Raw genomic sequence first — 57,671 nt, 5'->3', positions numbered from 1 at the left:
ATCAACTGCTGACCTCTCACTCTGTGAGGAAGGGTATAAGGAGACCGAGCTGCGACTAAAGCTTTCGGATTTAATACTAGAGCGAGATTACTTAAAATAAACAAACAAGGAGCTTCGACCATGAAAACAAAATGGATCCTTTCTGCCGCTTTGGCGGTTTCGCTGCTGCCGATGAACGCCTTTACCGCGAGTGCTGATGAAACGTCACAGCGGAGGATGAAGCAAAACATTGAGAAGCAGGCGTCGTATAGCGTGCCTTCCAACCGGCAGATCATGATTGAAACGTCATCTTCGGTTACCGAGCTCGCGAAGACATATGGCGTGCAGGCGATGAAAACTCCGCGCATTTTATCTAAGAAAGGCATCTATATCGTGAAGGTGCCGTCTGGAAAGAATTATAAGAGAACGGTAGAAAAGCTGAATGACGACAAACGCATATCCTCCGCGCAGCCGGATCACACGAAAAAGATTCTTGGACCTGTAACGAACGATCCGTATTTCAGCAAGCAATATCACCTGCCGTTAACGAAAACGACAGATGCGTGGAGCCTTGTCCCGCAGGAGAACGAGGTCATTGTGGCGGTGCTCGATTCGGGCATCGACCCAAGACATCGTGACCTAAAGGATAGATTGCTTCCAGGCTATGACACGCATGGCGATGACAGCGACCCGTCTGATTATGTGGTCGGCCATGGTACGGCAGTGGCCGGGGTAATTGCTGGCCAGGCGAACAATGGAGCCGGGATCGCGGGTGTTGCAGGCAATCATCCGAACGTGAAGGTTCTGCCGATTCGGGTTGGCGGTGCGACGGATATTTCGTCCAGCAATGTGATTGAAGGCGTCTACAAGGCGATCGAGCTAGGAGCCGACGTGATCAACCTGTCGTTTGGCGGATATGATTATTCAGAACAAGAATACGATGCGCTGTTTGAAGCATATAAAAAGGGCATCGTGATCGTGGCGGCTTCGGGTAACGAAGACGAGCGCGTATCGTATCCAGCGGCGTTCGAGTTCGTCCTCAGTGCAGGAGCTTCGGATAAGAACGATGAAGTGACCGACTTTTCGAACTGGGGAGAGCGGCTTGATTTGGTGGCGCCAGGAGCGGAAATCTGGTCGACGAAGCTGAACAACGGCTACGAGATGGTCGACGGCACCTCGTTCTCGGCACCGTTCGTGAGCGGAGTGGCGGCACTGATGCTAGCGAAACAGCCGGATCTCACGCCGCAGCAGATTGAATATTTGATGCAAAAATCAGCGGTTAAGCTCGGGTTTCCATTTTGGCAAGTCTATTACGGCTATGGCCGCGTGAACACGCTTGGAGCCGTTCAGGGCGTCATGCCAGCCATTACGGGAGATGCGGGCGACGAACGTACAGGTGCACTGCCAATTAAACTAAACACCTCTTACCTTGATAAGTTTCATCTGCCTTGGGACACGGATTACTTTAAGCTGACCGTCAGCCGAAAGATGAAGATCAAGGTCGACATCAGCAACCTGTATTACATGGACAGTGTGCTTTGGATCGATAAGAACGGCAGTGGCGAACGAGTCATTGACGGCACGGAGATCAATGAGAAAGAAACGACGATGCAGTGGATAGACCCAGGCACGTACTTCTTCCAAATCTACGAAAACAATAGCCATTGGAGTCCAGGCAACTATGTGTTCAAGGTGACCGAGATGGATACGACGCCACCGCCTGCTCCGATCGTCAACCGCTTTGACAGCAACGATAAGGTGATGACAGGAAAAGCCGAGCGCAAGGGCACCATTTATGTTAAGAACGGCACGAAGGTCATCGCGTCGGCAAAGATTTCAAAGACGGGAACATTCTCCATACCGATGACCGTTCAAAAAGCGGGTACAACGTTAACGGTAACTGTGAAGGATGGCGCGGGTAACGTCAGCGTGCCGACGAAGGTGATTGTGAAGCGGGCTTAATAATATTTTAAGTAACGATTTAATCGCAACCGTCTGTTTGTTGCGATTTTTTCTTTGAAGACGGTGTAATTCTAGGAGGGCGTATTTTATTGAAGATTGAAATTCGGCCATCTCAGGAAACTTTGGAGAAGTGGATCAAGAGTTTTGTTCCTGAAAATGACTTGTTTTTTCTTTCTGAGCAAGAGTTAACTAGCTTGGAAGAATATTTGCACACTGTTCTTGTCATTCCACGAGAAGAATTCAAGGCACATCATTCGTTTAATCAGATCCAGCTCGCCAATAGCTATGAGTATTGGAACATATCGAAAGACGTGCCATATGTTCTGGTGGCACCGAAGGATTGGATAACCACACTTCCTGCTGAAAAGAAAACACATCTTTTTCATATGCAGATGAAAAATGGACGAGGGCTGATCTATCCTCTTCCCACGTCATTCATACTGCCATCTGAAATTAACGAGTATGTTATTGAAAGCGATAACCAGCCTCACCTTGTCCTTCAAAGAGCTATATGGGAAGAGCTTTCTTATCCTATAAAATCAGCGCTCATGACAGAAATTGCTCGTCAATGGGAGACGTGGAGCTGTTGCGAGTATCCAGAACATGCTCCTTTCTATTTGAAGAAATTCGCCAACACCTTCCCCTCCCATTCGGGAAGTAATTGTTTATCTGCGGTGTTATTTGCCATCACACAACAGGAATGGATGATTCATGAATGGGTGCATCACCAAACGTTTATTATGAGGCTGAAACAGGCCAGCTATTCTCTGACATCCAGCGAAGAGCTTGTGCAAGGGGATATTGCGATATGGGAGAACAGGCAAGGCGTCATTCAACACGCCGCCTATCACATTGGAGATGAACTATTCTTTAACAAAAGCGGTCAAACCTTCTTCAATCCTTGGAAGATTGTTGATTTTGCTGAGCTGAAAGAAAACTGGAACGAATGTAAGATAAGTATTTACAGAAAAACATGAGACCGATTTACAGTATATCGACAATAAATGTCTACTTTTCTTTCGACAAAGTTTGGAACGGTTATAGTGGAAGAATCGCGGTATACATGGGCTGGGGATGAAAAATTCGACAATATCCGACACTATTTTAAAAAATCATGAAAAACTAGAAATAAATAGTAAAAATTATATATTTCGCTAGTTTTCGCTATCGTTTATACTATTTTAGTAAAACACTAAATGAAAATAGGGGGACAATTGTAGGAATGAAAAAGTTAGCTGCTTTATTAACGGCTGTTATGATGATGCTTGCCTTCATCCCAACAGCAGCATTTGCCCAAGTAGACGAAGCTGAGCTTCAGGCGTACTTGGAAAAAGTGAAAACAGAACGCGGGTTAGATTCTCTTACTTTAGATGAGTTCAATACATACCTTATCGATGTAAGCTGGATTGAAGACGGAATTGATGGATTTGAAGACGTGGAAGAAATGGAATCGTACCTTGGTGAAGTGATCAAGGCCGACCTTTCTAACCTTGAGCAGTTGAATGAAGATTTCGAAGCAGATGTTGTGGAAGTTTTGGAAGAAAACGATGACAGCATCGACAACTATATCTACGTGGATGACGCGGCGTTCGCAGCGAGCGAATACCTTGGCTATGAAGAAGGCGAAGACGCGATGGAGTTCGACGAAGAGTTCTTCGAGGCGATGGCTGCTGAGCTTGACCTGACGAGAGAAGAAATCGAACGTTTGACAGCACACATGGAATCACTAGACGAAGAGCTTTCTAAGCCAGAAAACGAAGAAAAGCTGAACGCGATCGCCGAGCAAATGATGGCGTTTGAAGACTTCGAAAGCGCGAAGGATCTAACAGACGAGCAAATCACAGAGCTTCTGACATTAACGAAGGAACTCGCTGTGATGCTGAAGATCGACGCTAAATTCTTCCTAGTTGGCAAAGATGGCACAGAACAAGAAATTTCATACCGTGACCTGATCTTGATGGATGAAGAAGAAGTTCAAAGCTTGGCTTTGATCATTGAGCTATACAACCGCGAAACGGGTGAGTTCTTGGCTGATATCAAGCTCACGCCAGAAGATATCGGTTCAGACATCATTAAAGACACAGGAAACAACATCAAGGATGCCGTGAAGCCGGCAAAAAAGCCAGCTGCTCCTAAAACAGTCAAAGGCGCGAAGCTTCCAAAAACAGCGTCTAACGACATGGGCTGGGCATTGGCTGGTCTTGGCGTGATGGCTGCTGGTGTTGTGATGTATCGCCGCGTACGCTCTGCATAATCTTTACCGGGGGTTTGACATATGAAAAAGCGCATCATCTTGATGAGTATAGCCGTGAGCCTGATCGCTGGAGGAGCGTGGTTCACGACGACCAGCGTGTATCAGTTCGCGAAAGGCTATTTCGCTTTTAAGGTGTTAGATGCCGCTGGAAAAGCAGAAGTGAAGGTCAGCGCCTCTGCAGAAAAAGAGAGAGAAAAAGAGAAGACAGAGGCGAGTGAGGATGAGCTGTATCCGGTCCGTCCGAGCATTGGAGACGACATCGGAAAGCTCATTATTCCAAAGCTTGACGCATCGATTTCCATTTATCATGGAACGAATGAGGATGAACTTGAAAAAGGCGTCGGCCATTTTGCGGACAGTGTACTGCCAGGAGAAAAAGACAACTCGGTTCTGTCCGGCCATCGTGATACCGTGTTTCGCCGTCTAGGCGAAGTGGGCAAAGGCGATGAGCTCGTGGTGCAGACGTCGGCTGGCACGTTCACGTACAAAGTGCGCCAGGTACGCATCGTGGATAAGGAAGACCGATCGGTGATCGTTCCAATGCCACGTGCGACCTTGACCGTGAGTACGTGTTACCCGTTCACATACGTTGGGGCAGCGCCTGAACGGTACGTCCTTGTCGCAAGCTTGATCAAAAAAGAGATCTAATTATCGTGAAAATCCTTTTCAGCTTTATGGCTGAAAAGGATTTTTTGCGTTTATTGGTAAATGATAACAGAGGAAGTAATGGGGTCCGGTACTCATGGGCAAAACTCCAGCGTCACAACGGAATGGTGCCCATGAGTACCGGACCCCGAAATGAAATCAAATCGACCCAAACCAATTTCTTAAATTAATTTGCCAAAAAAGCTTGTAATTCTGTTTTTTTAACCGATATTTTACAATAGCGACTAAAAGGAAAATAAAGGAGATTGTAATGAGGGGAAAAATCAGGACAGCATGGTTAGGAACAGCATTGGCGATTGGCTTGTTGTTTCCAGCTGGTGCTCATGCTCATCATGAGCCCGTATACTGGGAAGGAAAGCCTTTAAAGAAAGGGCAAGTCGGCGCACTTACCATAATTAAAAAGATCAATTTATATAAGAAAGAAAACGGCAAGCTAACGTTTGTCCGTGTGTTGAATCCAAAAGAAAACTACCGCATTTATAAGTTTGAAAAAGAATTTGGCGGCCAGTTCGGTTTAGGCGGCAATCATTACATCCCTAACAAGAAAGGATACGTGACGTACCGGACCCCATCTAAAGCAAAGCTTGATAAGCTGAACCATAATCAAGTAAAGCCGAAGCCGCCTGAAAAGCCGGTAGTCAAACCAGAGCCGCCAAAACAGCCTGAAAAGCCGCCGGTTCCGCCACCGCCGCCGCCACCTCCACCTGTTGAAGCGGTGTACACGAGCCTTGGCACACAAGTGACGAAAACCGTGGCCATTCAAGGTGCGACCGGAGTGGATAAAGACGGAAACGCCCTGATGTATGTTCTCCTTCAAGGAAACCCGGCTCAGATGGCTGTCATCGACTTGAAAACCAACACCCTTCGTGACATCGAGAGCCTAGCTAACGCAACGACTGCTTGGGGATTGGATGTAGGTCCGGATGGGACGGTCTGGGTAGGCGGTACACCGAACTTCAGGCTGTACAGCTATCATCCGGATGAAGGAACCATTGTCGACCGCGGGAGAGCGAGCAACATTAACAACAATTCATCCATCATGGACATTGAAGCGACAACGAAGGATGGCACCGTCTATATCGGAGCCGCCTATGGCGGATCGGTTATTAGCTATCATAAGGACACCGGCTTTAAACAAATTGGAAAAGCCGAGACAGACAAGAAGTATTTACGAACACTTGCGATGGATCAAGAAACCAATGATCTCATCGTTGGGGTCGGCTCCAAAGCTAACCTATTTAAGTGGAATTTGACGACGAATGAAAAGACGGCTCTTTTGCCAGATGATTTTAAAGGTGCATCGTACGTGTACGATTTAAATGTAGAAAATGGTTTGGCGTTCGCCAAGTTAAATCCTGATCAGCGCATGGCGGTCATGGATCTGAAGACGAACGAGCTCGTCAACGATCTTCAGGTCGGATCGCGGGGAACGTCACCTAAGGCGCCATTTGAAGAGGCGTTGTACTACACGTACCGTGGTAAAATTTATCGCTATGATTTGGTGACAAGGCAAGCGGCTCTTTATTCATCAGGCTTGCAGGGGAATGAAGCAGTATCACTGGACTTTGTTCAGTTGAACAGTCCAGAATGGCCAGGATATACGCTGATTGGATTGGCAGGGAACTCAGGAAAATTCTATCGCCATAACTTTACAACGGGGAAAACAGAAGTCGGTGAACTTCCTGTGCCATCACAAACAATCTCGATCTATAACCTGTTCTCCGGTCCGAGCGGCGAGGTGTATTCCAGCGGCTTCGTATCCGGCGGAGTGGGCATTTACAATCCAGAAACGAACATCAGCAACTTTTATGGTGGAATCGGCCAGATAGAAGGGATGGCGGTCCTCGGAAACAGCATCTACTTCGGGACATATCCTTCAGCAAAAATTTTGCGCTATAACCCAGGCAGCCCGTTTCTCGGCATAAGCGGCAGCAATCCGCGCGAGCTATTCACGTTATCTTCTGCAGGGATGGACAGGCCGGTTGCGGTTCATAGCGTAGAGCGAATGAACAAGCTGTACATCGGATCGCATCCGCGGAACGGTCATATCGGCGGATTGTTTACTGTGTATGATCCGGAAACAGGTATGAGAAGCGACCGCATCGACATGTTCCCAGGTCAGAGTGTAATCTCGTTGACCGACTCGGGCGATTATCTCTACGGCGGAACGACGATCTATGGCGGAGGGGCCTTCAGCTATGACCAATACGCGCGGTTCTTCCGGCTGCCGCTAAGTGATCCGGGTGCGGCTCCTGAAGTGATTGACCTGCCGATCAAAGCCAAACTGCTGTCCGCGCTGACAACCGATTCATCCGGCAACATATACGGATTGGCAGACGCGACACTCTTTAAATACAATCCTGCTACCGGCGAGTTCATCACAGCCATCGTGTCCGCTTCCTCATCAGGTGTCTTCAGCAACGGACGCCTCGTGATGGGACTCGACGGAAAGCTGTACGGAACCGTTGAAAAAACCTTCTTCCGCGCCGACCTGCAAAACCTAAAAGTCGAACACATCCGCAAAAACGCAGAAAAACTCGTCCGCGACCAAAAAGGAAACTTCTACTTCAAAAGCGGATACACCCTATACAAAGCAGAGATCAAAAACTAACCCAACCAGGCAGACGCTGCTCAGCAGCTGCCTGGTTTTTTCGTGTCGTCTAGGTTAAACCGTTATTTTCTATCGGAAATTAACAGCTTCATTCAAAAATCTCCATTGATAAGCTTAAAACTCGAAGAGCATATCAGTCTTTTTTCACCTCGTCCATCGTATACATAGGATAAAAATAAGATGAATGCAGGTGAAGCTATTGAGACTAAGGTTGTTATTATTGTGCTTTATTAGTTTAGCCGCCGTGTTGTTGTTTCTTGAACGCCCGTCTGATGTACAAGCTTCTTCAGCAGTTTCCACGATCATCAATAAAAAAGGATTCATCACCAAAGAAACCGTTGTCCGCAGAGGGGCGCATGTAACATACGCACAGAGCGGCCTGTTAAAAGCGGGCGAGGAAGTTATCGCCATCGTCGATTTTACAAACGCATCTGGCGAGAGGTGGCTGAAGGTCCAAAACACAAGGATATCCGGCTGGATCCCAGCGGCTGCGTTCAGCCGGCAGACCTCGGTAAGCCCATATACCGTGAAAACAACTGTATCTGCCGCGATCCGAACGAGTGCATCGAGCGCTTACAAGATCCTCAAGACCGTTCCGAAAGACACAATCCTCACCGTAAAGCAGAAATTTTACAACGTTTCTAATGAGAAGTGGCTTTACGTGCAGCATGGCACAACCGCAGGCTGGATGCGTGAAGATGATACGGCTCTCGCCCAGGCCGCACTCAAGAAAGCCTACTTAACCTTTGACGACGGCCCTTCCTCGGCATCAGGAGCCGCGCTACTCAATGTGTTGAAGCAGCACGGTGTGGCGGCGACATTTTTTATGCTAGAGCCGCAGATGAGAGCTCGGCCAGATCTAGTGAAACGAATGGTGAGTGAAGGGCACACGGTCGGCTGTCATGGGGTCACGCATGACAAATCGAAATTTTACCGAGATAGCCATTCTGCTCTCAACGAGATGACGATCTGCCAAAAAACGCTTCAATCTATTTCAGGCGTCAAATCTCGACTGATCCGCGTGCCGTACGGCAGCAAGCCGATGCTTACCGACAGCCAGAAAACGGCTCTCCAGAAGGCAGGCTTCCTGATCTGGGATTGGAACGTGGACAGTCTGGACTGGAAGTATACGAGCGGCCAATATGTCTCGTATACCCTAAACCAAATCCCGGCGATCGAGCGCCAAAAGGCCAGTCCGGTCGTCGTGCTGCACGATAAAAACACGACCGTTCAGTATCTCCACCAGCTCATTTCAGGTCTTAAAACTAAAGGGTATGGGTTTAGTGGATTGACCGAAACGATGACCCCGATGTTATTTCGATAAAACGTGTCTAAAAAACCATTATTTTCTGCATTTTACAGTTTAAATATTGTCGCCTTTACATTACTGTAATATAATTAACAAAAATATGCAGAAAGTGAGATTAATAGATTGAAGCCTAATGTCTTACGTAATCTTTTGTTTGTTGCTCTTGCCGCCTTTATTTTAATAGGAGGCTGGACCTTTAAGAATATTTATTTCGCCACAGACATGGTCGGCGGCGCACATAAAAAGGGAATCTTGCTGTCGAGTGCCGGGCTCGCCCTCATTCTCGTCGCTCCACTCGTCATTCGCGTGAACAAAAAGATGTATGCGATCACGTTCTTCCTTTACGCGCTGCTTTCCTTTGTTCTTTACGCGGATGTGGTTTATCAGCGCTATTACCACTCGCTTTTATCGGTCGAGATGCTCGGTCAGGCAGGTCAGGCGAAAGCGGTCAACGACTCGGTGATCTCGTTAATGAGAAACAGCGATTATCTGTACGCCTTGGATGTCGCGCTTCTCCTCCTGCTTTTCTTTTATCCGTTGAAGAAGATGGATTACAAGCGGGAGGGCTACCGTTTCAGTATCCTGTTCGTTTTCTTTGTATTCGGGATCGGTGTGATGAAGTACACGTACATGAGCATCGTGCAGGACAGCTATACCGAGCAGCTGAAGGCCGCTAAGGTTGGTGTCCTCTCCACGCATATTAGCGAAACGTACAAAAGCTATATGGAAAAAGCAGCCGCGGCGGCTGCCTTTAACTCAGAGGACAACGTAAAACAGCTGAAGAAGTTTGAAAAAGAGTTAAGAAAAAGGCAGGATACGCAAAAGGATTCACCATACTTTGGCGACGCGAAAGGCAGCAACCTGCTCGTCATTCAGGCGGAGTCACTGAATGATTTTGTCGTGAATCTGAAGGTAGATGACCAGGAAATCACGCCTCATCTTAACGCGTTCATAAAAGAAAGCAGCTATTACCCGAACACGTACCTGCAGATCGGACGCGGCAACACGTCGGACGCGGAGTTCGTCGCGAACAATTCGCTTTATCCGAGCAAGAAGGACGGCGCGTACCGTACGTATGAGAACGGCGTGTTTCAGTCGCTCGCTCAAATTTTAAAACGTGAAGGCTATCAGACGAGTGCTGTTCATGGCAACGTGGCCGATTTTTGGAACCGGAAAAATGCGTATCCTGCGCAAGGATATGATGTGTTCTACAGCAAAGAACACCCGAAAATCGATGACAGCAGCCAAGTGGGATTAGGCATATCTGATAGCAGCATGTTTCAGCAAATGCTGCCAATCTGGAAGGAACAGGACAAAAATGGCTCTTTTTACAGCTTTTTCGTGACACTGTCCAATCACCGGCCGTTCGAGCTTCCAGCTGAGCATCAAAAGCTGAAGCTGCCGGAAAAAATGAACAACACCCCAGTCGGCCATTATTTGCAGAATGTTCATTATGCGGACGTCGCGTTTGGCGAGCTGCTGGACGGCCTCAAAAAAGAAGGGCTGTATGACAATACAGTCATCGCTTTTTACGGAGATCATTACGGGTTGATTCCGGAAAACGCGGATCAGCTGAAGGCATTTATCGATGTGGATTTCACGAAGAAGGAAATGTTCAACATCCCTCTCGTCATCCACCGACCGACCCAGACCGAGGGAGAAGTAAATGAAGTTGTCGCGAGCCAGATGGATGTTGCGCCAACACTAACCTCGCTGCTCGGCATCGAACAGCCGCTGTACCAGCTCGGCTACGATCTGAGTGTGAAGAAAGAGGGGTATGTCGGATTCAGGCATGAAATCACACCGTACTCGTTCTTCTCGGAAAGCGTGGATTTCGAAATGTCGCTCGACGGTGTGTTTGAAAACGGAAAATGTACAGACGCCAAGACCGGTGACCGGGTCGATCCGGAAAAGTGCCGTCCGTATTATAAACGCGTGCAGAAGGAAGTAGAGATCTCAGACTTCCTGCTGCAGTATAACGGAATTGAACAATTGAGAGATGGAAAGCTATAAAAGCCGCGATTCGCGGCTTTTTTGTGTATTAAGAAAGCATAACGTTTTAAAAGGGCAACTAAGGCTGACTTAAAGGGATGGTATGAGCCAAGTTTTTTCCGTTGTTTAGAAATCATCACCACTCTATAAAACATTGAAAGTTAAACACTTGTTTAAAAAGGGAGAGCATGATGATGTTTTTTAAGAAAACACTTCAAATTCTATAATATTAGCCGATATAACGTAATGAAAAGCAAAAATCGGTTTGTATTGTAAAAAACTTTGTTAAGATAGTTAGCGTATATTGACTTTATTGTAAAATTAAAACATAATAGTAAAAAAGTACTATTATTAAGAATGTTCAGATAGGATGATTATATATATCAGCATATTTTTATAAGTAATATTCTTATATGACGAAGGGACAATTCACAGCATGAAAGTCGGTAATATTGAAATTCACAATTGGAAAAGTCATACTGTACCCGGTACTCCAATTGCATACAGACAAGACCTATTTAAAACGTCCCTTCACTTACGATTGAAAGGTTATTCAGAGCGCAAACGAAAAATTCATTCACATTATAAAAGACAGATTACGAGAATTTGTTTGACCAACCATGCCGTTGACAGATGGAATGAACGAATCGGCCCGTTAACGGTTCAATCATTTTTGGAGGGAATGCTCGCTGCATTATGGAGTGAACCGGACCGCATTCTTTTCCTCGATAATCATGTGGGCGTCATCGACCATGAAATCGTGTTTACCTTTGAGATTTCCAAGCACAAGATGATTGTCACTACGTTCTATGGAAGAATCTCGCTTCACCCCGCGCTGCAAAGTGTGACAGAGTGGGGCAAGCTGACCGATGGCCCGAAGGATATGCTCAACCTTACCGTTCCGATGGATGTGGTTGTCCAGCAGCTTCCGCCTCTTGTCTCATGTGCGACCATCTGGTTCTCAGGCCGAAAGTACATGTACAAGCTAGAGAAGTATTTATATGACAGTGACACGTCATCCTTCTTATGCGGCTATCACTCCAAGTTTCCGGCAGGATACCAAGTAAGAGTGTTCCTGACCACCTACCTGTCGACAGGACTTCCGGTCGTCAAGGAAATTCGCCCAGGCGGCAAGCTCGGAAAAAGCGTCATCTCCGCCTACCGCCTCATGAACATGCCGCTGCGCGGTGAAGAACAGCATACATAGAAAGCTCTGGATTTAGCATTCGCGATCCGGGGCTTTTTTCATTTGTGGTGAGTGTGTGAGTGAGTGAGTGTGTGTGGGTGGGGGGCTTGGCGCGCTAATTTAAAAATTGGCGCGAAAGCAGTATACAGAGTAGAAGCGACTTGTTAAAAATCCACCTTCCATTCCACTCGGCGCGAATGCCTTAGAAACCCGCTCGCATCCTGCTTGGATTGGCACGCATTCTCTCAAAAAGTGTTCAGTACGGCGCGCAGCCTATTGACTAGTCACTGACAAGATATAAACTAAACGTGATATCCTTGTATGATAACACGTCTTTCTGAAAAGGGTGGATCTAAATGGATAACTGGAAAAACAACACCATCTGGTTTGAACAAATACCGAAATCACTTCAAGCCTATGTGGATTTGAAAGAGAGTAATGGTCGGGACCTGGAGTTAGGGAATATTGAGTATTTAACGCTAGTGCATCACAATAACAAGACGCGCCACTTAATGGATTTGCATTTGCCAGAGACCCTGCAGTATCTTGATTTAACGTCGTCAACGATACAGAATTTTATTGGAATAGAGAAATTAACAGGTTTGAAAAGATTAGAGCTTCATTACTGTACGAAGCTGCATTCTGATGAGGGATTGTCCTGTTTAGCTGACACACTTGAGCACCTACATATCAATCAATCCAAAAAGTTCGTGCCCTCTGAAGAATTGCTGTCTCTGAAAAACCTTCGGGTGCTGCGCCTCAATACGTGTGGCGAACTTGAAAATCTTCAATTTTTGAACCAGTTTCCAAAGTTGATAGATTTTCGATTTGTGAATACGAATGTGAGAGATGGCGACTTAACGCCGATCGTCAACCATCACTCGATCAGGAGTGCCGGCTTTATAAACAAAAGACATTACAATATAAAAGATGACGAGATGAAAGAGATGTTAATGAAGAAAAACGATGGAAAAGCGTTTAAAACAATCATGACATATGGAAAATATGAGACATTTCGATATCATGATCATTCATAAATAATGACGAAACGAGGTGCAGAATGAAGCAATACAGCAAAATGCTGCTGGCGATGGGTGACGCTGATTTCAACGACTATGCTGACAAAGGAGACTGGCTGTACATCGCGACAAGCAAAGATACAAAAAAAGGACGATTTCGATTGCCGCACTACATACATTACTTTGTCGCACTAACAGAAAAGCGGATGCCATCTGAAATTGGAATCGTAAAACAATTGAAGAAACCGATTACCGCTATGGTGTTAGCCGAACTCGACTACAGAAGCCGAAACAAAAACCTCAGCCTGCTAACAGATGATCAACTAGCGGAATATGAGTGGTTCCTAGAAAAAGTCAACGCCCAACCCGAACACACCCCCATGGCCGTCACATGGCAGGAAAAAGTCTTCCCTAAAAAAGAGAAAAAGCTAAACGTCCATAAAAAATTCTTTACCGGACTATTAAAAGAAGAAAAACAACAATTGTTTCAATGGTGACTTTTATCTTAAACAAAATCAAAAAATGAACGGCTCAATTCATGTGCATAATTAAGAGTTAAACGCTAAAAAGGGGTTTATCTGATCACCCATGTTTCCTTCCCAGAAAAGTTGATTTCCGTTACACGCCCCTCTGGATAAGCGTGCGCCTGTAACGAAAATCAATCACCTCTTCGAACCCAGATGAAGCTGGACATGAAAACACCCCGCCACCACACCATAATCATGGTGCAGAGCGGGGTATCATCATCATCCTTATTTTGCAGACGGAGCGGTAACTCTCCATCTTGATAAATCGGCGTCGCTCTTTTGAACGAGCGAGCTTGGGAAGATGAACGTCCATGGCTTGCTTGTGTTCGCTTCTACGACAAGTGAATCCAGCTGGAACGCGCCGCTTGCTGCGACGTCGCCTGCTGCATCCTCCACGATCAATGGAATTTGCTGCAACTCGATGCTGCGTTCGCCGCCGTTGCGAATGAGCAGCGTCACGATTAAGCTTCCGTCTTCACCCTGAAACTTAGCTTCCAGACCCATCAGGTTCACCTCGCCAGGCGTCAATGCCGGCAGGTTCTTCACTAGGTTTTCAAGCTGTCCTTTTTGCGCTTCATTCAAACGGCTTTCCCAGCTCTGATCCAGCTTCAACGCGTGCTGTGAAGGAGCCTGTGCACGCTGCTTCAATTCAAAGGCCAGCTTCCAGCCTGTTTCGGGAATCACAGCGCCTTCTGTTAAATCCTCCTTCATGAAAAGGAACTTCCAAGGACGGCTCGAAACGGCAGGAATCTCGCCCATGCTTAGCAACTCGAACGTTTTGCGTGCCAGCACCGCGCCTTCTTCGTTCAACAGCAACAGCGTGACCTCTTCAAATTGAATCGCTTTTTCCAGTGTGTTGCGGATAAAGGCGTTGATCAGGACGGCTTCATCGTCCTGAATCACGTCGGTTCCGTGAATCGAAATTTGGTTCGGCTTCAGTGGCGGCAGCTGTTTATGCTGAAATTGGTAGACGTATTTTTCTTGAAGCGGCACGTCCCACTCTGGATGGTAGCTAAGTACTGTATATACCTCTTCTGTCTGATCAATGGCTGTCATCTGAATGGCCTCCGTTTTCTGAATCAATGGTCATGCTGTTCATTCGTATTAAAATATCGGCACACGCCTCAGCGTTCGCCGTATCGAGCATGTTAAGGAACATCTCGTACCCTTCACGCTCATAAATGCGGTAAGGATCTTCCTGTGAATAGCCGCGCAGGTGGATGCCGTCCTTCAGCTGCTCCATGTCTTTTAAGTGAGAAAGCCAGTGAACATCCAGCTTGCGCAATACGGCTGTCTTTAAGGATTGCGCCTCTTCTTCACTCAGCGTCAACTCGTCGAGCTGTTTCGTGTACTTGTGATAGCTTTGTTCGATCAAATCCTTGATTTCGATTTCGTCCATTTGAGCGCTGAACTCAGGCAGGATGCTGGAAGGGAGGAGCTGCAATGCAGCTGCGTGCCATTCTTGTGCCGTCCATTCTTCGTTTTGCAGCAGGTTGTTTAAACTTTGCTTCAATCGGTCCTTATATAATTGCAGGCTGTCATCTGTCATTAAAATGTCGTTGCGCTGAGAATATACCGCTCGTCGCTGCTGATCAGCCGTGTCGTCCAGCTTCAGCACATTGGCGCGCATCGAGAACAAGCTGGTTTCGATCAGCCTTTGCACATCGTTTACAAACTTAACCGGTTCTGGGTTCGATACAAGGCCTAGAGAATTCGTTTTTAATTTCTTCAATAATTTCTCGAGCTGCTCGGGCTCGATTTTCTTGAACAATTCATCCTCGAGCGAAAGGATGAATTGAGAAGAGCCAGGATCACCTTGACGGCCGGCACGTCCGCGCAGCTGGTTATCGATGCGTCGGCTTTCGTGCTTTTCTGTTCCGATAATATGAAGCCCGCCGATTTCGCGGACCCCTTCACCAAGAAGGATGTCTGTTCCGCGGCCCGCCATGTTGGTGGCGATCATGATCTGTCCTTTTTGACCGGCAAGAGAGATGATCGCCGCTTCTTGTTCTTCCGTCTTCGCGTTTAACAGATGATGCGTGAGTCCGGCATCCTGTAATAAGGAAGAAATGTATTCAGACTGCTGAATGGACGTTGTTCCGATGAGCACCGGACGGCCGAGCTCATGATAGTGCTTCACGTCATGAATCACTTTGGCATACTTGCTTTCAGCGGTTGCGTATAGCAAGTCCTCCATGTCGACACGCTGCTTCGGCTTGTTCGTTGGAATCTCGGCCACATGCAGTCCGTACGTTTGGAAGAACTCATCCTTTTCTGTCATGACCGTACCTGACATGCCGGATACCTTATCATACAGCCGGAAATAGTTTTGGATCGTGATGGACGCTTGTGTTTCGTTTTCGTCACGAATCTCGAGGCCTTCCTTCGCCTCGATCGCCTGCTGTAGACCGTCTGTGTAGCTGCGGCCCTCCATCACGCGGCCGGTGAACGAATCGACGAGCATCGCCTCGCCGTTGCGGATGATATAATCCACGTCTTTTTTCATTAAAAACTGAGCACGGAGCGACGTCATCACAAAATGGTATAAAAGCTGGTGCTCTTGGCTATATAGGTTTTGAACGTCAAAAAGATTTTCGATTTTCGCTGCGCCTTCTTCTGTTAAGAAGATCTGCATCGTATCAAGCTCGGACTTAAAATCGATATCCTTGACGAATGGTTTGACGACTTTTGATGTTAAAGCGAACAATTCAGCGGACAGATCGGAATGGCTCGCGATGATAAGCGGTGTACGGGCCTCATCGATCAGGATGCTGTCGGCTTCATCAATGATTGCATAATGAAGCTCACGCTGTACCTTGGCAGACTGGTCTGTGACCATATGATCACGCAGGTAATCGAAACCGAACTCGTTGCCTGTTCCGTATGTAATGTCTGCAGAATACGCTTCTTGCTTTTCAGGTACGCCGAGCTTCGAATGGTTCAAGCCAACCGTCAGGCCGAGGAAACGATGGATCTGGCCCATGATTTCGTAGTCGCGGCGTGCCAGGTATTCGTTAACGGTGATAACATGCACACCTTTTCCTGTAAGCGCATTTAAATAACTCGGCAGGGAAGCCACAAGTGTTTTTCCTTCTCCTGTATGCATTTCGGCGATCATGCCTTCGTGCAGCGCGAGTCCGCCGATGAGCTGCACATCATAATGGCGCTGGCCGAGAATACGGCGCGCCGCTTCACGGATGACAGCGAACGCTTCCGGCTTGATATGGTCTAATGTTTCACCCGCTTGTAACCTTTCGCGGAATTCTGTCGTCTTATCTTGCAGCTGTTCGTCAGATAACGTCTCTATGGTTTTTTCTATTTCATTGATTTGGTTGGCGATTTTAGAGAGCCGTTTAACATCCTGGCCCTGAAACACTTTCTTTAATGTCCCTAACATGCTGATTTTCTCCCCTTCATTATTCTAGACAAATTGTATCATATTTTGAGAAAATTGGAGTAAAATTCCTATAAGTTTACACATTTCCATTTTTGTCTACATAAAACGATGGATTTCCCTGCTTTTTTTACTGGAAACAATTAGAGAGCATGTTAGAAGGTTAGAGAATGGAAAAACGAGGGAAGGTAATAGTAGCGGTTAGGATACGCTATTTCAGGAAAATGTACGGACTATTAAGAAAGTGTAAAGTCGGTTGCGCAGGGCTAAAAAAGGATTGATTTACTTCCTATTTGTGTTACGATATGTTCGTGCCTAAATAGATACTATTTCTGAAGGGGATCTTTATGAATTTAAATATTATTTCAGCATTTATTGCATCATTCATAACAGTCCTGATTATTACGCCGCTCGTTATAAAATTTGCTATAAAAATTGGTGCGACCGATAAGCCGAATCAGCGCAAGGTTCACCAAAAAGTGATGCCCCGCCTTGGTGGTCTCGCCATCTTTTTCGGAGTTGTCGCCGGTTACTTTGCCGGAGGCGTCTATACAGAGGAAGTTACAGGAATCACGATAGCCGGCCTCGTTATTCTCGCTACCGGTATCCTTGACGATATGTATGAGCTTTCTGCCAAGACGAAGCTGCTCGGGCAGCTTATTGCAGCAGGGATCGTCGTCGCAACGGGCTTGAAGATTGACTTGTTAACGGTTCCTTTTGTCGGTGTGTACGATCTTGGATTATGGACGTACCCGATCACGATTCTATGGATTGTCGGTATTACAAACGCGATTAACCTGATTGACGGCCTTGACGGTCTCGCAGCAGGTATTTCTCTTATCGTCATCTCGACAATTGCATTCCTGGCTGGCATGGCCGGAATGATGCTCATTTCGACACTTGCCGTCATCATGATCGGAAGCATATTAGGTTTCCTTTTCTACAACTTCAACCCGGCAAAGATTTTTATGGGAGATACAGGTGCTCTTTTTCTAGGGTACGCGATTTCCATTCTTTCGCTGCTCGGGCTTTATAAATCGGTGACACTGTTCAGCTTTATCGTGCCGATTATCATCTTGGGTGTTCCAATCTTTGATACAACATTCGCGATCATCCGCCGTATTGTTAACAAGAAGCCAATTTCGGCTCCAGATAAGCATCATCTTCACCATAAGCTGCTGGCACTTGGCTTCTCGCACAGACGTACGGTGCTTGCGATTTACGGATTAGGCTTGATCTTTGCGGTAAGTGCGGTCATTCTATCGCACTCGACCATGATCGGTTCGGTGTTCATCATTATCGTGCTGCTCGTCTTGATCGAGCTGATCGCGGAAATGATTGGTCTTGTTCATCACAAATATCAGCCGTTTATGTCGATTTATCGGAAAGTAACCGGGAAACAATAAGGTATGACCATCAAAAGCCGTTTGCTTTATGCGAACGGCTTTTAGTAAGGATGTAAAAAGAAGAAGCTTTGCGAAATTTGTGGTAAAATGAATTGCATTCTTTTGGCAAAGGTAAAAAATATAAGAACAAGGAGTCCTAAAAATGCGCGTACCAATGTTAGATCTTTCAGAGCAATATCAAACACTACGAGAAGAAATGATGACGGTCCTTGATGAAGTAATGGGTTCATCCCGTTTCATCCTTGGCGATAACGTTAAAAAATTAGAAAAAGATGTAGCGGAATACAGCAACACGAAATATGCAGTAGGTGTAGGGAACGGAAGCGACGCGATCCATATCGCGCTTCAGGCAGCAGGAGTAGAAGCAGGACATGAGGTTATCACAACGCCTTTCACGTTCTTCGCAACAGCAGGTGCGATCGCGCGCGCTGGTGCAACGCCTGTGTTCGTTGACATCGACCCTGTGACGTTCAACATCGACCCTTCTAAGATCGAAGCGGCGATTACAGACAAGACGAAAGCGATCATCCCTGTTCACCTTTATGGCCAAATGGCAGACATGGATCCAATCGTGGAAATCGCGAAAAAGCATAACCTTTATATCGTGGAAGACGCAGCTCAGGCGATCGGCTCTACGTATAAAGGCAAGAGTGTCGGTGAGCTTGGAGATGCAGCGACATACAGCTTCTTCCCAACAAAGAACCTCGGTGCTTACGGTGACGGCGGTATGATCGTGACAAATTCTGACGAGATGGCAGAAAAAATGTCCGTGATTCGCGTACACGGAAGCAAGCCGAAATACTATCACCACGTTTTAGGCTACAACAGCCGTCTTGATGAATTGCAGGCTGCTGTACTGAACGTGAAATTCCCTCACTTGGACAAGTGGAGCGAAATGCGTCAGAAGAACGCAGAAAACTACACGCAGCTTCTTAACGAACAGCTAGGTGATAAGGTTGTTACACCGGTTGCTCTTGAGAACCGCCGCCACGTGTTCCACCAGTACACACTGCGTGTGGAAAAGCGTGATGAGCTGCAGGCTTTCTTAAAGGAACAAGGAGTGGACACGATGGTGTATTACCCGCTTCCGCTTCATGTTCAGCCAGTGTTCAAGGAGCTTGGCTATAAAGAAGGCGACTTCCCTGAAGCAGAGAAGGCTGCGAAAGAAGCTGTATCACTTCCAATGTTCCCAGAATTAAAACTGGAGCAGCAGGAGTATGTAGTTTCCCAAATTGCGGCATTTTATAAATAAGGAAATGTATATTCGCCCTCGTGACAAATGAGGGCGAATTGTTTCATTTACTGCTGTAGCGATAATATTGGAGGTTGTTCTGTGGCACACGAAGAAAAACGGTATGTACTATATGATTATTTGCGTTTCTTTTGGAACAAGAAGTGGGTCTTCCTTGCTGTTCCCCTCCTGACTCTCGGCTTAGCATTTCTTTATTCGATGCTTCAGCCTGTCAGCTACCAGGGCAGGACGATCATATTCACGGGAGATTTCAAAGGCTCAGAAACCGATCCGGCTGTCGTAAAGGACATGTATAAGGATGAAGCCAAGGGGTTGGGCTACTCGGTTGAAGTGTTCGAACGAGGCCAGCTCGTCTTCACGGTAACAGGTTCTGACAAGGAAAAGGTTCAGAAGGTTAGTGAGGAGATCTCATCAAAGCACTTCAAGCTGCTTCAGTCTGAACATGGTGAGCTTATCCGTATTACGGAAGAAGGTAAGTCAGCAAAAGAGAAGCATCTGGAAAGCTTAGACGAACTGATGTCAGCATATGAAAGCCAAATGTCTAAAGGGACACTTTCTGATGAAGAGCAGGCACGTATGAGCGAGCTGCAGCTGGCTTCAACCAACATTGAAGAAGGCATCGTGAACATGGAAAAAGATATCGCTTTGTTCGAGGCGCCGCAAAAGCTTGATACGGCAGTCGAAGAGAGCAGCCGAAATACAAAGGCATACGTAGCATTAGGCCTTGTTGCAGGGATTTTCCTCTCACTCGTCCTGCTCGTATTCTGGAAATACATTGATGAAGCTCGGAGGTACAGACAACATGATTAAATTCGCCATCGTTGGAATGGGACACATAGCTAAGAAACATATCGAAGCAATTAATGAGGCAGAAGGTGCAGAGCTCGTTGCTGTCTGTGATGCGGCAGCGGAGCGTCTGGAGCCTTATGCTGGTACTTACGAAACATACACAGATTTAGATGAAATGCTGAAGACGAATAAAGACATTCAGGTTGTGAACATTTGTGTTCCGTCCGGACTTCATGCTCGATTGACGAAGATCGTAGCTGAACACGGCCGCCACATCGTAGTGGAAAAGCCGATGTCATTGAAGCTTGAGGATTCAGAAGAGATGATCCAGATCGCGAAGGAAAACAACGTGAAGCTCGCGGTCGTTCACCCGAACCGTTTCCGTCCGGCGATCATGAAGCTTCGTGAAAAAATGGACGAAGGCGTATTCGGTACATTGAGCCACGCGAATGCGACGGTTCGCTGGAACAGAGGACAAGAGTATTATGATCAAGCTCCTTGGAGAGGAACGAAGGAGTTCGACGGCGGCGTGCTGATGAACCAGGCAATCCATAACCTGGACCTTCTATTATGGTTCATGGGAGAAGTGGAATCGGTTCAGGCGATGGCAACGACTCGTCTTCGTAAAATCGAAGCAGAGGACGTCGCAGCGGCTGTTGTCCGATTTAAAAGCGGTGCACTTGGTGTGATTGAAGCAGCCACGACCATCTATCCGAAGAACCTCGAAGAGTCTCTTTCTATATTCGGTGAAAAGGCTTCTGTGAAAATTGGCGGAAGCAACGCGCTGTTTATTGAAACGTGGGACATTGAGAATGGCGTTGAGGGCGAGAAGGATTCATTTAATGAGTCGATTAAAGGAAATCCGCTTGGCAAGCCAGGGCATCAGTGGATCATCGAGGATATGGTCAAAGCCGTTCAAGAGGACCGTGAGCCGATTGTGTCTGGGAAAGACGGGCTAGCACCAGTGAAGCTTATTCTTGCGATTTTGGAGTCGGCTGAGACGGGTAAGGAAATCAAGCTTTAATAAATAAGTTAATGATTATAGAATTTGTGGGAGTGTGGGTTCTCCGAAGAAGTTGATCTCCGTTACAGGTGCACGCTTTCCGCGGGGTGAGCGGTGAGCCCTTCCGTCGCACGCGCCATTGGAAGGTCTCACCTTCTCACTCATCCCGCAGGAGTCGGCACCTTTCACTGCGATCAACTTTATTCGATGAAGAATTCTAGGATGATAAAGATTAAATCATTCCCCGTTATTTTGTAAGTTATTGAAAGACTAGAAGTAAGTTTAGTCCTGAGTTAAACCTTTCTGTAGCAACAATCTTAGAGTAGGGCCATTTTTATGGATTGGCTAATTATAAGGAGATGTCGTGAATATGAGTCAAGCAGAACAATTGCTTAAGAAAATTGAGAATAAAGAGGCCGTTATTGGTGTTGTTGGTCTTGGTTATGTGGGTCTTCCGCTTGCTGTTGAGAAGGCGAAGGCGGGTTATAAGGTTATTGGTTTTGATGTGCAGCAGGCGCGTGTGGATCAGGTGAATAACGGGATCAACTACATCGGCGACGTGGTGGATGAGGATCTGAACGAAATGATCAAAGCAGGACGTCTGGAAGCGACGACGGATTATGCGAAGATCAGCGAAGTGGATGCTGTGGCGATCTGTGTACCGACTCCGCTTGATACGTACATGCAGCCGGATACATCGTATGTGGAAAGCTCTGCGAACGAAATCGCGAAGCACGCACACGAAGGAATGCTTGTCGTTCTAGAGTCCACAACATACCCAGGAACGACAGAAGAGATCGTGAAGCCTGCTCTTGAAAATGCTGGTTTGATAACGGGTGAGAATGTGTTTATCGCGTATTCTCCAGAGCGTGTGGATCCAGGTAACAAGCACTTTAACACGAAGAACACACCTAAGGTAGTCGGCGGCGTTACAGAGAACTGTATTAAAGTCGCTGCGGCTCTTTACCGTTCTGTGCTTGAAGGCGATGTGCATGAAGTGTCTTCACCAGCGGTTGCAGAGATGGAGAAGATTTTCGAAAACACGTTCCGTCACATTAACATCGCTCTTGCAAACGAAATGGCGATCCTTTGCCAGCGTATGGGCATTGATGTGTGGGAAGTAATTGATGCGGCGAAAACAAAGCCTTATGGATTCATGGCGTTCTATCCAGGACCAGGTCTTGGCGGACACTGTATCCCAATCGACCCGTTCTATTTAACATATAAAGCAAGAGAATATAACTACCACACGCGTTTGATCGAGCTTGCGGGTGAAATCAACAACGCGATGCCTGAGTACGTGGTAGATCGTGCGATGCGCCTTCTGAACGAAGACGGAAAAGCACTTCGCAACTCCAACGTTGTCGTTCTTGGTGTAGCCTACAAGAAAGACATCGATGATATGCGTGAATCTCCAGTTCTTCCAATCCTTACGCAGCTGAAGGAAGCAGGAGCAAACGTGACGGTTGTTGATCCGCACGTACCGACGTTCCGCTTGAAAGGCGAAACGGTTGAAACTTACGAGCTGAAGCCTGAGCTTCTTCAAGGCGCTGATCTTGTGCTATTGACGACAGATCACACAGCATTTGATTACGAAATGATCGCGCAAAACAGCTCTGTTCTGTTTGACACGCGCAATGCGATGAAGGACGTTGCTAACAAGCCTGCTCGCTATGTGAAGCTTTAATTTAAGAGAGCGTTTAAAGGGGAGATGAAGAGGATGAACTTTGTAGATTCTAGCGTACATTTAGATGAATCGGTAAAAGTAGGGCATTTCAGCGTGATCGAAAAAGGCGCACAAATCGGAAGAAACGTAGTCATCGGAAACCGCGTGACGATTCACGAGGATACGGTGATCGGCGACAACACGACCATTTCTGATGGTGCTGTTCTTGGCAAGCCGCCAAAGCCGGCGAAAACGAGTACGGTCAAGCTGGCTGATAACATTCCGGCTCTTGTGTTGGGCGAAGATGTGACGGTTGGGGCGAACGCGGTTATTTACCGCGGAGCAGACATCGGCAGCAACACGCTGATTGCGGATCTTGCGAGTGTGCGTGAAAACGTGACGATCGGTGATTATGTTATCGTCGGACGCGGTGTAACGGTCGAGAACCATGTTTCGATTGGCACGCGCACGAAGATTCAATCCAACTCCTATATCACGGCTTACACGACGCTTGAAGAGCACGTGTTCATCGCTCCTTGCGTGACAACGACGAACGACAACTTTATGGGACGTACAGAAGAGCGCTTCGACAAGATTAAAGGGGCGATTGTCAAACGCGGAGCACGCGTTGGCGGAGCTTCCATCGTCCTGCCTGGCATCACGATCGCAGAGGAGACGTTCGTGGCAGCCGGTGCACTTGTGACGAAGGATACAGAAGAAAAGACGGTCATCAAAGGTGTACCGGCTAAATTCAGCAAGCATGTAGAAGAGCGGGAGTTGTTATAAGTTGCTGGCTCAGCTCAAACGTTTAGGAGGGGATTCCCTCCTTTATGCGTTAATGAATGTGGGGACAAAGTTAATTGCATTCTTAATGCTGCCGATCTTTACGGCGTACTTGGGCAAAGAGCAGATGGGTGTTCTGGAAAATATCGATTCGTTTACGTCTATGCTGACGTTCCTCGTTATTTTTGGGACAGACTCTGCTCTTGCTTTTTATTACTTTGATACGAAGAACAGAGAACTGAAGATGAGCTTCGTCCAGACGGTCTTGCAGTTCCGTCTGGCCGTCGCCATGCTGTGCCTGTTGGTCGCAGCGGTAGGCGGAGAGTGGATGTCACTACTTATCACGAAAGAGAGTGGACATGGCATCGTCATTTTGGCCGCCATGGTCACGCTTGTGCTCGAATCGGTCATCACCCTCGTGCTGACATATTACCGGTATGAGTTTAAAGCGAAGAAGGTCGTCATCTATACGGTAATCCGTCTTGGAGCGGCAGCACTGCTTGCTTATCTTTTCCTCAGAATGTGGAGTGAAGAGGTCGATGTGATCTATTTCGGGCGAAACATCGCCGCTGGATTCATCGTGCTGCTTCTGCTGCCAGATCTATTTAAGCTGATTCGCATTAAGGTGGATAAGGAACAGATGAAGGCGATTCTGAAGTATGCGGCGCCGCTCGTGCCGGCATCGCTCGCGTTTTGGATCATCGCGACGTCCAATCGCTTTATCCTCACATATTTTGAAGGGGTAGGCAGTGCGGGGCTATACGGTGTGGCGGTGAAGTTCGCCACCGTCATCACGCTGTTAACGTCTAGTGTTCAGATGGCGTGGCGTCCGTATACGATGAGCATCAAGGATCGCCCGGACGCGAAAAAGATTTTTTCCAAGTTTTATTTAATCATCCTGCTTGGGGGCATTATAGGATTATTAGGGATTGCGACCTTTATTCCGTATATCTTCAAGTTTATGATCAGCAATCCGGAGTTTCACAGTGCGAGCCAATATATCGCGCTGCTCAGTGCCGGAACGTTTTTGAACTTTTATTACTTAATCATTTCAGTAGGGCTTTTCATCAAGAAAGAGACGAAAATCATTTCGGTTTATTTCGGAGCCGCAGCGGCGCTCAGCTTCGTGCTGAACGTTACACTGATTCCGCTGCTGTCACAGTGGGGAGCGGCACTCGCGGTGACGATCTCGTATCTGTTTGCGACGGTCATGATTTTTATCAGAAGCCAGAAAACCTATTATGTACCGGTTCCTGTCGGCAAGATGATCACACTCTTTCTCGCAGGGATGGCAGCGATGGGCGTGCTTGTCTGGATTCATAACGCCGGACTGCCGGGATATTATCTCGTATTTCCGTGGCTGTTCTTTGCCGCTGTATTCGGAGCTTCACGAGTGTTAAAAGAAATTAAAAGCTAAGAGGTGCTAATTATGAAGGTTGTAACCGTACTAGGTGCACGTCCACAATTTATTAAGGCGGCTCCTGTTTCACGAGCATTGCGCAAATCACACACAGAAATTATCGTACACACTGGCCAGCATTACGATGCGAACATGTCCGATATTTTCTTTGAAGAGCTTCACATTCCAAAGCCTGATTACCACCTTGGCGTCGGTTCTGGCAACCACGGAAAACAGACAGGACAGATGCTTGCGGATATCGAGACGATCATCCTGGATGAAAAGCCTGATTACCTGCTTGTATACGGCGACACGAACTCAACGCTTGCCGGTGCACTAGCTGCCGCGAAGCTACACGTGCCTGTCATCCATATTGAAGCCGGATTGCGCAGCTTCAACAAAAAGATGCCAGAGGAAATCAACCGCATCATGACAGACCATGTGTCTGAATTCTTGTTCTGTCCGACCGAAACGGCCGTGAAGAACCTGACGGACGAGAACATAACACGCAACGTGATCAACGTCGGTGACGTGATGTACGATGCGGTCGAGTACAACCGCAAGCTTGCTGCTGAAAAGTCGGATATCCTGAGCAAGCATAATCTAGGCAACAAAGATTACTTATTGATTACGGTTCACCGTGCGGAGAATACGGATAACCTTGAAAACATCACGAACATCCTTAAGGCGTTTTCTGAGATTGAGGACAAGAAAGTATGGCCGATCCACCCGCGCACGAAGCATAAGCTAGAGAGCATGGGCTTTGATTTGGCTGCTGTACCGAACCTTCTCGTGATCGAGCCGGTTGGATACTTGGATATGCTTACGTTAGAAAACCACGCGAAAAAGATTTTGACCGATTCAGGCGGCGTGCAGAAGGAAGCGTATTTCATGCAGGTTCCTTGTGTGACATTGCGTGAACAAACCGAGTGGGTAGAGACGCTGGAAAGCGAAGCGAACATTTTGGTTGGTACGGACGTGGAAGCGATCCTAAATGCGACACGTAAAGAAGTGAACCCGCAGTACAAAGAGATTTTCGGAGATGCGAACGCGTCTGAAAAGATCGTACAAGCGATTGAAGGATAATGTTGGACAAATAGGTTACGGGGGAAGACAATGCTTTTGACATACATGCTGATCTGGCTGATCGTACTTGGAGTTTCCATCACATTGTTTAAGAAAGCAGGAGGGAGCCTTAGCGTGCTAAGGCCCAACCTGCTCTCTCTGATTTTCTACTATTCGCTGCTCGTTTCAAGCTTTGTTGGCAGCTTATTCATTGTGACGAAAACCGACCAGTTTTATATGATGCACAAAGTGACAGATGATAAATTCAGGCTGATTGGCTTTATTTTGGTCTGCACCGTCATGGTGGTCCTTCCCTTAACCGTTTATTTGATTGAAAAGCTAGTGGGATTCTCAGCTGTGAAGGAATTCAACGAGTATTTCGAAAGACCGGTTGAGCTTCCGTTTCAGAAGGAAAGAACCGAATTCTTCCTGCTGTTCGCCGGCTTGTCCGCGATCTGTCTCATGGCTGTCGCGTACACGATGCTGAAGCTGAACACGATTCCGTTACTTGAGCTCGTAAAAGGCAGTGACAACCTCGGACAGCTTCGTATTGAAGCATCACGCGGATTCCAAGGTAACGTGCTCATCCGCAATATTTTTGCGATTGCGCTTACGCCGATTTTATCGATTATCGCGTTCATTTACGCCTACAAGAGCAAGGAACTAAAGTGGATCCTTCTGAGTCTTTGTTTGATTAGTGCATCGTTTGTGATCACTACATACGATCTGTCTAAATCTCCGGTATTCTTTTATATGCTCAGCATGATTCTCGCCGCCATTTATGTCGGCTTTATCCGCTTAACATATAAAAGGATCGCGTTGCTCGGCGCGGCAGGGTTCGCCCTTCTCGTCGGGATGTATGCGGCTCTCGGTGCCGATCCGTCCACCTTCTTATCGTTTAACTCTGGCCCTGTCGGACGAATCTTTCTTTCGCAGATCGCCCCGTTCTTTATGCATCTGCAGCTGTTCGGCAACGAATTTCCGCTGCTCAATGGAAGCAGCTTTCCGGGCATTATCAACCAGATGTTCGACCAGGTGCACGCGCGCTCTGGCCGTGTGGCGATGGGGTACTTTTACCCTGATAAAGTGGAAGCCGGAACCGCCGGGGTGCTGAACACGCTCTTTATCGGAGAAGCGTATGCCAATTACTCCTACCCTGGAGTGATTATGTCGATTCTTTACTTAGGGCTCTTTCTTGCCGTCATTTATATGATTTTTCTGCGGCTGCCAAAGAACCCGGTGTTTCTCGGCATGTTCATTTATTTCACGATCAACATCCCACGCTCTGTCGTGGGTGGATTCTTTGACTTTATCTTCAACCCGCTTTGGATCATGATTTCTGCTTTCGTTTTTTCTGTGTATCTTGTCGTGAAAGTTAGATTAGGAATCATGGATTTCTTGAAAAATGGTAAGGGAGCAGGACAATGAGTAAGAAAGCAGTGTTAGTGTATTTTCCGTTCAAGCTGGCTGAAAAAGCAGACAGCGGCTCGAAGCTTCGCCCGTTAGAGATGCTAAAGGCGTTCCGAGAATGGGGAGCCGAAGAGAACGTTGAGATTATCGAATTAAACGGCACATCAGAAGAAAGAGCAGCCCGTTTCAGCTCACTGAAAGCAGAAGGCAAGCTCGACACTCTTTGGTTTTGTTATGCCGAGAACCAGACGATCCCGATCTGGCTGACCGATCCCGGCCATAAGCCGAAAAAGCCGTTCATCGATGCACAGGTGTTCAAGTTCCTGAAGCAGCGCAATGTCCCAATGGGCATCTTTTACCGTGATGTGTACTGGAAGTTCGATGACCTATATCCGCTCAAAGGCTTGAAAAAGAAAGTGATGCAGGCCGTTTACCGCCGCGAGGAAAAGTTCTATGAAAAATACGCGTCGGCGATCTTCCTGCCAAGCAGTGCGATGGGCAAGTATGTAAGCATCAACCAGCCAAAGGTACCTCTTCCGCCTGGAGGCAAGGTCACAGACAACATTGGCGTAGAGAAAACGTTCTCTCATCATGGCATCTATGTCGGCGGCATCGCGAACGACGATTACGGCTTGCCGCTGCTGCTCGAATCGCTCGAGAACTACCCGGCGGATAAGATGAAGCCGCGTTTGACGGTCGTATGCCGTGAAGCGGAGTACATGAAGCTGCCTGACAGCCAGAAGCAGCGCTTGCAAAACCTTGGCGTGGAGCTGAAGCACATTAGCGGCAGCGAGCTGACGATGCTCTACCGTGACATGGATTACGCGTACATCCCTCGTTTGAAGAGCGAATACAACAATTTCTCTGTTCCGGTCAAGCTCGTGGAATACTTATCGAACGGTCTGCCGGTCGTGGCGACCGACTGTGATGCACAGCAGGAATTCATCGAATCCGGGCATTATGGTCTCGTATCCGACGATAAGCGAGACGATTTCATCAAAGCGATCGAGACGGTCGCAGAGCAGTGTGACACATATCGTACGAACATCGCCGACACGTTTCTGGAGAAGCATTCATGGCTCGCACGCGTTCGTTCGGTGAAAAAGACGCTGGTAGGTGAGAGCTGATGAAGCTGCTGCTGCTCGCACCAGGACGGTCGATTCATACGCAAAAATGGGCGCTGTACTTTCAGCAAAAAGGCTGGCAGGTAAAGGTCGCCACGTTCGCGGACCACTATTCAGAGGAAAACGCGCGTGAGGTCGATACGGTGATCCTGCCAAAGAACCTGCCAGGAAAGCTTAGCTACTTTGGCGCGGTTCCGGCCGTAAAGAAAATATTGCGCTCGTTTCAGCCAGATATTTTTCATGCGCACTTTATCTCGAGCTATGGCCTGATCGGCGCACTTGCCGGGTACCACCCGTTTTACGTGAGTGTATGGGGCACGGATATTTTTGAATTCCCGAAAAAGAACCTAGTGAACCGCAAGCTGATACAATACACACTGCGCCAGGCAGAGGGAATCTGCTCGACGAGCCATGTGATGGGAAAAGAAACGGCTCAATATACGGATAAGAAGATCCACATCACGCCGTTCGGTGTCGACTTATCGATCTTTAAACCGATGGACGTAGAGAAAAAGCAAGGACTCCAAATCGGCATCGTTAAGGCGCTCTCGGATAAATATGGCATCGGCACATTGATACAAGCGTTCAAAAGAGTCCATGATCAGCATCCAAGCACAGAGCTGGTAATCGTCGGCGGCGGACCGCAGCTGATGGATTATCAAAGACTTTCGGCTGACCTTGGAATCGATGATCACGTCACGTTTACAGGCAAGGTGCCGAACAATCAGGTGCCGAAGTACATTAACAGTATGGACATTTTCGTCGTGCCGTCTCGTGACCAGGAATCGTTCGGTGTTGCGGCAGTCGAATCAATGGCGTGCGGAGTTCCGGTCGTCGTCACGAATGTCGGCGGACTGCCAGAAGTGGTGATCGAGGGCGAAACAGGCTTGATCGTGCCAAAGGAGAGCCCAGATGCTCTCGCCGCTGCCATCGTTCAGCTTATTGAGGACGAAGAAACACGGCTATCGATGGGGCGTAAAGGCATAGAGCACGTCAAGCGCGAGTATGATTGGTATGAAAATGCCTCACGAATGGAAAAACTGTATCATCAAACAATCAACGAGACGCAGTCGGTGTAAGAAATTGAAGGTGAGAGTACAATGAAAATTATCTTTTTAAATCAGCATTTTCCGCCTGAAGTCGGGGCGCCTCAAATACGGGTATATGAAGTGTCAAAAGAGTTGATGAGCCGCGGCCATCAAGTCGAAGTGTTGACCGCTTTCCCGCACCATCCGATGGGTGTGATCCCAGAAGGATACCGCGGACGCTTTTACATGAAAGAAGAGTATGACGGCATTTCGGTGCATCGTTCGTGGATCTACCCAAGTCCGAAGGGAAGCTTCTGGAAACGGTTGATGTCTTATTTTTCTTTTACGTTCAGCTCCTTTTATTCGCTGGCTGTTTCGAAAAAAGCGGACGTGATCATCTGTACGTCCCCGCCGCTCTTTCTAGGGATTACGGGATATGTGGGGTCGCTCTTTAAGCGTGCTAAGTTCGTCTTTAACGTGGCGGACATCTGGCCCGAGTCGGCGGTCAAGCTCGGCCTCGTGAAAAACAAACAGTTTATCGCGCTTGCCGAGTGGCTCGAGATGTTCCTTTATAAGCGTTCGTGGAAGATGGCGGGTGCGACAGAAGGAATCTCTGCTTACATGGGCGAGAAATCAGGCCGGCCGCACGATTCGTTCATGCTGCCGAACGGCGTGAACACCGATACGTTCGCTCCGCTCGAGCCGGATCAGGAGCTGATGGACGAGCTCAACCTTCACGGGAAAAAAGTCTTCGCCTACACAGGCACGATGGGTTACGCGCAAGGACTGGATTCCATTTTGTTAGTGGCGGAAAAAGTGAGAGACGAGCTGCCGAATGTGCATTTCCTCTTCATTGGTGACGGCCAGGAAAAAGAGATGCTGCTATCGATGAAGGAAGAGAAAAAGTTGCATAACGTGACGTTCAAGGATTCGGTACCGGTGGCCATGATGCCAAAGGTGTTCTCGATCAGCGATTATAGCATCGTTCCGTTGAAGAACTTAGAGATTTTCAAGGGCGCACGTCCGTCTAAAATTTTCCCAGCGTTATCGACCGGCACACCGGTGCTGTATTGCGGCGAAGGAGAAGCGGCGGAGCTGATTTCATCGAATGCGTGTGGTGCCGTTGCCGAGCCAGAAAACGTCGAGGCGATCGCGCAGCAGGTCAGATACCTTGCTGAGTTAAGTGAAGCCGAATACCGTACGTTAAGCGAAAACGGCAGAGACTTTGTGATTCGGGAATACTCGTGGAAACGCATTGTCGATGATCTGCTGGAGAATATAAAAGACGCGAGCAGTGAGAGAGAAAGAGAAGCAGGTTCAAGAGGGTAATCCTTTTGAGCTTGTTTTTTTGCACTATAGGAAAGTATAACTTTTTTACAAGATGATTACTCGACGTGGCAAAAAGTTAACGTACATAGTGTAAGGGCAACTAAGGCTGACTTAAAGGCATGGCGTCAGCCAAGTTTCCTTTATTTGTTAGGGGTGTTGAGTGGGGGATTGATTGGAGAAGGCCGCTGGCGCGCAAGTTGGTGATTGTGGCGCGCAAATACAGGGTAGTGAATAAAAGCCGCGCGCAATACAGCTGAAACCGCACGCAACCGCTGAACGGCGCGAATGAAGAGTCAACCGGCGCGCATTATTCTGGTGCGGCGTGCAAATCTCAAGTATGGCGCGCAAATTTAAAAAATGGCGCGAAAGCTGAGAGGAGGGGGAATTTGACTTGTCTCAAATCGCCGTGCAGGACCACTCGGCGCGAAAAAATAAAAAACCCGCTCGCAATTTGATGGGAATGGCGCGGAACGACAGAAAAAACGATGTGAACGGCGCGCAATTCCCCGCTGTGATTTAACAATTTAAACATCTGTTTAAAAACAAAGAAAAAGCCAGGCTCTCATGCCTGGCTTCATGCTTATTTCGGTCCGACTACGGTCCCTTTATAATAGTGCGTTAAAATTTTCGAATAGCTCCAGCCTTGTTTCGCGAAGGCATCGGCTCCGTATTGGCTCATGCCGATGCGGTGTCCGTAGCCTTTTCCGTTGATGGAGATGGTCTTCGGATCTGCTTCCTTCGTGATGGTGCCTGAGGCGGTTTGAATGCTCACGGTTGGAGTGCTGACAGAAACAACGCCGTCTGCCGTTTGGACGGAGGCGCCTTTAATGCCGAATTGACTTTGCGTACCGGACCCCGTTTTCATGTTGTACGTTTTATCAGCGTCGATCGTGAACCAGTTCGAACGTGCCAATGTCGTGCCGTTCTTAAAGTACTTACGCATATCATAATCGCTTCCGCTATACTCCTTTAAACCGAGTGACGTGTTCAGCTTAGCGCCGCGCACCTCGCCGTTCGCGCCTGGCGCGACAAGGGAAACGGAATACAGAGCAGCAGAAGGGCTCAATCCGAAATTGGAGAGAAGCTCAGATGATGAATACGTGAACGTCCAGTTGTTGTATGGAGAGGTTTCACCAGGGCTGTCCACCGATACGAGGTAAGGGTAGGAAGCTTGATTTGAGCTCCAAACATCACTGACGTTCGCTGTTTTGCCGCCGCTCGTTGAATAAAAGAAAGCCTGAATCGGGCTGCCGTTGTATTTCACATATTGCCCTGCCGTCGCTGCAATGACTGCATTTGAGCGGGCATCTTCCTTATCATAGCCTAAATACATCTGGCTCGATGTGTTCGGCTGCAGAACGTTGGTTTTGAAGGCGTAGCTGCGGGAGGCGACAGCTTGTACCTTTAACGCTTCCGCATGCCAGCTTGCCGGCATTTCCGCTGGCACAACACCTTTTAAGTAATCCTCCATGTCGAGACGGTTGATGAGCTTCACCTTCGAGCTGGATTGTGTAAGATCAATGTTTCCTCTGTACCGCTTGCTGTTGACGCCGAACAATGACAGAGAAGGCGCTGCTTTTGGCGCGTACGCTGTGGTGTTTTTTACCCAGCCGACGGCACCGGAAGCATTTTTCACGTTGTACCACGTTTCACCAGCTGGAGTCGTCAATGTATCCACGTATTCTGCCGCTTCACCTTTCACGAACGAGTATTTCACCTCGTACGTGTCGGCAGCACCGCTTTTCATCTCGGTCGCACTGGAAAAGGTAACGAGCTGAACGCCGCTGCCTTCCAGCTCAGAGATTGTGAAGCCTTTGACCGAAGAAAGAGTAAGGCCACTGCCAGCTATAGACACTTTGCCGCTTTCATACGATACCGTCGAGATCAAGGAAGGCGTGAGCAGCATTTTGCTTCCCGTATCCAGGTTAGATAGCTCATAAAATCCGTTCAAATTCAATCCGAACGTGGTATGGTGCATCAGCTGCACGTTGACAGGTGTGCTGATGGGAGCCTTCGGAGCGGCAGATGCAGAGTCAGCGAACCAAGGGGCAGCAGCTAAAGGTATCGCAAGGGCTGCCGCCAAAATCTTGTGGCGAAGCATGATTACTTCACCTCGCAGTTGGCGTTAAGGATCCAGCCGCGCTGCCCGCTTGCGTTTTGGACGTTCAGCCACAGCTCACCTGTTGACGTCGAGAAGCTTCCTACATATTTGACAGTCGTTCCAGATGCGATATACGCGACAACGCCATAGCTTGAAGCTGCGCCTTTACGCATCGTCAGTTTCGCTTTTGCCACAACAGATGTTGGCTTCGCTACTTGAGACGTTGACACGTTGCCGGAAAAGATCCAGCCTGTTCCGGTTGATGATGTCTTCACAAGGTACCAGATGCCTGTTGACGCATCATACTTTCCACTGACAGCAAGCAGGTCGCCCTTGACCTTTTGGCTGACCACTTTGTAGCTAGTTGCCGCGCCAGAATGAATCTTGACCGTTGATGGGCTCACGTATACCTGGCTTGGTACAGCGGCAGGAGGCTGAGCGCCGTTCTGGATGGCTGTGCGCAACGCGTTGATTTCACTTTGCTGCTGAGCGACCTTCGCTTCAAGAGAAGTGACCTTTGACTGAAGCGGATTGATAAGAGAATTCACCCATTCCACACTTGCTAATAAAACATTGGATTCTGCTTTTGCTGCAGGTGAGAGAGTGGAAGCGGTTAAAGCGGCTCCAAGTGCTCCTGCGATGACTAGCTTATTGAATCGTTTCATCAAAATATCCCCCTGAATTTTAGTTATTAAAATAGTTTTGCAGTCCTTTACGGATGCCGACTGCCGCTTTTTGCTTAAAGCTGTCTGTGCGCATGAGCTTTTCTTCCGCTGGATTAGAAATGAAAGCCAGCTCAACTAGTGCACTAGGAATCTCGTTCATGCGGTTCACATAGAACGTCTGGTGTGTGTAGCCGCGGTTATACGTCCAGATTTCCGGGTAAAGAGAGTTTTGCACGTACATTGCCAATGTCTTGCTTTTCGGTCCGTTGAACGAAACCGATGTGTTGTAAAACGTCTGCGTTCCGCGCGATGTGGAGCTGTGAGAGTTCGAGTGGACGCTGATAAACGCATCGGCATCACTTGCGTTAGAGATAGCCGTACGATCCGGCAGCTCTAGGAAAATATCGGTTGAGCGTGTCATGATGACAGATGCGCCGTACGCTTCCAGCTCTTTTTTCAATTTCAGGGCGGTTTCAAGGTTCACGGTCTTTTCATAAAGCCTTGTCGGCCCGACAGCGCCGACATCATGCGCGCCATGTCCCGCGTCGATGATGATTTTCTTGCCGATCAGTCCTTTTGGCATGACCTTTAAAGTCATCGATTCTTTATAGTTGCGGATCGTGAACGTGTGTGTGGAAGCGATGTTCACAGTCAAGGTTTGCGTTCCGTTTGTGTTCGTTGCCACGCTATAGCTCGTTACACCTGGTGTTTTGAACGACGGCACTTCAATCTGTGTCGCGTCGCCAGTGATCTTGATCTGGCTCGTTCCGTTCATCGTGTATTTGACCGCGCCGGCTCCAGCCTTCGTCCATTTGATAGAGTGGGCATCGCCAGCGAGCTTCGCGAGAGCAGGAGAGCGCAGGCTTTTCGGAATACTTGTTGTCGTCAAGTCCTTCACAATCCAGCCGCGGACGCCTGAAGCGTTTTCTGTGAAATACCAGTTATCCAGCGACCATAGCAGTTTCAAAGGACTGCCGGCTGTGAGAGAAGCGGCTGTGCCGGAATCGGCGAAAGCTCCTTTTAAGAGAACGGTCTTGCTTTTCGCATAAACTGTTGGCACACTTTGGCCGGCATTGTAGGCTTCCCATGATGGCGTCCAGCCGATTACACCGCTCGCTGTGCGGACGGAGTACCATTTCTGGCCGTATGAGTTGATGTATTCTTTTAAAGCTGTAACGGCTGACCCGTTCGGCAGCGGAGTGATCACCTTGTAGGTTAAATCAGCACCGCTGTATAGCTTTGCGCTGCGTGTTCCGATGGTTTTTTTCTGGCTGATCGCCACCGATTTTGTTGAAATGATAGAAGAATGAATCCAGCCCGAGCCGGTCATGCTGTACTGAACCTGATACCAGGCGGTGCCGTCACTTGCCGCCGATTGGCTCAGGACGCTGAGTGCTGTTCCTTTTGATAAAGAAGTGACCACGCCGTAGGTAGTAGCAGCGCCTTTTCGTACGTTCGCCTTATCGACGGTAGTGTAGATGCTCTGCGTGACAGGCATCGTGTTTGTCAGCGATTTGGCCGGTGTCCAGGCGTACTTGCCAGGAGCGAACTCGATACGGAACCATTTCTCACCAGATGCTGCCGTGTGCTCTGAAACGATGAGTACCTTTGTTCCCCGTGCCAGTGTCGCTGCCGCTTCATAGGTGGAAGAAGCCCCTTTGCGCACGAGGGTGTTATGGTTAGCGATATAATAAGATGTTTGATTTAATGTGGCCGTCGGAAGGGTGACTTGTTTGGCCGAGATCCAGCCGGTTTTGCCCAAAACTTCTACGCGCAGCCATAGCTCTTTTTTCGAGTTCGTGTATTGATCGATGACTTTGATGGAGGTTTGTGCGGGCAGCGTGATAACGGCTGCATAAGCAGCAGATGCTCCTTTTCGAACCAGAGCGCCAGCGGTGTTTGTTTTCAACGTTTTGCCCACATACGGCTTGACTTCTGGGCGGGAAAGAACAGCTTCCTTTACCCAGCCGGTCGTGGTTTCGCTTTGAATTCTGGCCCATTTTTCGCCGGCTGTGTTCGTAAACTGAGACAGCAAAATAACAGGCGTATTGCGTTTTAATGTTACAGAAACAGGGTAAGATAATGATGCGCCTTTCCTGACCTCTGCAAGTGGTGTGTTAATAATCATTTTGGCGTTGAGGGAAGTTTGGTTACTGTAAGTGGCCGGTGCTGCGACTGGCTTGAAGTAAGCAGAAATGGCCCAGCCTTTTTTGCCGTTGCCAAGGTCAACTTCATACCATAGCTCACCTTTGTCGTTGATGAACTGAGAAAGAGCAGACAGCTGCATGCCTTTTTGCAGCTTCGTGATGGAAGGGTAGGCCGTGGATGCGCCTTTTCGTACGTTCACATCACTTCCGGTGACGATTATTTTCTGCGCAGAAAAATGAAGCTGAGTGGATTGTACCCAGCCTGTTTGGCCTGTTGTTAATTTCACTTGAATCCATTTGATGGTGTTGTCTTTGATCAATGAAAGCACGGTGGCGTTAGTTGTTTGTTCAGTTGTCAGCAGGGTATCTGACGTGATCGAATGAGTGGCATGAATCGGGATATTTTTGCTGATCTGTACAGTGGTAACGGCTTCAGCATACGTGCTATGAGAAAATGACGGAAGAATACTGCCAGCTGCTATTACTGTTGTTGCTAGTATCTTATTCATTTCTAAGCTCCTTAACAAAAGTTGACACGAAGAAGCAATGCTTTTATATCCAAGACAAAAAACTTCTACGATGTGACTTTTATCGACAGCTATTTCAAAATATTTAGCGAAAATTAAAAAAACCTCTGATTATTTTCATCAGAGGTTTAAATCTGTCCTTATTGAGTGGTTTCTTCCGTCGTCGTGCTATCAGTTTCTGACGTGCTGCTTTCTTTGTATTCAAGAATTCGCTTCAATTCGTCAGTAATTTCCTGCTTCGATTCATCTCGAGGGATGAGGTAGGACACATTGTTAATGTATTCAGGATACGTTTCGAGATGCAGTGTTTCAAATTCTTTGTTTCGAATCGTTTTATAAAAGTTTCGGAGCGCAAACATTTCACGTGTCGAGATATTCGTCTTCACATTCTCACCAAGCTGATCGAGAACGTTATCCGCTTTTGTGATCGATTGAAGAGAGACCGCTTTTTCCATGATGGCACGAACAGCTTCCTGTTCGCGCGCGTTACGGCCGATGTCACCGCGAGGATCCTGCTTTCTCATTCGAACGAACGCCAGTGCTTCCTCACCGTTCAGCTCTTGTTCGCCCTTTTTAAAGTAAATCATTCGTTTAAAGGAAGGCTGTTTGAAGTCAAAAGGAACGTTGACTGTAATGCCGCCAAGCTCGTCGACCACTTTCTCGAAGCCTTCAAAGTTAGTGGAAACAAAATAGTCGATCGGCACATCAAGCAGCTCTTCCGTTGCTTCCATGACCGCTTTTTCTCTCGTACCTTCCTCACCGTAAGCATAAGAATGGTTGATCTTATCCTTTCGCTCAGCGGCTGGGATGTACGTCCGTGTATCACGCGGGATCGGGACAAACACCGTTTCCTTCGTTTCCGGATTGATTGCGATCAGCTGGATCACGTCAGCACGGCCGATGTCATTTTCCTGATAGTTCTCAATCCCTACGAGCAGGATCGTAACCGGATCCTCGCCGAGCGTCACATCATCCAGCCGCAGATCCGATTTAGGATCGTCGAGCTTAACGAAGCTGTTATCTGCCGTTTCATACGCTTTATAAAATAAATATCCGCCGTATGCGAGTGCGGCAAGTCCTGCTACCATAAGCAGGAACAATAGCTTTCGCATCAGCCTTTTAAAAGGGCTGCGCCTTATTTTTTTTCGTCGAATTCTCGAGGTATTATGCTGGTCCATAATTATGCTCCTAAACGGTTAATAATATATAAAGATCTTGTCGATTTTTGAAAGATGAATAACTCTCTCATCATAACTCAACTTGAAAATTTAGACAATAAGTCCTGTATGAATGCAACGGTAAATCATTCGACATGCAGTGACTGTTGTTGGGGATGCCTGCTAATTGTTCATGAAATATTCAAGATATTCACATTCCCCGTTCTCTATGACGGCCTGTCCATTCGTCAAATCCGTCATCCATTCGTTAAAGTGTGACACCTCATCTATCGGAACATAATTCAAAATTTCAACTCTTTCTAGGTAATTCATCTCTTTAATGCTGTAGTCCGATGCTCTGAGCTCGTTTTCTACCTTACCGAGCAGGGTGTAATCAATCTTAGTATGCACAACTTGCATTAATTTTCTCTCTACGACACCTATCGCGTTCAGCCCTTCGCTCACCGATTTTCCGTATGCGCGGATCAATCCGCCGGCACCGAGCTTAATGCCGCCAAAATAGCGTGTTACAACGGCGACCGTATCTTTAAGCTTACGTTTTTTGAGCACCTCAAGCATCGGAACCCCCGCCGTGCCGCTCGGTTCGCCGTCATCGTTCGCTTTTTGGATGTGATCATGCTCTCCGATCACGTACGCGGAGCAGTTATGATTGGCAGAGGCGTGCTGCTTTTTTATTTGTGCGATAAAATCAATCGCTTCTTGCTCGGTTTCGGCGCGGGCGATATGAGCGATGAACCGTGAACGCTCGATGACGAACTCATGCTCACCGGATTCTTTCACGGTAAGATAGTTGGATAGCATATCGTTTACTCCTTTTGTGTGCTGTAACATAATCTTAAAATAGGGAATTGTCGAAACATATATATATCTTGCTGACTAAATGTTATCCTTTCATTATATAAGCGAAAATTAAATCCAACAATTTTTTCTTAAAATAGACATAAAATTCCACACTTGCTCGAATTTAGTATAAATAGCGGGTATATAAAGTACCACTTTATAGATACGAAGACCTACGCTGAAATAGGAAAGAAGGTTCTAGATAGAAAGTGCCGTTTTCTTTACTGTTTTAATTGGGGGAAATTAACATGTCGGCAAAACTGGCTCTTGATCCAAAGCTATTGGATGGAATCTTAGATAAAACCATTGATACGGTAAAAGAAAGCAAAACACAGATTTTCGACATCAGCGAGCATTCGCGCCAGGAATTTATGACGCTTTCAAAGGAACTCGAGATGGTGAAGGACCAGGTGCTCGAAACGATCGCGCGGACCGATGTGCTCGAATCCGCCGCACGTGAAGCACGATCCCGCCTAGCCGAGGTGAGCAAGCATTTCCAGAAGTACAGCGAAAACGATATTCGTGAATCGTACGAAAACGCCAATCACATCCAAATCGAGCTGTCGATCATCCGCCAGACCGAAAAGCAGCTGCGCGAAAAGCGCGACGACCTCGAACGCCGATTGTTCGCCTTAAAGGACACGGTAAGCAAGGCCGAGGCGCTCGCCGGACAGATTTCCGTCGTACTGACCTACTTAAGCGGCGATCTAAAAAAGCTGAACGAGCTCGTCCAGGACGCTCAGCAAAAGCAGGAGTTCGGACTGCAGATCATCGAGGCGCAGGAAGAAGAGCGGAAGCGTGTATCGCGCGAGATACATGACGGACCCGCCCAGCTTATGGCGAACGTTCTTATCCGATCCGAGCTCGTGGAAAAGATATTCATGGAACGAGGCAAGGATGCGGCGCAAACGGAAATCAAGGATCTGCGCGAGCTCGTGCGCGGCGCGCTAAAGGAAGTACGGCGCATCATCTACGATCTCCGGCCGATGGCACTCGACGATCTTGGCCTTGTGCCTACACTTCGTAAATATTTGCGAAATGTCGAGGAAAGCCAGAGGGTTCGGATTCAGCTGCAGTCACTCGGCAAGGAAATGCGCTTTCCGACCAAAATGGAAATCGCGCTCTTCCGGCTCGTGCAGGAATCGGTCAGCAACGCCTGCAAGCATTCCGAATCCGATGAAATACAGGTAAAGCTTGAGTTTACTGAAAAATTCGTTACACTTTATATCAAAGACAACGGAAAAGGCTTTGACATGAACAAACCGCAGAAAACGAACTCATTCGGCCTGATGGGCATGAGAGAGCGCGTTGATCTGCTAGACGGTACGCTAAAAATCCATTCACGGCCGAAATTCGGCACAAGTGTATACATTCAAATTCCGATACAGAATTAGGGAGGGACTCACAATGCCAAATCTTAACATGGTGGATTCGAGCTCAACAGACAAAACAACGATCGCGATTATCGACGACCACCGCTTATTCCGCGAAGGAGTCAAACGAATTCTGGATATGGAAGACAACTTCTCTGTCGTAGCAGAAGGCGATGACGGATCCGAAGCTGAAGACATCGTGCGCGACCACAACCCGGACGTCGTATTGATGGACATCAACATGCCACACGTAAACGGTGTAGAGGCCACACGCCGTTTAATTGAAAAAGCGCCTGATACAAAGGTTATTATATTGTCGATTCACGACGACGAAACATACGTTTCACACGCCGTACAGACTGGCGCAAGTGGATACTTATTAAAAGAAATGGACGCGGACTCCTTGATCGAAGCGGTCCGAGTAGTGGCAGACGGGGGCGCGTATTTGCACCCGAAGATCACGTACAACCTGCTGAACGAATTCCGCCGCCTGTCCACAAGCCCGAAAGACGACAAGAACATCGGCTTTCAGGAAGTGGAATACCGCAAGCCGCTTCATATCCTGACACGTCGCGAATGCGAAGTCCTTCAGCTATTGGCTGATGGCCGCAGCAACCGCACGATCGGAGAAGAGCTGTTCATTTCCGAAAAAACGGTCAAAAACCACGTATCAAACATATTGCAGAAAATGAACGTAAACGACCGCACCCAAGCCGTAGTCGAAGCCATCAAAAACGGCTGGGTAAAGGTGAGATAAGTACTTAAATGTTAGTTGGAAGAGGCCTTACAGGCAGTGGATACTGCTGGTGGGTCTCTTTTTTGTTGGCGTTTGAAGTGTTTTAGGGCGGCGCGGGCGTGTTCGACACGGCTGCGGTCGTGAGAGAGTGAAGCGCGGCTGACATTTAGACATCTGCGGGCGTGATGCAGGACGTCGCGGGCGCAGTTTAGGAAGTGCGGGCGACATTCCGGAATTTAACATTTCGTGAGAGCTAGTGAAGAGGTATTTTAACAAGTTAAGATCTTTTAATTTGCTGTTTTATGTTAAAGAGGCTTATCTGGGAGGTTATTCATGCCAGTGAGGCTCTTTTTAGTTGTGAAAATTAGGTCTGGGAGTGAGAGTAGGCCTTTAAAAGCGTGATTAATTTGCTTGAGAGCTTATTCTTATGGTGGCGCGGGTCTGTACTTTATAAATGCAGGTCTAGAATCGTACCGCGCGGGTCCGTTCAGCAAGAGTGCGGGTCTAAAACCAAAAGCGCGGGTCAGAAATCTTAGTCCGCGGGTCTAATTCCGTTATTTAACAATTTTTTGCGGTGGTGAAGAGGTAATTTGACTAGTTAAGATCTGATAAATTTGCTGTTTTTTTGAGAAAGAGGCTTTGCTGGGAGGTTATTTCATGCCAGTGAGCCTCTTTTTGTTGTGAAAGTTAGGTCTCGGAGTGAGAATAGTACATAAAAAGCGTAATTAATTTGCTCGCGAGCTTATTCTTATGTTGACTCGGGCGCGTTCGACACATTTGCGGCTGTGTAATTGGTGCGGACGGCCCGTCAGCTACACATTGCGGGCGTGATTTGGTAAAGCACGGGCGCAATATGGCATACGCGGGCAACATTCCGTTATTTTACAGTTGAGCTGCCCTAATATAGCTAATTAAGAACCTGGGGTCCGGTACCATACAGCCAAAACGCCTGATAAGACGGTGTTCTATGCAAATGGTACCGTACCCCATGAGTACCGTACCCCCATCACAAAAGCTTGTCACCATCAAAAAAGGTTTCCACCCCGATTAAGCAGAATAAGAAATAATCGAACTCTCATTTTACATACACGTGCAATAGGGTAAAGAGAACAAACGGAGGTGACGGCATGACGAAGGAATACATTATTGCGGTGGATATTGGCGGAACGAACGTGGAAGCAGCGCTGTGCCGCCTCGATGGGGAGATCGTAGCGAGCGATGAATTTTCAACGCAAGATTATGTAGATACAGGCCTTATTGAAGAGCTGAGCAGCCGGATACAATCCATTCTGCAGCAGCAGAACGTTTCAATCGATCAAGTATCAAGCGCAGGCCTCGGTGTGCCAGGTGTGGTGAATATTGTGGAAGGCATCGTGTACAGTGCGCCGAATTTAAAGTGGGAGCATTATCATGTGAAAAAGGCTTTGGAAGAGAAGCTGAAGATCCCGGTATTTGTAGAGAACGATGTGAACACCGGCTTGCTCGGTGAAGCGGTGTATGGGGCGGCTAAGGGAAAGCGTGATGTGATCTTGATTATGGTCGGCACGAGTATCGGAGCGGGGCTGATGCTTGATGGGAAGCTGTACCGCGGGTCCAATTTTGGTGCAGGTGAGATCGGGTACATGATCAGTGATTGTGATGCGGCGGATAAAGGATTCACGCCGGTTAAAGAAGGCTACGGCTTTTTAAGCAGCAAGATGGGCGGTTATCCGATCGGGAAAGCTTATTCGGACCAATCTGGAAAACTGACGAAGACAGACGAGGTGTTTCAATTGGCACAGCAAGGGGACGAGCTCGCTGTGTCGATCATCGACGAAAGTGTCCTTCATCTCGGAATGGCTATCACGAACATGGTGTCTCTGCTGAATCCAGAGCTTGTTCTTATAGGTGGTGGCGTCGGAAAGAGTGCGGAAAAATATTTGCATAAAATTGATCAAATGCTCAAAAACAACATCCCTTTTCCGGTGGAATTGGGCATTTCAGCGCTGGCGGACCAGTCTGTGCTGTACGGTGCGGCTGCACTTTGCCAAAAACAGTATCTGAACGAAAATCAGAATTATTGTACACTGTTTTAAACCTTTCAATGTGTTCTGGTAAGAGTTAGATGAAACTTATTAGTTAATGATGTAAACTAGTAAGGTAGAGAAACAACGCTCAAGGGAGCACAAAGGAAAGGAATTTACAATGGCTAAAGTTGCAATAATCACTGACAGTACCTCATACCTTCCAGAAAAGCTTAGGGAAGAGAAGAACATTGTAATGATTCCGCTTAATGTCATCATCAACAACGAAACGTATAAAGAAGAAGTGGAATTAAGCAATGACGATTTTTATGATATGGTCGGAAGCGAAGGCGCTCTGCCGAAAACCTCGCAGCCGGCAATCGGCGAGCTGGTTGAGCTGCTCGAAAAGCTCTCCAACAATTATGACGAAGCGGTCATGATCACGCTATCAAGCGGAATCAGCGGCACGTATCAAAGTGCGCTCGCAGCAGGAGACATGGTCGATAGCATTAAGCTGCATGTGTTTGATTCCGAGATCAGCTGTGCCCCGCAAGGCTTTTATGTTGAAAAAGCAGCCGAAATGGCGGCAGCAGGAGCATCTGGTGATGAAATCATGTACACGCTAGAAGCCATGATGGCGCAGGGCATTCCTGCTTATTTTATCGTCGATGATCTGAATCACCTGCACCGCGGCGGACGTTTGAACACGGCTCAGCTTTTGGTCGGCAACTTTTTGCAGATCAAGCCGATCCTTCATTTTGAGGACAAGAAAATCGTCCCGTTTGAAAAGGTGCGCACAAAGAAAAAAGCGATCAAGCGCATTTATGAGATCATGGATCAAGACATCCAGAACGGCGACGACATCCGTGTCTGCGTCATTCACGCCCGACGTGAAGAAGAAGCGCGTGAGATTCAAGAGGAAATTCGTGAATTGTATCCGAACGCCGACATCACGATGAGCTATTTCGGACCGGTAATCGGCACGCACCTTGGCGAAGGATCGCTCGGTATTACGTGGTATAAAAAAAGATAATACGGGAGGTACGTGATGAACTCCTACGAAAGCACTTCAGAGCACCGCATCAATGACAAGTTGATGCGGTTTTTGTATGGCCGAATTTTGCTGCGTGAGGAACTGCCCTTCACAGACCATGAGTTGGACGGTGTCACACAGCACACACCAGGAGTGGTGAAAGTGAAAGGACGATATGAGTGCCAGCGGTGTGAGAACCGTGATCCTCAGCTGTTTGCCCACTTTACTTGTTACCGCTGCAAAAAAGAGATGTGCTATTATTGCCGGCACTGCATAATGATGGGGCGGGTGAGTGAGTGCTCGCTGCTGTATGAATGCGCGGTGCCTTATCATTGGCCGACTCTTCAAGACCCGTTAACCTGGAGCGGGACCCTTTCACCGTGGCAGGAAAAAGGGAGTGAAGCGGTCGTTCGCGCCATTGGCAGCAGGAGCGAAACGTTAATATGGGCGATTTGCGGTGCTGGAAAAACGGAGATTCTTTTTCAAGGCATCCAAAAGGCACTTCAATTAGGAGAGCGCGTTTGCATCGCCACACCGCGGACGGATGTCGTGCTCGAGCTTGCGCCGCGACTGCGGGAAGCCTTTCCCGAAACGAGCATCTCCGCCCTATACGGCGGCTCAGAAGAAAGAGACACTCCAGGACAGCTCGTCATATCGACCACTCATCAGCTGTACCGATTTAAACAAGCGTTTAACACCGTGATCGTCGACGAGGTGGACGCGTTTCCGTATTCCTACGACACTACCCTTCAGAACGCAGTGAAAAAAGCGGCAATAGATAACGCCGCACTGCTCTATTTATCAGCGACACCAAACCGCACGATGAGAAATCTAGCCAAATCAAGCAAGCTGCAAACCGTCAAAATTCCCCGCCGCTTTCATGGACACCCACTTCCTGTTCCGAGATTAGAGATGTGCTGGAACTGGAGCAAGAAAATCCAGCAAGGCAAGCTGCCACGCACACTTATGAAATGGCTGACCCAGCTTCAAGAAACAAACCGCAACGGCTTCTTATTCGTCCCATCCATCAAGCTGCTGAAATGCATCCTTCCTCTCATCCAGCATGATTTCCCATCATCTGAAGGCGTCCATTCAGAGGACCTAGATCGTAAAGAAAAAGTGCTCCGCTTTCGCAGCGGTGAAATTCAGCTGCTCGTCACCACAACCATTTTAGAAAGAGGCGTAACGGTACCATACTTGGATGTCGCTGTACTTGGTGCCGAGGAAGACATATTCACCGAAAGCGCACTTGTCCAGATAGCTGGCCGTGCTGGACGGAAGGCGGATGATCCTTCAGGCGATGTGGTGTTTCTTTATCACACAAAGTCCGAAGCGATGAACAAGGCGGTCCGGCACATCAACATGATGAACAAGGAGGGTGCGCATGAGTAGGTGCCTTTATTGCCACACCGACTACGCTATTCACTTAACTTGGGAAAGCTTATTTAACCTGCACAGTGATAATGGGCTTTGTCAGAATTGCGACGAGCAGCTACAGGAAATAAAGGGCGAAATTTGCAATATATGCGGTCGATCTTTTTCATTATTTCCCGAGCAATATCGACAGGATAACATGTGCCATGACTGCATCAGGTGGGAGGAAGACGAGAATTGGCACGGGGTGCTCGCGCGAAACCGGTCGCTTTATGTCTATAATTCACACATGCAGGAAATGCTGTCGAAATATAAATACCGCGGAGATGCGGAACTGGCGAAGGTGTTTCACCAAAAAGTTCGAACACTTTACAAGAAGGAATTTCGCCGTCATTTTCTCGTCCCAATCCCGCTTAGTGAGGAGCGTCACCTTGAACGGGGGTTTAATCAGTCACTGCTCATCACAAATGGGGTGGCGCACGTCCACAGTGTGCTGGTCCGCACATCGCACGAAGAAAAGCAGAGCAAAAAGTCGCGTGCTGAGCGAATGAATATATCAGGCAGGCTGTTCAGTGCTATAATGGACGTTTCACAAAAAGACGTGCTGCTCGTGGACGATGTGTACACGACGGGTTCGACGATTAGGCAGGCGGCGAAAGAGCTGCTTGAAGCAGGGGCGTCATCAGTCTCTTCTATCACCCTTGCACGATGATTAAACAAAACGTGCTTTATGCCGATACTTAATCAAAAGAGGGGTACAAAGGAGCGTTATCGTCATGGACCTGACCAACTGCCCGCAGTGCGGAAAGCTGTACGTAAAGAAAATTCGTGAAACTTGCGATGTGTGTTATAAGGAAGAAGAGAAGCAGTACGACCTGGTGTATAAATTCGTCCGCCGTAGTGAGAACCGATTGGCCACATTGCTGGACACGCACCACAAAACAGGGGTGCCGGAAAAGACGATCATCAAGTTTATTCATCAAGGCCGCATTCGAGTCGTCGGGTTTCCGAACTTCACGTATCCGTGCGACGGATGCGATTCTCCGATTCTTGATGGCAGATTGTGCGAAGGTTGTAAAACAAAGATTCAAAACGATCTAAAGATAGAAGAATTAATCAAGACGAAGCAAGAAGAATTGAGGAGTTCTTACTATACGGGACAATAGAAATAGGGCTATCGCCCGCTAAAAAAACAAGAATCACAGCCGATATAGTAGTTAGAAGCAAGAGTTTTGTCACCTAGATCACGCAGATCAGCATATGACAAAATAGATGAGGTGAAAGCAATGAAAATCAATAACTTTAATTCTGTGAATCATCATAATCCATATAAAAAGCAGCAAAATGAGCCAGCTGAGCAAAGCAAGAAACCGATGCAAAAGGACGAGATCAACATCTCTTCTGAAGCGAAAAACCTTCAATCGGCTCTAAAGTCAGAAGCAGAACGAAAAGCGAAGATCGATGAGATCAAGAAACAGATCGAGAACGGAACATACAACGTCAAGCCGGAAAAGACAGCCAAGTCATTCCTGGACTTTTGGTTTAAGAAGTAGGAGGCCGCGATGGAAGCTTCTAACATGATTAACCTGCTAGATCACTTAAACGAGATTCATAAGAAGCTGATTACGCTCGGACAGCAAAAAACAGAGGCTATCAATAAAGGTGATATGCAGAAATTGAATAGCCTCTTAAAAGAAGAAGATGGCGAGACGAAGGAGCTGCAAAATATTGAGGTAGAGCGTCAGCAACATTTCGCCGGTCAAACAGTCTCTGATATTGCCGAAAAAGCGAGTGGCTCGGAAAGAGAGAGACTTTCCTCTTTGCAGCACGAGCTGTCTCAAAACTATCAGTCTTTAAAAGAGGTGAACGAGCTGAATCAGCAGCTGCTGCAGCAGTCACTTCAGTTTGTTAATATGTCGCTTAGCACGCTGCTGCCGGAAAAAGAGCCGGTAACCTACACGAAACCGCAGGGCAAGCGGTACGGCTCGGCAGGCGCGTCACTGTTTGATTCAAAAGCGTAATAGATACGGAGGAATTGCAAAATGCGTTCAACATTTCACGGGCTAGAGACAGCAAGACGCGGTATGGTCACACAGCAGTCGGCCCTGCAAACGACAGGTCATAATATTGCAAACGCCAACACGCCTGGCTTCAGTCGTCAGCGTGTAAACTTTGTACAGACAGAGCCATACCCACCGGCAAGCATGAACCGCCCTGGCATTCCGGGACAGATGGGAACGGGTGTGCAGGCAGGATCCGTTCAGCGTGTACGTGAAGGCTTCCTAGACGTTCAGTATCGCGGTGAAAACAACAAGTTTGGCTATTGGAACGCAAAGAGTGAGGCGCTTGAAAAAATGGAAGACATCATGAATGAGCCGTCTGAAAATGGTTTGTCCAAGACGCTTGACCGCTTCTGGCAGTCGCTTCAGGATCTTTCCGTCCATCCAGACGACTCTGGTGCTCGCTCGGTTGTCCGCCAGCGTGGTATTGCGGTAGCAGAAACGTTTAACTACTTGTCCAACTCGCTCTCATCCATTAAGAGTGACATCGAGTCACAGGTAGACATAACGGTTAAAGAAATCAACTCACTAACGACTCAGATCAACAACATCAACAAACAAATCAGTGAGATCGAACCGCATGGCTACCTGCCGAATGATTTGTATGATGAACGAGACAGTTTGGTGGATCGGTTATCAGAGCTTGCTACTATTAAAGTGACAACTACCGCAAGCGGCGGACTAGCTTCGCCGATGGCTGCAGGTAAATATACGGTTGAATTAATCGCGAAAGATGGAACCACTTCACTTGGGAAGCTTGTAGACGGTGTTGCGTTGACAAGTGTGGACATGTCCTATACAAAGGATGCGACAGGGAAGATTAATCAGTTCTCCATCGGAACGCCAGCCGTGCCTCTTACAAGCACTGATGTTGGAGGAAAGCTTGCAGGATTAAAGGATGCTTTTAATACGACATATCCTAAAATGATAGATGATTTAGATAAGCTTGCTCATGATTTTGCAGTTGAGTTCAACAGGGTTCATAGAACAGGTCACACGTTAAATAACACACAAAATGTTGACTTTTTCGCTTTGAAAAGTGCTGTTATTACCATCCCGAAAGATACGACTCAAACAGCGGGCTTCGCTAGCCAACTCAAGATTCATGATGATATTAAAAATGATTTGAAAAATATCGCAGCAGGCAATACAACTGCTGCAGGTGACGGCAACAACGCTTTAGCTCTGACCGAAGTAAAAAACACGACTAAGTTGAAGAGTACATACGAGGGCATGATTGGTGGCATGGCCGTTGAAGCACAAGAAGCCGTACGTCTGACAAACAACTCTGATGTGTTAAAATCAGCGGTTGAATCCCGACGTCAAAGTGTGAGCGGTGTGTCGATTGATGAAGAAATGACAAACATGATTCAGTTTCAGCATGCTTATAATGCAGCTGCCCGAAACATTACAGTAGTGGATGAAATGCTTGATAAAATTATTAACAGTATGGGACTTGTCGGAAGGTAGGGTTAAACAATGCGCGTAACACAAACGATGTTATCAAATAACACACTTCGTCATATTAGCGATAGCTACCGCAAAATGGGCAAAACGCAAGATCAGCTTTCCACAGGTAAGAAGATTAGCCGTCCTTCTGATGATCCAGTAGTCGCAATGAAAGGTATGGCATACCGCACGAACTTGACTGAAGTCGAGCAGTTTAAGCGCAACCTTTCCGAAGCATACAGCTGGATGGAAAATAGCGACGCGGCGATTGATAAAGCGACAAGTGTACTGCAACGGGTGCGTGAGCTGACAGTACAAGCGAGCAACGGAACACTAGAAGCTTCTCAAATGAGTATGATTGGAACAGAAATCAGCCAGTTAAAAGAACATTTAGCTTCAATCGCGAACACACAAGTTGCAGGTAAGTATATTTTTAACGGAACGGATACAGATCAAGCTCCGGTTAACACTGCAGTTACGTCATTTTCTAACAATACAGCACCTGTTAACCTAGAACTTTCTAAAGGAATTCAAGTCAAAGTAAACATTGATCCTACAAGACTGTTCAACAGTACTATGTTCGGAGACATCAAGGATCTTGAAATAGCACTGTCGACTGGAAACGGTGCCGCAGTAGGCAGTTTTTTATCAAAACTTGACACGCATCTAACCAATGTCGTGACAGAACGCGCTGAAATTGGGGCAAGAAGCAACAGACTTGAACTAATTGAAGCTCGTGTCGGCGAACAGGAAGTTATTGCAAATCGCATTCTGTCTGACAACGAAGATGCGGACATTGAACGAGTCATAACTGATTTGAAGATGCAGGAAAGTGTCCATCGTGCAGCACTTGGTGTCGGAGCACGAATTATGCAGCCTTCATTATTAGACTTTTTACGCTAAGAGCTATCATTGTGATAGCTCTTTTCTTTACACTATATGTAGAATATCTTTTTTACAATGAAGAATAACGGCGAGTTTAAAAAGATTAAGTATATAGTATAAGGTCAACTAGGGCTGACTTAATGAATTTGTCAGCCAAGTTTCCTAAAAAAAGGAGGAAGCTTGATGAACGTTCCTCAGCTAAGAATACAAACGACAAATGCACAACTAGACCTTAACATCCAGAAACCAACTCAAGAGATTGAGCAGCGTCCAGCGGATCTAAGCATTCAGCAACCAAAAGCAGAATTACAAATAGAAACCATTCCAGGCAAGCTGTCCATTGATCAAACAAAAGCGCGTGAAGACATGGACTTAAAGTCCATTGCCCGCCGTATTGAAGAATTTGCACAGAACGGATACAGCGACTGGCTCTCAGGTATCGCCCGTATGGCACAGCAAGGGGATGCACTCATGATGATTGAGCATGGCGGACACCCAATTGCAGATCAGGCAAAGGAAAACAGCGAAAGTCCTATGTATGACTTTAACATCGGCTTCGTTCCTTCAGCAGGTAGTGTGAAAATTGATTACCAGCCTGCAAAAGTTAATATTGATATCAAAGATAATAAACCTGTTATCGAAGTGTGTGTGAACAAACCAAAACATAACTATACGCCAGGCGTTGTTCACGGTGAGATGAAGCAATGGCCGTCAATTAATATAGAAGTGATAGGACTAGAAATAGATGAGAAAAAATAAGGAGAAAATTATGATTATACACACTAAGTTTGATGAAGAGTTAGAAATAAAAGAAACCGATGTTATTTCGTTCAATACCGGTATTCCAGGGTTTGAAGAAGAACGTGAATTTGTTTTGCTGCCAATTGAGGACACAGCATTCTCACTTCTACAATCTCTCAATACGAAGGAATTAGGATTCTTTACAGCAGATCCCTTTGTTTTTTATCCAGAGTACGATTTTGATCTGTCCGTGAGTGAGGCAGAGAAATTGGAAATCAATGAACCTAAAGATGTTCTCGTACAAGCGATTCTGACAGCAGCCGATCCTTTTCAGCATTCAACCATTAATTTGCAGGCGCCGCTTATCATCAATTTAAAAAATCAAAATGGTAAACAAGTTGTGTTAACAAATACACCCTATACAACAAGACAGTCAATCACCAAAGAGGAGGTTTAAGATGCTCGTCCTCACTCGAAAAGTTACAGAATCCTTAAAAATTGGAGAAGATATTGAGTTAACGGTATTATCCGTTGAAGGAGATCAAGTCAAGATTGGAATTAAAGCGCCAAAATCTATTGAAATTCACCGCAAAGAGATATACATCGCCATACAAGAAGAAAACAGCAATGCTGCTGTACAAGGAATTGGTGTACTTAATCATTTAAAAAATTTCAAAAAAGACTAAAACTCATTAAACTTTAGTTTTCTATAGTCGATATAAGCTTTGTAAGAACCAGCGAAGCTTTTAACGGCCGGTAAAAGCAAGCTCGTTCTAATAAAGCAATCCAACCACAAGGACGTGGGCGGACACATTCAAGGAGGAAATTAAAGTGAGAATTAATCACAATATCGCGGCACTTAACACGCACCGTCAATTGAACACTGCAGCAGGTGCACAATCTAAATCAATGGAAAAATTATCTTCAGGTCTTCGTATCAACCGTGCTGGAGATGACGCTGCTGGTCTAGCAATCTCTGAAAAAATGCGTGGGCAAATTCGTGGGTTAGATCAAGCATCTAGAAATTCACAAGATAGCATTTCACTAATTCAAACTGCTGAAGGAGCACTTAACGAAACACATAGCATTCTACAACGTATGCGTGAACTCGCTGTGCAATCTTCAAATGATACAAATACTAGTAATGACAGAACTGAAATCCAAAAAGAAGTAAATCAATTAAAGCAAGAAATTGATCGTATTGCTAATACTACTGAATTCAACACTCAAAAATTATTAGATGGTAGCAAAGTAGGTTTAACAGATAAAGTAAACGGCACTGTTACTCTTCAAAATAACAGTAGTGCAGCAGTTACTGCAACTCCTACTAGCACTGATCTAATTGGTGAAACAGGTACTTTTACAATAACTCGAGTGAGCGAGGCAGCTGGAACTGCGGCAGACTATACTGTTGCTGATCCAAATGGATTAACTCTAACTCTTGCTTCAGATCTTTCATCAGTAACAGGTGTAGGTACCACATTAAGTATGGCAAATCTGGTTAACATGAAATCAGGGGAAAGTGTTACAATTAGTGTTGCACAAATGCAAGCTGCAACAACTAATACATCTAACGCAGTTAATTTCCAAATCGGTGCAAATAGTGGTCAAAATATGTTAATTGGTATAAATAGTATGAAAGCAAGCGATTTAGGTGTTGCGAATGCTTCAAATGGTATTGATGTAACTAGCGCGACTAAAGCTACTGCTGCTATTACTTCTATTGAAAACGCCATTACAAAGGTTTCTGCTGAACGTTCTAAACTTGGTGCATATCAAAATCGTCTCGAACACACAATAAATAACTTAGGAACATCTTCTGAAAACCTAACCGCAGCGGAATCTCGTATCCGTGATGTTGATTATGCTTTAGCTGTTTAATTTTCAGTGACAAGCACAGTCGTCCTGGCTGGTAACGGCCAGTGAGTATAATCGGGTGAATTGCTGGAAACCCCTTAAGCTTTCTTCCCCACAACGTAGCTGGAAACGGCAGGCGTGACGGGCTGAAAAGAAGAAAGATTGGGCAATCAGCAGCCAAGCTCCTGTCTTGAAAAAGTGGAGAAGGTTCAACGACTAGGATAGACCATCTAAGGCGCAAGCTATGGTGATGAAATCCGTAGGGTACACAATGTGGTTCAGCATTGTGGATCCGAAGTGCCCGACCCCTACTAAGAAATTAGAGGGTGAAGATATAGTCTGGTCATTTGTGAAAGCAAATGTTCGCGCGATGGCGAAAGAAATGATGAACCAAACTAAGAACTCTATTCTCTCTCAAGCTGCTCAAGCCATGTTAGCTCAAGCAAACCAAGCACCTCAAGGGGTACTGCAACTTTTAAGATAATTAATAAAAGTATTTTAGAGAGCCAGAGTATACTTACTCTGGCTCTATTACATCAGGAGGGATCATATGAAAGTATCGGCTTGTTTGATTGCAAAAAATGAATCAAAAAACATTCAGAGGTGTCTACAAAGTTTGATGAATGTCTCAGATGAAATTATTTTAGTAGATACGGGGTCAACAGACGATACAGTTAAAATTGCTAAAGAACAAGGAGCAAAGGTTTTTCCATACAAGTGGGATAATAATTTTGCTAACGCAAAAAATTACGCTTTAAATCTTGCCAAAGGCGATTGGATAGTTTTTTTGGATGCTGATGAGTATTTAGAAAAGAGCACAGAAAAAAATCTCAGACAGGTATTAAGTCAAATTCATTCAAAAAAAAAATACGATACTGTTCAGTGTAGAATGATACATACTAATGGATACAAAGGAAATGTAATTAGTGAAAATCCGGCAATTCGAATTTTCAGAAATGATAAACAAACAAGATTTGAAGGGGCAATTCATGAAAAACCTCTGAAAAATAGTAAACCACTCAATAGCGTGTTAATTAATAATTTTGAATTAATAATTTATCATACAGGATATGAGTTATCTATACTACAAACAAAGTTTAAAAGAAATTTAGCATTACTTAAAACACAAGAAAAAAACAATCAAATAGATCATATGACGTATTACTATTTAAGTGCATCATATAGCAATTTAGGGAGAGATGATTTAGCTATTAAGTATGCTAAGCTTGCTCTTGAAGAACCAAAAATGAATAAAACAACTGTTGCTTTTAAACCATATGTTTTTCTTATTAAAGGAATGTTTGGAATGCAAGGTAATGTCTCTAAGGATGAATTAGAAACATACGTTAATAAAGCATTAGAGTTATTTCCTAATCACCCAGAGATTTGGAGATTAAATGCAATACATAAAAAAGAAAAAAATCAATATCAGCTAGCAATAGAAAGTTATAATAAGGCTCTAGAATGTCATTATACGTTTGATAACAAAATGTTGAATGATTTCCCAATTTACATAGAAGAGGTATACAGTGAGTTAGCCTCTCTTAGTTATTTGGTTGGGAATCATACAAATGTCCTTGAGTTTTATTTTCGCGTTCTTAACATAAATAAAAAAAATAAGATAGCATTTGAAGGCTTAATAGAAATTACTAAAAACCAAAATCTTGAAGATGTTTTATTCTTCTTGAATAGTATATATGACAAAAATAATCAGTGGGATTTAGAATTTCTGGCATTAAATTTGGAAAAAGTAAATATATATGCTTCGTTATATTATAGAAGATTATTGGATTTGAAACTAGGTATCGAGAATGATGATAGTATAATAATTCCTGAACAATTTAATTGATAGTTCCTTTTAAATCAAACGTTAGTTGCCCCTCCTATCTTAAGCGAAGTGTAATGTATTAATCATACTGAATTGATAATGACACATAAAGTTTTAGAACGTGGCCAATTACACGAGTTTTGACCATTAGATAAAATAGCTCAAGTTATTTTATCTTAGCCAAGTAAAGCCAATCCTATTCGATAGTTACTAAGTACTGAAGAGTGTTCTCTTATAAAAGTACTCCTGTAGATTCTCTCAGACTATTGATAGAGGTTGGCTTAGAAATTTATTGGTGACCAGATCTTCAAATGTGGCAGGAAGAGTATAAGGTAGTGTCCATTTTCATATAAGTATGAGAAGATTAAAAAAACTAGTCTACAATATCAAAAATTTTGATTTGAAATAACCATGGCTAATGCACAGTGGCTCAGTATTGTACTGGTAATATAAAACACTTCTTGCAGACTTATGAAAGGTAAAAAATTATCCACCTGCATGAACTTTAATTGAACAATTAACACTTAATATAAATAAATCAAGTGTGGCAACTTTAAGCCTAGTTTCCTCATGACTTACTGGGTTTGATGTATCTTGAAGGAAGTTCATAATATGGTTGTTAATGTCGAGACTTTAAACAGACACTTAAATTAAAATAAGTTAACATCATGGGCAAATAAATATGAAAGTGAACTTCAATGGAAAACCTAAAACTTCTTGAGAAGAAAAGGAGTTCAGCATATAAAAGGAATATATGAAATGGTTCAGATTATTGTATTGTCGTTTTTATAATAATAGGTTATAGCATGATAACAAAACAAATTGGGAAGTGAACAAAAATGAAAGTTGTTATTTTGGCAGGTGGTAGGGGGACAAGGATTAACGAAGAGTCTCATTTAAAACCTAAACCAATGATTGAAATTGGTGGTTCACCAATACTATGGCATATTATGAAGATTTATTCCTATTATGGGATTAATGAATTTATTATTTGTTTAGGTTATAAGGGCCATGCAATTAAAGAGTATTTTGCAAATTATTATATACATATGTCAAAAGCAATCACTTATGATTTTACTGCTGGAAACGCTCTCGAAATTCATCATAATAATTTTGAACCGTGGAAGGTTACTTTAGTAGAAACTGGTGAAGATACTATGACTGGCGGTCGTATTAAACAAATTGAGCCTTATGTAGGAAATAGTCCATTTATGCTCACATATGGAGATGGCCTGGCCGATATTAATATTGAAGAACTTATAAATTGCCATAAAAAGGGAGGAAAACTCGCAACTATTACTGCTGTACAACCTGATGGTAGGTTTGGTCGCTTAGAATTTGAAGATGAGAAGGTTGTAGGGTTTACTGAAAAGGTTAGGGGAGATGGTGCTTGGATAAATGGAGGTTTTATGGTATGTGAACCTCAAGTTTTTAACTACATAAAAGACAAAGACACAACAATTCTTGAGCAGGAACCTCTACAAACATTGGCACAAGATGAAGAGTTAAACGTCTATAAACATGATAGTTTTTGGCAACCAATGGATACTCTTCGAGAAAAGATAATTTTAGAAGAACTTTGGGAAAGTCAAAATGCTCCATGGAAGGTTTGGAAAAATTAAATTAATATAAATTTTTTCTTGCATTTATTATTTCGGGGGACTTGTTATGTTTGAATTAACTCTACCAATAGATGACTTAAAAAATTATGTTATTCATCAGATGAATCATTTTTTTCCGGACAAGGGATTTTGTGCGAAAGATGAAAAATTTAATCGATCTTTTATTCAGGCGCTGGATCGACTAGAATATTGTTTTAGACATGTGACATTTAAGTCATATCATCATGAAGGAACTACCTATTTCTCTCATTTACACTCAGATCAATATACGATGTTTTTATGGTTTTTATCTAATTCAGTTTGGAGGGAATTTGAAGATACTGTAATAGCCTCTAAGCTTTTTTACTTGAACAAGACTCTGAATGGAGTACTTTGCATGTACGATACAAATATGCCTAATATTTTCCTTATTATACACGGTGGGGGAGTGGTATTGGGAAAGGCAACCTACAGTAATTTTTTTGTGTGCTATCAAGGATGCACAGTAGGAGCTATTAACGGTGTTTATCCCATTCTTGGTAAAGGGGTTGCTATGGCACCACAATCTACAATTGTTGGTAATTGTACAATTGGAGATCTTTCAACTATTGGAAATCAAGCTCTTTTACGAAATACAAATTTGAATAATAAAGCTCTATATTATCGACATACGGATAAAGGGTACCATGTAATTACAAAAAACAAAAAACCTTGGGCACAGGATTTTTTTAATGTTCATATCGAATGTTAAGAGGAAGTTTATTCAATGAAAACAAAAACAGTATTAATTAGTGGTGCTGATGGCTTTATAGCACTTCATTTGACTAAGATGTTAAGAGAACATGGCTATAAAATAATTACAGCAACAAGAAATAAAAACGGAAATATAAGGATGGATTTCTGCAATCCACATGAGGTTGCTTTACTAAAAATTAGTGGAATTGACACAATGATTCATACAGTATCACCAAATGAAATGCTGTATAAGACGGATACTTACGGCGCACTTGCGGAAAATTCTGCTGGAATTCATGCAGCACTTGATTTTTGCGTGAATAACAATATTAAGAACTTTGTATATTTTTCCAGCTTTCACGTTTTTGGAATGCAGGAAGGCATATTGACTGAAAGTACATCTCCATCTCCAAACAGTAACTATGGATTGTCTCACTATACCGCAGAACAAACTATTCAGATGTTTGATCGTAAAAAAATGGTAAATGGTTGGATAGTTAGACCTTCTAACCTATTTGGAGTTCCTGAGAATCTTGAAAAATTCAAGAGGTGGAACTTAATCCCTTATGCATTTTGTAGGGAGGCTATGAAGCATAAGACGATTACGTTGTTAACTCCAGGAAAGCAACTTAGGAATTTTGTTGGCATCAATGATGTTTGTAAAAACATACTGTGGATTTTAGAAAAAAGGCCAGAAGAACGTATTTTTCATGCATATGGAAATCAGACTATAAGCGTTTTACAATATGCTCATTTAGTACAAAAAGTAGCGTTTGAGATTTTTAATCTACCAGTACATATCATTTACCCAGAGGGGAATGACTCTGAAACAAACTTTAATTTTACTAGCTTATACAATGATTCATATATAAAACCAAGTGATGATCTTAAGACTTTTGTATCAGAAATGTTGAGGGAGATTACATAAAGTCATGGGAAGGAATGAGTAACAATTATTTGTTGTATTTGTGGTGAATCGTCAACCCTGACGGAAGTATATAATCGGGCTCCACATAGGTTAATGAGTGTTTATAATTCAGAACAATTGCCTCTATGTGATCTTGAAATTTATCATTGTTCTTCATGTAGGCACACTCAAATTCCTACACATATTAGTCAGGAATATTACCAAGACTATGAAATGGGTTCTTTTTGGGGATCTAGCTTTAGTCGTACTCGAGAACAACAACTCGAACGTTTGACAAGGCTTGTACCAGCTAATAATCGTTTTTTAGATATTGGTTGTGGCATTGGAAATTATCTTGAATTGGCGAAGAAACATTTTAAAGAACTTTGTGGAGTAGAACCTTCAATATCTAGTGCAAGCGTTGCAAAACAAAAAGGATTTTCCATAATTAATGATTATATGCATGAAGGAATATCCT

General features: G+C 45.8%; 52 protein-coding genes (2 of these 52 cut by a window edge). 45 read left to right on the top strand and 7 right to left on the bottom strand.

The window, feature by feature from the left end:
• From ACFQPF_RS15630 to ACFQPF_RS15580, 11 genes are all read left to right on the top strand, one after another.
• Nucleotides 1–100: the 3' end of an LTA synthase family protein gene (locus tag ACFQPF_RS15630; protein ID WP_379750639.1), read on the top strand. The gene continues 1,730 nt to the left of window position 1, outside the view; only the last 100 of its 1,830 coding nucleotides appear in the window; the start codon falls outside the window, past its left edge; the stop codon is at nucleotides 98–100.
• A 20-nt stretch (nucleotides 101–120) separates the two neighbouring features.
• Nucleotides 121–1,941, top strand: a complete 1,821-nt coding sequence (locus ACFQPF_RS15625; protein ID WP_379750638.1) for a S8 family serine peptidase — start codon at nucleotides 121–123, stop codon at nucleotides 1,939–1,941.
• Between the two features lie 89 nt (nucleotides 1,942–2,030).
• Nucleotides 2,031–2,918, top strand: a complete 888-nt coding sequence (locus ACFQPF_RS15620) for a hypothetical protein (RefSeq protein ID WP_379750637.1) — start codon at nucleotides 2,031–2,033, stop codon at nucleotides 2,916–2,918.
• Nucleotides 2,919–3,163: 245 nt separating this feature from the next.
• Nucleotides 3,164–4,195 carry a processed acidic surface protein gene (locus ACFQPF_RS15615; protein ID WP_379750636.1) on the top strand — a complete coding sequence of 344 codons (1,032 nt, stop codon included), beginning with the start codon at nucleotides 3,164–3,166 and terminating at the stop codon, nucleotides 4,193–4,195.
• Nucleotides 4,196–4,216: 21 nt separating this feature from the next.
• A complete protein-coding gene (locus ACFQPF_RS15610; protein ID WP_379750635.1) occupies nucleotides 4,217–4,843 on the top strand; it encodes a class D sortase in 627 nt (208 codons plus the stop codon).
• A gap of 268 nt (nucleotides 4,844–5,111) precedes the next feature.
• Nucleotides 5,112–7,472 (top strand): NHL repeat-containing protein, encoded by a 2,361-nt coding sequence (locus ACFQPF_RS15605; protein WP_379750634.1) that lies wholly within the window; start codon nucleotides 5,112–5,114, stop codon nucleotides 7,470–7,472.
• A gap of 199 nt (nucleotides 7,473–7,671) precedes the next feature.
• A complete protein-coding gene (locus tag ACFQPF_RS15600) occupies nucleotides 7,672–8,796 on the top strand; it encodes a polysaccharide deacetylase family protein (protein ID WP_379750633.1) in 1,125 nt (374 codons plus the stop codon).
• A gap of 108 nt (nucleotides 8,797–8,904) precedes the next feature.
• Entirely contained in the window at nucleotides 8,905–10,794 is a 1,890-nt protein-coding gene (locus ACFQPF_RS15595) for an LTA synthase family protein (protein WP_379750632.1), read from the top strand.
• A 589-nt stretch (nucleotides 10,795–11,383) separates the two neighbouring features.
• Entirely contained in the window at nucleotides 11,384–11,980 is a 597-nt protein-coding gene (locus ACFQPF_RS15590) for a hypothetical protein (RefSeq protein WP_379750631.1), read from the top strand.
• Nucleotides 11,981–12,315: 335 nt separating this feature from the next.
• Complete coding sequence (locus ACFQPF_RS15585) at nucleotides 12,316–12,996, top strand: hypothetical protein (RefSeq protein WP_379750630.1); 681 nt, start codon at nucleotides 12,316–12,318, stop codon at nucleotides 12,994–12,996.
• A 23-nt stretch (nucleotides 12,997–13,019) separates the two neighbouring features.
• Nucleotides 13,020–13,475, top strand: coding sequence for a hypothetical protein (locus ACFQPF_RS15580; RefSeq protein ID WP_379750629.1), 456 nt, complete (start codon nucleotides 13,020–13,022; stop codon nucleotides 13,473–13,475).
• A 255-nt stretch (nucleotides 13,476–13,730) separates the two neighbouring features.
• On the opposite strand, the gene ACFQPF_RS15575 is transcribed toward ACFQPF_RS15580, so the two are convergent.
• Nucleotides 13,731–14,561: an accessory Sec system S-layer assembly protein gene (locus ACFQPF_RS15575; protein ID WP_379750628.1), complete on the bottom strand. Its 831-nt coding sequence runs from the start codon at nucleotides 14,559–14,561 to the stop codon at nucleotides 13,731–13,733.
• On the bottom strand, nucleotides 14,548–16,902 hold the full coding sequence (gene secA2, locus ACFQPF_RS15570) for an accessory Sec system translocase SecA2 (RefSeq protein ID WP_379750627.1): 2,355 nt from the start codon (nucleotides 16,900–16,902) through the stop codon (nucleotides 14,548–14,550). The genes ACFQPF_RS15575 and secA2 overlap by 14 nt, the downstream gene beginning before the upstream one ends.
• Nucleotides 16,903–17,246: 344 nt before the next feature.
• On the opposite strand from secA2, the gene ACFQPF_RS15565 reads away from it, so the two are divergent.
• From ACFQPF_RS15565 to ACFQPF_RS15505, 13 genes are all read left to right on the top strand, one after another.
• A complete protein-coding gene (locus ACFQPF_RS15565) occupies nucleotides 17,247–18,305 on the top strand; it encodes a glycosyltransferase family 4 protein (RefSeq protein WP_379750626.1) in 1,059 nt (352 codons plus the stop codon).
• 142 nt (nucleotides 18,306–18,447) lie between these two features.
• Nucleotides 18,448–19,557, top strand: coding sequence for a DegT/DnrJ/EryC1/StrS family aminotransferase (locus ACFQPF_RS15560; RefSeq protein WP_379750625.1), 1,110 nt, complete (start codon nucleotides 18,448–18,450; stop codon nucleotides 19,555–19,557).
• Nucleotides 19,558–19,638: 81 nt separating this feature from the next.
• On the top strand, nucleotides 19,639–20,367 hold the full coding sequence (locus tag ACFQPF_RS15555) for a Wzz/FepE/Etk N-terminal domain-containing protein (protein WP_379750624.1): 729 nt from the start codon (nucleotides 19,639–19,641) through the stop codon (nucleotides 20,365–20,367).
• Nucleotides 20,360–21,370 (top strand): Gfo/Idh/MocA family protein, encoded by a 1,011-nt coding sequence (locus tag ACFQPF_RS15550; protein ID WP_379750623.1) that lies wholly within the window; start codon nucleotides 20,360–20,362, stop codon nucleotides 21,368–21,370. Before ACFQPF_RS15555 ends, ACFQPF_RS15550 begins: the two co-directional genes overlap by 8 nt.
• A 349-nt stretch (nucleotides 21,371–21,719) precedes the next feature.
• Nucleotides 21,720–23,036 (top strand): nucleotide sugar dehydrogenase, encoded by a 1,317-nt coding sequence (locus ACFQPF_RS15545; RefSeq protein ID WP_379750621.1) that lies wholly within the window; start codon nucleotides 21,720–21,722, stop codon nucleotides 23,034–23,036.
• 33 nt (nucleotides 23,037–23,069) lie between these two features.
• A complete protein-coding gene (locus tag ACFQPF_RS15540) occupies nucleotides 23,070–23,801 on the top strand; it encodes an N-acetyltransferase (protein WP_379750620.1) in 732 nt (243 codons plus the stop codon).
• A gap of 1 nt (nucleotide 23,802) precedes the next feature.
• The gene (locus ACFQPF_RS15535) at nucleotides 23,803–25,215 is read left to right on the top strand and encodes a lipopolysaccharide biosynthesis protein (RefSeq protein WP_379750619.1); all 1,413 of its coding nucleotides are present in this window, start codon (nucleotides 23,803–23,805) and stop codon (nucleotides 25,213–25,215) included.
• Nucleotides 25,216–25,227: 12 nt separating this feature from the next.
• Nucleotides 25,228–26,283 (top strand): non-hydrolyzing UDP-N-acetylglucosamine 2-epimerase, encoded by a 1,056-nt coding sequence (gene wecB, locus ACFQPF_RS15530; RefSeq protein WP_379750618.1) that lies wholly within the window; start codon nucleotides 25,228–25,230, stop codon nucleotides 26,281–26,283.
• A 30-nt stretch (nucleotides 26,284–26,313) separates the two neighbouring features.
• Nucleotides 26,314–27,690, top strand: a complete 1,377-nt coding sequence (locus tag ACFQPF_RS15525) for an O-antigen polymerase (RefSeq protein WP_379750617.1) — start codon at nucleotides 26,314–26,316, stop codon at nucleotides 27,688–27,690.
• On the top strand, nucleotides 27,687–28,799 hold the full coding sequence (locus tag ACFQPF_RS15520; protein WP_379750616.1) for a glycosyltransferase: 1,113 nt from the start codon (nucleotides 27,687–27,689) through the stop codon (nucleotides 28,797–28,799). The genes ACFQPF_RS15525 and ACFQPF_RS15520 overlap by 4 nt, the downstream gene beginning before the upstream one ends.
• Nucleotides 28,799–29,875 (top strand): glycosyltransferase, encoded by a 1,077-nt coding sequence (locus ACFQPF_RS15515; protein WP_379750615.1) that lies wholly within the window; start codon nucleotides 28,799–28,801, stop codon nucleotides 29,873–29,875. The genes ACFQPF_RS15520 and ACFQPF_RS15515 overlap by 1 nt, the downstream gene beginning before the upstream one ends.
• A gap of 21 nt (nucleotides 29,876–29,896) precedes the next feature.
• Entirely contained in the window at nucleotides 29,897–31,153 is a 1,257-nt protein-coding gene (locus tag ACFQPF_RS15510; RefSeq protein WP_379750614.1) for a glycosyltransferase family 4 protein, read from the top strand.
• Nucleotides 31,154–31,544: 391 nt separating this feature from the next.
• Entirely contained in the window at nucleotides 31,545–31,673 is a 129-nt protein-coding gene (locus tag ACFQPF_RS15505; protein WP_379750613.1) for a hypothetical protein, read from the top strand.
• Nucleotides 31,674–31,733: 60 nt separating this feature from the next.
• Here ACFQPF_RS15505 and ACFQPF_RS15500 read toward each other — a convergent pair whose 3' ends face one another.
• The 5 genes from ACFQPF_RS15500 to ACFQPF_RS15480 form a co-directional block, all read right to left on the bottom strand.
• Nucleotides 31,734–33,254, bottom strand: a complete 1,521-nt coding sequence (locus ACFQPF_RS15500; RefSeq protein ID WP_379750612.1) for a SpoIID/LytB domain-containing protein — start codon at nucleotides 33,252–33,254, stop codon at nucleotides 31,734–31,736.
• 2 nt (nucleotides 33,255–33,256) lie between these two features.
• Entirely contained in the window at nucleotides 33,257–33,919 is a 663-nt protein-coding gene (locus ACFQPF_RS15495) for an SH3 domain-containing protein (protein ID WP_379750611.1), read from the bottom strand.
• Between the two features lie 19 nt (nucleotides 33,920–33,938).
• Nucleotides 33,939–36,575: an SH3 domain-containing protein gene (locus tag ACFQPF_RS15490; protein ID WP_379750610.1), complete on the bottom strand. Its 2,637-nt coding sequence runs from the start codon at nucleotides 36,573–36,575 to the stop codon at nucleotides 33,939–33,941.
• 158 nt (nucleotides 36,576–36,733) lie between these two features.
• Nucleotides 36,734–37,771 carry an LCP family protein gene (locus tag ACFQPF_RS15485; RefSeq protein ID WP_379750609.1) on the bottom strand — a complete coding sequence of 346 codons (1,038 nt, stop codon included), beginning with the start codon at nucleotides 37,769–37,771 and terminating at the stop codon, nucleotides 36,734–36,736.
• Nucleotides 37,772–37,933: 162 nt separating this feature from the next.
• Nucleotides 37,934–38,572, bottom strand: coding sequence for a YigZ family protein (locus ACFQPF_RS15480; RefSeq protein ID WP_379750608.1), 639 nt, complete (start codon nucleotides 38,570–38,572; stop codon nucleotides 37,934–37,936).
• Nucleotides 38,573–38,859: 287 nt separating this feature from the next.
• Between ACFQPF_RS15480 and ACFQPF_RS15475 the strand changes: the two genes are divergently transcribed.
• From ACFQPF_RS15475 to ACFQPF_RS15375, 21 genes are all read left to right on the top strand, one after another.
• The gene (locus tag ACFQPF_RS15475; protein ID WP_379750607.1) at nucleotides 38,860–40,005 is read left to right on the top strand and encodes a sensor histidine kinase; all 1,146 of its coding nucleotides are present in this window, start codon (nucleotides 38,860–38,862) and stop codon (nucleotides 40,003–40,005) included.
• 13 nt (nucleotides 40,006–40,018) lie between these two features.
• Nucleotides 40,019–40,741 (top strand): response regulator, encoded by a 723-nt coding sequence (locus ACFQPF_RS15470; protein ID WP_379750606.1) that lies wholly within the window; start codon nucleotides 40,019–40,021, stop codon nucleotides 40,739–40,741.
• Nucleotides 40,742–41,847: 1,106 nt separating this feature from the next.
• Nucleotides 41,848–42,795 (top strand): ROK family protein, encoded by a 948-nt coding sequence (locus ACFQPF_RS15465; protein ID WP_379750605.1) that lies wholly within the window; start codon nucleotides 41,848–41,850, stop codon nucleotides 42,793–42,795.
• 109 nt (nucleotides 42,796–42,904) lie between these two features.
• Entirely contained in the window at nucleotides 42,905–43,756 is an 852-nt protein-coding gene (locus ACFQPF_RS15460; protein ID WP_379750604.1) for a DegV family protein, read from the top strand.
• Between the two features lie 15 nt (nucleotides 43,757–43,771).
• Nucleotides 43,772–45,148 (top strand): ATP-dependent helicase ComFA, encoded by a 1,377-nt coding sequence (locus tag ACFQPF_RS15455; protein ID WP_379750602.1) that lies wholly within the window; start codon nucleotides 43,772–43,774, stop codon nucleotides 45,146–45,148.
• Complete coding sequence (locus tag ACFQPF_RS15450) at nucleotides 45,141–45,842, top strand: ComF family protein (RefSeq protein WP_379750601.1); 702 nt, start codon at nucleotides 45,141–45,143, stop codon at nucleotides 45,840–45,842. The genes ACFQPF_RS15455 and ACFQPF_RS15450 overlap by 8 nt, the downstream gene beginning before the upstream one ends.
• Nucleotides 45,843–45,906: 64 nt before the next feature.
• Entirely contained in the window at nucleotides 45,907–46,296 is a 390-nt protein-coding gene (locus ACFQPF_RS15445; protein ID WP_379750600.1) for a TIGR03826 family flagellar region protein, read from the top strand.
• 111 nt (nucleotides 46,297–46,407) lie between these two features.
• Complete coding sequence (gene flgM / locus ACFQPF_RS15440) at nucleotides 46,408–46,683, top strand: flagellar biosynthesis anti-sigma factor FlgM (protein WP_379750667.1); 276 nt, start codon at nucleotides 46,408–46,410, stop codon at nucleotides 46,681–46,683.
• Nucleotides 46,684–46,692: 9 nt separating this feature from the next.
• Nucleotides 46,693–47,151 carry a flagellar protein FlgN gene (locus ACFQPF_RS15435; protein WP_379750599.1) on the top strand — a complete coding sequence of 153 codons (459 nt, stop codon included), beginning with the start codon at nucleotides 46,693–46,695 and terminating at the stop codon, nucleotides 47,149–47,151.
• Nucleotides 47,152–47,172: 21 nt separating this feature from the next.
• On the top strand, nucleotides 47,173–48,660 hold the full coding sequence (gene flgK, locus ACFQPF_RS15430) for a flagellar hook-associated protein FlgK (RefSeq protein WP_379750598.1): 1,488 nt from the start codon (nucleotides 47,173–47,175) through the stop codon (nucleotides 48,658–48,660).
• 9 nt (nucleotides 48,661–48,669) lie between these two features.
• Nucleotides 48,670–49,542: a flagellar hook-associated protein FlgL gene (gene flgL / locus ACFQPF_RS15425; protein WP_379750597.1), complete on the top strand. Its 873-nt coding sequence runs from the start codon at nucleotides 48,670–48,672 to the stop codon at nucleotides 49,540–49,542.
• A gap of 165 nt (nucleotides 49,543–49,707) precedes the next feature.
• Nucleotides 49,708–50,283 (top strand): DUF6470 family protein, encoded by a 576-nt coding sequence (locus tag ACFQPF_RS15420; RefSeq protein WP_379750596.1) that lies wholly within the window; start codon nucleotides 49,708–49,710, stop codon nucleotides 50,281–50,283.
• On the top strand, nucleotides 50,270–50,722 hold the full coding sequence (fliW, locus tag ACFQPF_RS15415; protein ID WP_379750595.1) for a flagellar assembly protein FliW: 453 nt from the start codon (nucleotides 50,270–50,272) through the stop codon (nucleotides 50,720–50,722). Before ACFQPF_RS15420 ends, fliW begins: the two co-directional genes overlap by 14 nt.
• A 1-nt stretch (nucleotide 50,723) precedes the next feature.
• A complete protein-coding gene (gene csrA, locus ACFQPF_RS15410) occupies nucleotides 50,724–50,951 on the top strand; it encodes a carbon storage regulator CsrA (RefSeq protein WP_379750594.1) in 228 nt (75 codons plus the stop codon).
• Nucleotides 50,952–51,096: 145 nt separating this feature from the next.
• A complete protein-coding gene (locus ACFQPF_RS15405; RefSeq protein ID WP_379750593.1) occupies nucleotides 51,097–52,146 on the top strand; it encodes a flagellin N-terminal helical domain-containing protein in 1,050 nt (349 codons plus the stop codon).
• A gap of 220 nt (nucleotides 52,147–52,366) precedes the next feature.
• Entirely contained in the window at nucleotides 52,367–52,606 is a 240-nt protein-coding gene (locus ACFQPF_RS15400) for a flagellin (RefSeq protein WP_379750592.1), read from the top strand.
• 66 nt (nucleotides 52,607–52,672) lie between these two features.
• Nucleotides 52,673–53,971, top strand: a complete 1,299-nt coding sequence (locus ACFQPF_RS15395) for a glycosyltransferase (protein WP_379750591.1) — start codon at nucleotides 52,673–52,675, stop codon at nucleotides 53,969–53,971.
• A gap of 818 nt (nucleotides 53,972–54,789) precedes the next feature.
• A complete protein-coding gene (gene rfbF / locus ACFQPF_RS15390) occupies nucleotides 54,790–55,572 on the top strand; it encodes a glucose-1-phosphate cytidylyltransferase (protein WP_379750590.1) in 783 nt (260 codons plus the stop codon).
• Nucleotides 55,573–55,618: 46 nt separating this feature from the next.
• Nucleotides 55,619–56,302, top strand: coding sequence for an LbetaH domain-containing protein (locus ACFQPF_RS15385; RefSeq protein WP_379750589.1), 684 nt, complete (start codon nucleotides 55,619–55,621; stop codon nucleotides 56,300–56,302).
• Between the two features lie 15 nt (nucleotides 56,303–56,317).
• Nucleotides 56,318–57,214 carry an NAD-dependent epimerase/dehydratase family protein gene (locus tag ACFQPF_RS15380; protein ID WP_379750587.1) on the top strand — a complete coding sequence of 299 codons (897 nt, stop codon included), beginning with the start codon at nucleotides 56,318–56,320 and terminating at the stop codon, nucleotides 57,212–57,214.
• 93 nt (nucleotides 57,215–57,307) lie between these two features.
• Nucleotides 57,308–57,671: the 5' end (the start) of a class I SAM-dependent methyltransferase gene (locus ACFQPF_RS15375; protein ID WP_379750586.1), read on the top strand. The gene runs 641 nt beyond the window's last position; only the first 364 of its 1,005 coding nucleotides appear in the window; its start codon is at nucleotides 57,308–57,310; its stop codon lies beyond the right edge, outside the window.

It is taken from the genome of Fictibacillus iocasae, from assembly GCF_042665465.1.
In the GTDB taxonomy this organism is placed as follows: domain Bacteria; phylum Bacillota; class Bacilli; order Bacillales; family Fictibacillaceae; genus Fictibacillus; species Fictibacillus iocasae.
This window is presented reverse-complemented; position numbering and strand designations above follow the sequence as displayed.

What these genes read in the sequence shown, in the direction of transcription:
- ACFQPF_RS15565 (WP_379750626.1), top strand. Translation starts at nt 17,247, where the DNA reads ATGAATTTAAATATTATTTCAGCATTTATTGCATCATTCATAACAGTC.
- ACFQPF_RS15400 (WP_379750592.1), top strand. Translation starts at nt 52,367, where the DNA reads ATGGTGATGAAATCCGTAGGGTACACAATGTGGTTCAGCATTGTGGAT.
- ACFQPF_RS15515 (WP_379750615.1), top strand. Translation starts at nt 28,799, where the DNA reads ATGAAGCTGCTGCTGCTCGCACCAGGACGGTCGATTCATACGCAAAAA.
- ACFQPF_RS15395 (WP_379750591.1), top strand. Translation starts at nt 52,673, where the DNA reads ATGAAAGTATCGGCTTGTTTGATTGCAAAAAATGAATCAAAAAACATT.
- ACFQPF_RS15575 (WP_379750628.1), bottom strand. Translation starts at nt 14,561, where the DNA reads ATGACAGCCATTGATCAGACAGAAGAGGTATATACAGTACTTAGCTAC.
- ACFQPF_RS15455 (WP_379750602.1), top strand. Translation starts at nt 43,772, where the DNA reads ATGAACTCCTACGAAAGCACTTCAGAGCACCGCATCAATGACAAGTTG.
- ACFQPF_RS15540 (WP_379750620.1), top strand. Translation starts at nt 23,070, where the DNA reads ATGAACTTTGTAGATTCTAGCGTACATTTAGATGAATCGGTAAAAGTA.
- ACFQPF_RS15580 (WP_379750629.1), top strand. Translation starts at nt 13,020, where the DNA reads ATGAAGCAATACAGCAAAATGCTGCTGGCGATGGGTGACGCTGATTTC.
- ACFQPF_RS15470 (WP_379750606.1), top strand. Translation starts at nt 40,019, where the DNA reads ATGCCAAATCTTAACATGGTGGATTCGAGCTCAACAGACAAAACAACG.
- ACFQPF_RS15435 (WP_379750599.1), top strand. Translation starts at nt 46,693, where the DNA reads ATGGAAGCTTCTAACATGATTAACCTGCTAGATCACTTAAACGAGATT.
- ACFQPF_RS15525 (WP_379750617.1), top strand. Translation starts at nt 26,314, where the DNA reads ATGCTTTTGACATACATGCTGATCTGGCTGATCGTACTTGGAGTTTCC.
- ACFQPF_RS15490 (WP_379750610.1), bottom strand. Translation starts at nt 36,575, where the DNA reads ATGAATAAGATACTAGCAACAACAGTAATAGCAGCTGGCAGTATTCTT.
- ACFQPF_RS15420 (WP_379750596.1), top strand. Translation starts at nt 49,708, where the DNA reads ATGAACGTTCCTCAGCTAAGAATACAAACGACAAATGCACAACTAGAC.
- ACFQPF_RS15495 (WP_379750611.1), bottom strand. Translation starts at nt 33,919, where the DNA reads ATGAAACGATTCAATAAGCTAGTCATCGCAGGAGCACTTGGAGCCGCT.
- csrA (WP_379750594.1), top strand. Translation starts at nt 50,724, where the DNA reads ATGCTCGTCCTCACTCGAAAAGTTACAGAATCCTTAAAAATTGGAGAA.
- ACFQPF_RS15465 (WP_379750605.1), top strand. Translation starts at nt 41,848, where the DNA reads ATGACGAAGGAATACATTATTGCGGTGGATATTGGCGGAACGAACGTG.
- ACFQPF_RS15560 (WP_379750625.1), top strand. Translation starts at nt 18,448, where the DNA reads ATGCGCGTACCAATGTTAGATCTTTCAGAGCAATATCAAACACTACGA.
- ACFQPF_RS15615 (WP_379750636.1), top strand. Translation starts at nt 3,164, where the DNA reads ATGAAAAAGTTAGCTGCTTTATTAACGGCTGTTATGATGATGCTTGCC.
- ACFQPF_RS15545 (WP_379750621.1), top strand. Translation starts at nt 21,720, where the DNA reads ATGAGTCAAGCAGAACAATTGCTTAAGAAAATTGAGAATAAAGAGGCC.
- ACFQPF_RS15610 (WP_379750635.1), top strand. Translation starts at nt 4,217, where the DNA reads ATGAAAAAGCGCATCATCTTGATGAGTATAGCCGTGAGCCTGATCGCT.
- ACFQPF_RS15585 (WP_379750630.1), top strand. Translation starts at nt 12,316, where the DNA reads ATGGATAACTGGAAAAACAACACCATCTGGTTTGAACAAATACCGAAA.
- ACFQPF_RS15450 (WP_379750601.1), top strand. Translation starts at nt 45,141, where the DNA reads ATGAGTAGGTGCCTTTATTGCCACACCGACTACGCTATTCACTTAACT.
- flgL (WP_379750597.1), top strand. Translation starts at nt 48,670, where the DNA reads ATGCGCGTAACACAAACGATGTTATCAAATAACACACTTCGTCATATT.
- ACFQPF_RS15380 (WP_379750587.1), top strand. Translation starts at nt 56,318, where the DNA reads ATGAAAACAAAAACAGTATTAATTAGTGGTGCTGATGGCTTTATAGCA.
- ACFQPF_RS15605 (WP_379750634.1), top strand. Translation starts at nt 5,112, where the DNA reads ATGAGGGGAAAAATCAGGACAGCATGGTTAGGAACAGCATTGGCGATT.
- flgK (WP_379750598.1), top strand. Translation starts at nt 47,173, where the DNA reads ATGCGTTCAACATTTCACGGGCTAGAGACAGCAAGACGCGGTATGGTC.
- ACFQPF_RS15485 (WP_379750609.1), bottom strand. Translation starts at nt 37,771, where the DNA reads ATGGACCAGCATAATACCTCGAGAATTCGACGAAAAAAAATAAGGCGC.
- rfbF (WP_379750590.1), top strand. Translation starts at nt 54,790, where the DNA reads ATGAAAGTTGTTATTTTGGCAGGTGGTAGGGGGACAAGGATTAACGAA.
- ACFQPF_RS15550 (WP_379750623.1), top strand. Translation starts at nt 20,360, where the DNA reads ATGATTAAATTCGCCATCGTTGGAATGGGACACATAGCTAAGAAACAT.
- secA2 (WP_379750627.1), bottom strand. Translation starts at nt 16,902, where the DNA reads ATGTTAGGGACATTAAAGAAAGTGTTTCAGGGCCAGGATGTTAAACGG.
- ACFQPF_RS15500 (WP_379750612.1), bottom strand. Translation starts at nt 33,254, where the DNA reads ATGCTTCGCCACAAGATTTTGGCGGCAGCCCTTGCGATACCTTTAGCT.
- ACFQPF_RS15460 (WP_379750604.1), top strand. Translation starts at nt 42,905, where the DNA reads ATGGCTAAAGTTGCAATAATCACTGACAGTACCTCATACCTTCCAGAA.
- ACFQPF_RS15385 (WP_379750589.1), top strand. Translation starts at nt 55,619, where the DNA reads ATGTTTGAATTAACTCTACCAATAGATGACTTAAAAAATTATGTTATT.
- fliW (WP_379750595.1), top strand. Translation starts at nt 50,270, where the DNA reads ATGAGAAAAAATAAGGAGAAAATTATGATTATACACACTAAGTTTGAT.
- ACFQPF_RS15445 (WP_379750600.1), top strand. Translation starts at nt 45,907, where the DNA reads ATGGACCTGACCAACTGCCCGCAGTGCGGAAAGCTGTACGTAAAGAAA.
- ACFQPF_RS15475 (WP_379750607.1), top strand. Translation starts at nt 38,860, where the DNA reads ATGTCGGCAAAACTGGCTCTTGATCCAAAGCTATTGGATGGAATCTTA.
- ACFQPF_RS15480 (WP_379750608.1), bottom strand. Translation starts at nt 38,572, where the DNA reads ATGCTATCCAACTATCTTACCGTGAAAGAATCCGGTGAGCATGAGTTC.
- ACFQPF_RS15510 (WP_379750614.1), top strand. Translation starts at nt 29,897, where the DNA reads ATGAAAATTATCTTTTTAAATCAGCATTTTCCGCCTGAAGTCGGGGCG.
- ACFQPF_RS15520 (WP_379750616.1), top strand. Translation starts at nt 27,687, where the DNA reads ATGAGTAAGAAAGCAGTGTTAGTGTATTTTCCGTTCAAGCTGGCTGAA.
- wecB (WP_379750618.1), top strand. Translation starts at nt 25,228, where the DNA reads ATGAAGGTTGTAACCGTACTAGGTGCACGTCCACAATTTATTAAGGCG.
- ACFQPF_RS15625 (WP_379750638.1), top strand. Translation starts at nt 121, where the DNA reads ATGAAAACAAAATGGATCCTTTCTGCCGCTTTGGCGGTTTCGCTGCTG.